The sequence below is a fragment of the Mycobacterium sp. ITM-2016-00317 genome (assembly GCF_002968295.1).
GTDB lineage: Bacteria > Actinomycetota > Actinomycetes > Mycobacteriales > Mycobacteriaceae > Mycobacterium.
Map to the genome: position 1 here is coordinate 1,591,631 of NZ_CP134399.1, position 57,671 is coordinate 1,649,301.

Genomic DNA, 57,671 nt, shown 5'->3' on the forward strand with positions numbered 1-57,671 from the left:
GCGGCCGCGGGCGGCGGCGGCGCGGCCTGCGGTGCGGGCAGCACCGGAGCGGGCACGGTCGGGGCCGGTGTGGGGATCTCGGCGGTCGGGGTCACGGTGGTGACGGTCTCGGCCGGCAGCGAAGGCGCCGCCGCGGCGGGCGCGCGGGGCACCGGTGCGGCGGACGGTTCCGGGGCCGAACTCGACGGCACCGGGGCGGCCACGGTCGCCGACACCGATCCGCTGTCGCCGCCGCCCAGGATCATGCTCACGCCGATCACCGCGACGAACAGAACGGCGCCGGCCACGCCCGCGATCCACATCCAGCGGCGGTCCAGCTTCTCCTCGTCGAGGTAGTCGTCGTAGTCCTCGACGCCGTCGTCGGCGCCGCGGTAGTCCCCGGGGAACGGGGGTAGCGCGTCGGTGTCCAGATCGCCGTAGTGATCCGGGTCGTCATCTCGGTAGCTCCCGTAGGAGCCGTATCCACGGTCGCCCCGAGGGCTTCGGATCCGCTCGGTCGGCGTCAGGGAATACGGTGAATTCGCGGTGTATGGCCTGTTCATGCAGCTGTCCCAGTCGTCTTTTCCGATTTCCCGGCCGATGCTACTGAGGCAGAAGTGACGGATGGGACGGACGCGCCTGCCCCGCGGTCACGGTCGGGACTCGGTTCGGTCGCTGCGGCGTTATTGCCCCCGCGCGGCCTGCGCGCGATTTCGCCCATCGCGTACGCGGGTCCCGACACCGCCTCAGCGGGCCGACGTCCACTAGCCTCCTTGGAGTACGAGCACACGAACAGAAGGGTTCCCACCGTGGAGGTCAAGATCGGTGTCACCGACAGCCCGCGCGAGTTGATTCTGGCCAGCGCGCAGACGCCGGCCGAGGTGGAGAAGTTGGTCACCGACGCGCTGAGCGGAGATCCCAGCGTGCTGGCTCTCACCGACGAGAAGGGTCGCCGGTTCCTGGTGCAGTCCACCCGGATCGCTTACGTCGAGATCGGCGCCGCCGACTCGCGTCGGGTCGGATTCGGCGTCGTCGGCGCAGAGGTCGCCAAGGGCTAGCTGGGCGTCACAGACGACGTGGCGCCGAAACTGCATTCCAGTAGCGAACGTTCGCGAGAACGCCTACGCAGGTGCAGTTTCGGCGCGCGCTCGGTTCAGGACCGCGTCAGCGGAACATGCGAGAGGCCGCCCCAGATGAACTGGACGGTGCCCTCGACGGCGTCGTCCTTGTCGATGGGGCGCTCGTTGTTGAGCCAGTAGCGCGCCGAGTCCACGCTGATGCTGACCAGGCCGACCGCGATCATCCGCGCACGGTGCGGCTCCAGCCCGGAGTCATGGCTGATCAGATCGAACACCGCATCGGTGCACGACTCGGTGGCGACCTTGACCTGCGCGGCGACCTGAGGCTCGGTCACGTAGTCGTTCTCGAAGATCAGGCGGTAGCCCTGACCGTCGTGCTCGATGAAGTCGAAGAACGCCTGCACGGCCGCGCGGACCCGCTGCCGGTTGTCGGTGGTGGTGCGTAACGCCTGGCGCACGCCCGAGACCAGGTTGTCCACGTGACGCTGCAGCACCGCCAGGTAGAGCTCCACCTTCGACGCGAAGTGTTGATAGAGCACAGGTTTGCTGACGCCGGCGCGGTCGGCGATCTCGTCCATGCCGGCGGCGTGATAGCCGCGGTCGACGAACACCTCGCTGGCTGCGATCAAGAGCTGGCCGCGCCGCTCGTCGCGAGGCAGCCGGTTGCCCCGCCGGGCTGCGCCGGAGGGGGCTGCGCCGTTCGCCGGCTTACCCCCTCGTCGCTGCGCCGTCCTGGCCAGTTCGCTCATCAGAACCTCGAGATCTACGGCCGGCCCGACCGGCGTCTGGAATTCGCTCGCACTGACATTACTACCGTTGGCCGACCCTACGCGTACGGACAGGTGTCACATCGCTGCACACGCGGGACCCCGGTGTTTGCGGACCTCAGGTGGCGCGCCAGAGCGGCTTGTCCTTCGCGCTGTGACATCCTGTTCCGGTGGCCTACGACTCCCGCACGCGAGGAGGACCAATGGGTCCTGAGCGGCGCGGAGACGGCCGCGTCCCGGTGCTACGCGACGATCGGCGCGAGCCGCTGCGCGCCCAGCGGGACCCGCTGGCCGAGCAGCCGGGCCGGATCCGGTCGAACCGCGACGAGCACAAGCGCTGGCGCAAGCAGACCTGGATCGGCCGGTTCGTCTCGACATACGGGTGGCGGGCCTACGCCCTACCGCTGCTCGTCGTGCTGACCGGCGTCGTCCTCTACCAGACGATCGCCGGCACGAGCGCCCCCCAGGCGGTCGAGGACGAGGGGCCCGTGCAGGGACCCCCGACGATCGGCGTCCCGAGCACATCCATCGTCGGCGCCCCGCCCAAGGGTCTGACCCAGTTCGACGCCAACCTGCCGACCGGGATCCTGCCCGACGGCGGTCCGTTCACCGAGGCCGGCGCGCGCACCTGGCACGTCGTGCCCGGTGCCACCCCGCAGGTCGGGCAGGGCACCACCAAGGTGTTCACCTACACCGTCGAGGTCGAGGACGGCCTCGACACCACCACGTTCGGCGGCGACGACGGGTTCGCCCGGATGGTCAGCGAGACCCTGGCCAACCCGAAGAGTTGGACCCACAACCCTCAGTTCGCGTTCACCCGGGTCGACGCGGCCTCCGGCATCGTCCCCGACTTCCGGGTGTCGCTGACCTCCCCGATGACGATCCGTGACGGCTGCGGCTACGACATCCAGCTCGAGGCCTCCTGCTACAACCCGGCGTTCGACGGCCAGCCGCGGGTGTTCATCAACGAGGCCAGGTGGGTGCGCGGCGCGGTGCCGTTCCAGGGCGACATCGGTTCCTACCGGCAGTACGTGATCAACCACGAGGTCGGCCACGCCATCGGCTACCAGCGTCACGAGCAGTGCCCCGCCAACGGCGAGCTGGCGCCGATCATGATGCAGCAGACGTTCTCGACCAACAACACCGACGCAGCCAAGTTCGACCCCGGGACCGTCACCCCGGACGGGCACACGTGCCGCTTCAACCCGTGGCCGTACCCGATCGCCTAGCAGCCCCACGACCGGCCGGGAAGCGACGGGCCCTCGTTGCTGTTGGAAGCCGTACCTGCTGAGATGGTCTGACAGCCAAACCAAGGAGAATTTCGGTGTCGACACCGTTGCCGCCGCTGGTCGAGCCAGCGGCTGAACTCACCCGCGAAGAGGTGGCGCGCTACAGCCGCCACCTGATCATTCCCGACCTCGGCCTGGACGGGCAGAAGCGGCTGAAGAACGCCCGCGTGCTGGTCATCGGCGCCGGCGGGCTGGGTTCACCCACCCTGCTCTACCTGGCCGCGGCCGGTGTCGGCACCATCGGCATCGTCGAGTTCGACGTCGTCGACGAGTCCAACCTGCAGCGTCAGATCATCCACGGCGTGTCCGACATCGGCCGGTCCAAGGCGCAGAGCGCCAAGGACTCGATCGCCGAGATCAACCCGCTCGTCGACGTGGTGCTGCACGAGTTCCGGCTGGAACCCGACAACGCGGTGCAGCTGTTCGAGCAGTACGACCTGATCCTGGACGGCACCGACAACTTCGCCACCCGGTACCTGGTCAACGACGCCGCCGTGCTGGCAGGCAAGCCCTACGTATGGGGGTCGATCTACCGGTTCGAGGGCCAGGTGTCGATCTTCTGGGAGGACGCCCCGGACGGTCTGGGCCTGAACTACCGCGACCTGTACCCCGAGCCGCCGCCGCCGGGGATGGTGCCGTCGTGCGCCGAGGGTGGCGTGCTGGGCATCCTGTGCTCGTCGATCGCGTCGGTGATGGGCACCGAGGCGATCAAGCTGATCACCGGTATCGGCGAGCCGCTGCTGGGCCGGCTGATGGTCTACGACGCGCTGGACATGACCTATCGCACGATCAAGATCCGCAAGGATCCGTCGACGCCCAAGATCACCGAGCTCATCGACTACGAGGCGTTCTGCGGGGTGGTCTCCGACGAGGCCGCCGAGGCCGCCGCCGAGTCGACGATCACCCCGCGCGAGCTTCGGGAGCTGCTGGACTCGGGCAAGCCGCTGTCGCTGATCGACGTCCGGGAACCCGTCGAATGGGATATCAATCACATCGAGGGCGCGGAGCTGATTCCCAAGGGCGCGTTCGAATCCGGTGAAGCGCTGGCCAAGCTGAAGGTCGACCGGACGCCGGTGTTCTACTGCAAGACCGGGATCCGCTCGGCCGAGGTGCTCGCCATCGTCAAGAAGGCCGGGTTCTCCGACGCGCTGCACGTGCAGGGCGGGATCGTGGCCTGGGGCAAGCAACTCGAACCCGACATGGTGATGTACTAACGCCGGGTTTGCCGTCGCGGCAATTAGGCTGTGCCGGTGACCGCCGAGCGACCGCCAGAGCACGTCCTCACAGCCTTCGGGCTGTCCGGAGTGCAGCCTGCGCCGCTGGGATCCAGCTGGGAAGGCGGATGGCGCTGCGGCGAAGTGGTGCTGTCGATGGTCGCCGACCACGCGCGCGCCGCGTGGTCGGCAAAGGTGCGCGAGACGCTGTTCGTCGACGGGGTGCGGCTGGCCCGGCCGGTGCGCTCGACCGACGGCCGGTACGTGGTCGCGGGCTGGCGCGCCGACACCTATGTGGCGGGGACGCCTGAACCGCGCCACGACGAGGTCGTCTCCGCCGCGGTGCGGCTGCACGAGGCCACCGCGAAACTGGAACGGCCCCGGTTCCTGACCCAGCCGCCGGTCGCTCCGTGGGGCGACGTCGACGTGTTCATCGCCGCCGACCGGGCGGCGTGGGAGGAACGGCCGCTGCACTCGCTGCCACCGGGAGCGCGGGTGGGGCCGGGCACGTCCGACGGGCAGAAGTCCATCGAGCTGATCAACCAGCTCGCGACGCTGCGCCGCCCGACCAAGAGCGCCAGTCAGCTCGTGCACGGCGACCTCTACGGCACAGTCCTTTTCGCGGGCACCGCAGCTCCCGGTATCACCGACATCACGCCGTACTGGCGACCGCCGGCCTGGGCCGCCGGGGTGGTCGTGGTGGACGCCCTGGCGTGGGGCGAAGCCGACGACGCGCTGATCGAGAGGTGGTCGGCGCTGCCTGAGTGGTCGCAGATGCTGTTGCGCGCGTTGATGTTCCGGCTGGCGGTACATGCGCTGCACCCGCGGTCGACGGCCGCGGCGTTCCCCGGTCTGGCCCGCACCGCGGCACTGGTGCGGCTGGCGGTCTAGGCTCCGCCGCCGCGGAATAGCATTCCCGGCTGCGATCCGGCTCCGGTCACGACCCTGGTTTCACGCTCGCGACTCAGAACGCGTGCCGGTACTCCCGCAACGGCACCCGGCCGTCGACGGCCAGCACACCTTCGGCGCGCAGCCGCTCCAGCTGGCGGGTGGCCAGGTGCGCGGCCGGTCGGCCCGACGCCGAGATCACCCGGTGCCACGGCAGATCCGAGGAATCGGTACGCATGATCCACCCGACGATGCGCGCGCTGGAAAGACCCGCGGCCTCGGCGATGTCACCGTAGGTCGCCACCGAGCCCGACGGAATGCCCGCGACGAGCCCGCGCACCGCCTCGACCTGTTCGTCGGTGATCGCGGCCATGCTCAGCTCAGGTGGTCGCGAATCACCGCAGCGGTCTCGGCCGGCATTGCCAGCGGCACCATGTGGTCGCAGTCCCATTTCAGCAGAGTGAAATTCGGTCCGAGCCCGGCGTCGAGCGCGGCGATCAGCCCGTCGCCGGCGTACGGCGGGTCGGTGCGCTGTGCGCGCACCAGCGTCGTCGGGGTGCCGTCGCGCGGCACCGGGGCCGCGCGCGTCAGCTCGCTCCAATAGCACAGCATCGCCGGGATGCTGATGCGCCAGCCGACCCGGCCGTCGGCCTGATCGACGAGGTGCTCGTCGAGTTCCCGGTCCAGCTCGTCCTCGGCGACCTCGCCCCAGGAGCCGCCGACCTTCTCCGCACGCGCCTCGGCCCGGTCGGTGTAGTCGGGGGAGCGGTACATGTCCTCGGCGACCTCCCGCATCCACCGGCCGTCCAGGCCCACCGCGGGATCCAACAGCACGAGGCCGGTGATCAGGTCGGGCCGCAGCGCGGCGAGATTCAGCGCGATCGCGCCGCCGAAGGAGTGGCCGACCACCACCACCGGGTCCCCGCCCTCGGCGTCCAGCAGGGCGGCCAGCGCCGCCACATTGGCGTCGATCGTCCACGGCGCGTCCCACGACGAGCGGCCGTGCCCCAGCAGATCCGGGGCGATCGCCGGCACGTCGGCCAGGTGCCGGGTGAACAGGCTCTCCCAGCGCTTGCCGTGTCCGGTCAACCCGTGGATGGCCAGCACCCGGGCAGGTCCGGGCGGTCCGAAACGGTAGGTGCACAACACATCGGTCACAGGTGCAGATGCTGCCAGGTGGACGGGGCCGGGGTCCATCGAAGCGGGGTTGTCGGACCCCCGTGATCTGATTCGTGCATGTCCGCGCCGCACACCGAACTGACGCCCGAGGCCCTGACCCGACGCGACGTGCGGGGCACGGTCCGGGTGCTGGGCGGGCCGGGCACCGGCAAGAGTGCGCTGCTGGTGGGCACCGCCGCGGCCCATATCGAAGCCGGCCGCGACCCGGAATCGGTTCTGCTGCTCACGGGTTCGGCGCGGTTGAGCGCCAGGGCCCGGGCCGCGGTCACCACGGCGCTGCTGGGCGCCGGAGGTCGCAGTGCCGTGCGCGAGCCGCTGGTGCGCACCATCCACTCCTATGCGTTCGCGGTGTTGCGGCTGGCCGCGCAGCGCAACGGCAGCCCGCCGCCGCGGCTGATCACCAGCGCCGAGCAGGACGGCATCATCCGCGAGCTGCTGGCCGGAGACCTCGAGGACGGCGACGCGTCACCGGTGCGCTGGCCGGTCCGTCTGCGGCCCTCGGCACCGTCGGGTTCGCCACCGAACTGCGCGACCTGATGGCCCGCTGCAGCGAGCGCGGCGTCGATCCGCTTGCGCTGCAACGCCTCGGCCGCGCCGCAGGCCGGAATGGCAGGCCGCGGGCCGGTTCGCCCAGGCCTACGAGCAGGTCATGCTGCTGCGCGCGGCGGTCGGCATGGCCGCCCCGCAGGCCACGGTGCCCGCGTTGGGGGCCGCCGAACTCGTCGGCGCGGCGTTGGAGGCCTTCGCCACCGACGCCGACCTGCTGGCCGCCGAACGCGCGCGGGTGCAACTGCTGCTCGTCGACGACGCCCAGCACCTCGACCCGCAGGCCGCACGCCTGGTCCAGGTGCTGGCCGCCGGCGCCGAGACGACGGTGATCGCCGGTGATCCCCATCAGACCGTGTTCGGCTACCGCGGCGCCGACCCCGCACTGCTGCGCGGCGACGGGCCGGCGCTGACGTTGACGGCGTCGCGCCGGTGCGCGGCCCCGATCGCGGACGTGATCGAGGCGGTGGCGCGGCGGCTGCCCGGCGCGGGAACCGGGCGGGAGTTCGTCGGCACCGATTCGCCGGGCTCGGTCGCGGTCCGCATCGCGGCCTCGCAGCACGCCGAGTCCGCGTTGATCGCCGATGCGCTGCGGCGGGCGCACCTGGTCGACGGCGTGCCGTGGTCACAGATGGCGGTGATCGTGCGCTCGGTGCCGAGGACCGGCGCCGCGCTGGGCCGCGCGCTGACGGCGGCCGGCGTGCCGGTGGACCTGCCGCACAACGATTCCGCGCTGGCCGACCAGCCGGCGGTGCGGGCGCTGCTGACGGTGCTGGAGGCGACGGCCGACGGGCTCGACGGTGACCGCGCGCTGGCACTGGTCACCGGACCGATCGGACGCGTCGACCCGGTGTCGCTGCGCCAGCTGCGGCGGGCGCTGCGGCGCGCGGCACCGGAGAACGCCGGCGGTTTCGGCGAGCTGCTGGTCGACGCGCTGCGGCGCGACCGCCACACTCTCGCCGACGAGCAGGCCCGTGCGCTGCGCCGGGTGTCCGCTGTGCTGACCGCTGCCCGGCGCAGCGCCGAACAGGGCAGCGACCCGCGGCACACGCTCTGGCAGGCCTGGCACCGGTCCGGTCTGCAGAAGCGCTGGCTGGCCGCGGTCGAGCGCGGCGGACCCGCAGGCGCGCAGGCCGACCGCGACCTCGACGCCGTCACCGCGATGTTCGACGTCGCCGAGCAATACGTGACCCGCACCGCCGGGGCGTCGCTGCGTGGCCTGATCGACCACATCGGCGCGTTGTCGCTGCCGCCGGCCCGCTCCGCCGAGCATGCGCCGGAGGCGGTCGCGCTGCTCAGCGCGCACTCCGCGCTGGACCGGGAGTGGGAGTTCGTGGTGCTGGCCGGGCTGCAGGAAGGGTTGTGGCCCAACGTCGCCCCGCGCGGCGGGGTGCTGGGCACTCAGCAACTGGTGGATGTGCTCGACGGGGTCGTCGACATCGGCCAACGCGCGCTGTCGAGCAGGGCGCCGCTGCTGGCCGAGGAGCGCAGGCTGCTCATCGCCGCCATCGGCCGGGCCCGCAGCAGGCTGCTGGTGACGGCGGTCGACAGCGATTGCGGCGACGACGCGATGCTGCCGTCGTCGTTCTGCCAGGAGATCGCCGCGCTGGCCACCGAGTCGGATCCGCCGCCCGCGGCGCCGATCCGCGCTCCGCGGGTGCTGGCGCCGTCGGCTGTCGTCGGGCGGCTGCGCGCGGTCGTGTGTGCGCCGCCGGACACCGCCGATGACACCGAACGGGCCTGCGCGGCAGCGCAGTTGGCGCGGATGGCCGAGGCCGGAGTGCACGGCGCGGACCCGGCGTCCTGGTACGGCGCGCGGGGACTGTCCAGCGACGAACCGCTGTGGCAGGACGGCGACCACGTGGTGACGCTGTCGCCGTCGACGCTGCAGATGCTCTCGGACTGCCCGCTGCGCTGGCTGCTGGAGCGCCACGGAGGGTCCCGCGGCCGTGATGTGCGTTCCAGCCTGGGCTCGCTGGTGCACGCGCTGATCTCCGAGTCCGGGCGCACCGAGTCACAGTTGCTCACCGGGCTGGAGAAGGTCTGGGAGGAACTGCCTTTCGACGCGCAGTGGCACGCCGACAACGAACGGGCCCGGCACCTGGAGATGCTGAGCACCTTCCTGCGGTGGCGGGAGGACACCCGCGGCGAACTCACCGAGGTGGGCACCGAGGTGGAGGTCGACGGTGAGGTCGGTGCCGCCGATGGTGAGCTGCCGGCCGTGCGGGTTCGCGGGCGGTTGGACCGGCTCGAACGCGACAGCGAGGGCCGACTGGTCGTGATCGACGTCAAGACCGGAAAGAGCCCGGTGAGCAAGGACGACGCCCAGAGCCACGCACAGTTGGCGCTCTACCAGCTGGCGGTCGCGGCGGGCCTGCTCACCGAAGGTGACCAGCCCGGGGGCGGGCGGCTGGTCTACCTCGGCAAGACCACCGGTGGGGGCGCCACCGAACGGCATCAGGATCCGATGACCCCCGACGGTCGCGCCGAGTGGGAACAGCAGGTCCACCGCGCCGCCGCGGCGACGCAGGGTCCGCAGTTCGTGGCCAGGGTCAACGACGGCTGCGCGCACTGCCCGGTCCGTACCATGTGCCCGACCCAGAACACCAGGAGCGACGCATGACCGGTCCCCGCTACAGCCCTGCCGAACTCTCCAGGGCCTTGGGTCTTTTCGAGCCCACCGACGAGCAGGCGGCGGTGATCTCGGCCGAACCGGGGCCGCTGGTGGTGATCGCTGGTGCCGGCGCGGGCAAGACCGAGACGATGGCGGCGCGGGTGGTGTGGCTGGTCGCGAACGGCTACGCACGTCCGGGCGAGGTGCTCGGGCTGACGTTCACCCGAAAGGCGGCGGGACAGCTGCTGCGCCGGGTGCGCGCCCGGCTCGCGCGGCTGGCCGGGGCGGGGCTGATGCTTCCCCCGGGCAGCGGCGACCTCGCCGACGATCCCGTCACCATCAGCACCTACCACGCGTTCGCGGGAAACCTGTTGCGCGAGTTCGGGCTGCTGCTGCCGGTGGAGCCCGACACCAGGCTGCTCGGGGCAACCGAGTTGTGGCAGTTGGCTTTCCGCGTGGTGTGCGAGCATCCCACGGCGCTGGACACCGAGAAGTCGCCGGCCTCGATCACCGACATGGTGCTGCGGCTGGCCGGGCAGCTCTCCGAGCATCTGGTCGACACGGCGCAGCTGCGCGACACCCACCTCGAACTGGAGCGGCTGGTGCTCACGCTGCCTGCCGGCCGGTATCAGCGCGACCGCGGCCCCAGCCAGTGGCTGCTGCGGATGCTGGCGACCCAGACCGAGCGCACCATGCTGGTTCCGCTGATCGACGCGCTGCACCACCGGATGCGTGACGAGCGGGTGATGGATTTCGGCATGCAGATGGCCTCGGCGGCGCGACTGGCCGAGCAGTGCCCGCAGGTCGGTCAACAGCTGCGGCAGCGGTACCGGGTGGTGCTGCTCGACGAGTACCAGGACACCGGGCATGCGCAGCGGGTCGCGTTGTCCTCGTTGTTCGGCGGCGGCGCCGACGACGGGCTGGCGTTGACCGCCGTCGGGGATCCGATCCAGTCGATCTACGGCTGGCGCGGAGCCTCGGCGACCAACCTGCCGCGCTTCACCACCGATTTCCCGTTCTCCGACGGCACCCCGGCGCCGACCCTGGAACTGCGCACCAGCTGGCGCAACCCGCCGGAGGTGCTGCACCTGGCCAACGAGGTGTCGGGCGAGGCCAGGCACCGCTCGGTGGCGGTGCGCGCACTGCAGCCACGTCCCGGCGCCGAACCCGGCAGTGTGCGGTGTGCGCTGCTGGGTGACGTCGAGACCGAACGGGAATGGGTCGCCGACCAGATCGCGTCCCGTTGGCACGGCGGGATCGAGGCCGACGGGGCCGCGCCGACAGCCGCGGTTCTGGTGCGCCGCAACGCCGATGCCGGACCGATGGCCGAGGCGCTGGGCCGGCGCGGGGTCCCGGTCGAGGTGGTGGGCCTGGCCGGGCTGTTGGCCGTGCCGGAGGTCGCCGACGTGGTCGCGATGCTGCGGCTGGCCGCCGATCCGACCGCGGGCGCGGCAGCGGTGCGGGTGCTGACCGGGCCGCGGTGGCGGCTGGGTGCGCGCGACGTGGCGGCGCTGTGGCGGCGTGCGGTCAGCCTGGTCGACGGCGGAGGCTCCGCACCGGATACGGACGCGGCGACCGCGCAGATCATCGCCGCGCTCGGGCCCGACGCGGACGCGGCCTGCCTGGCCGACGCCATCTGCGATCCCGGCCCGGCCACGGCCTACTCGGAGGCGGGGCACGCCAGGATCGTCGCGCTGGGCCGTGAGTTGACCGCGCTGCGGGCGCACCTGGACAGCCCGCTGCCGGAGCTGCTGGCGGAGGTGCGGCGGCTGCTGGGCATCGACGCCGAAGTGCGGGCCGCCCAGCCCGTCTCGGCGGGATGGTCGGGCACCGAACACCTCGACGCCTTCGCCGACGTCGTGGCCGACTTCGCGTCGCGGGGCGCGACCACGGTGTCGGCACTGCTGGCCTACCTCGACATCGCCGAGCAGGTGGAGAACGGGCTGGCGCCGGCCGAGGTCACCGTGTCCGCCGAGCGCGTGCAGATCCTGACGGTGCACGCGGCCAAGGGGCTGGAATGGCAGATCGTGGCCGTACCGCACCTGTCCGGGCGGATCTTCCCGTCCACCGCGTCGCCGCGCACCTGGCTCACCGATGCCGCCGATCTGCCGCCGCTGCTGCGCGGTGACTGCGCGGCGGTGTCCGAGCACGGCGTGCCGGTGCTCGACACCTCCGATGTCAGCGATCGGAAAGGGTTGTCGGACAAGATCTACGACCACAAGCGCAGCCTGGATCAGCGGCGCACCGACGAGGAACGCCGCCTACTGTACGTGGCGATCACCCGCGCCGAGGACACGCTGCTGGTGTCCGGCCACCACTGGGGCGCCACCGAGTCCAAGCCGCGCGGCCCGTCGCAGTTCCTGGTCGAACTCAAGGACGTCATCGACACGTCCGACGCGGCGGGCACGCCGTGCGGCATCGTCGACGTGTGGGCCGAGGCCCCCGCCGAAGGGGAGTCCAACCCGATCCGGGACCGGGTCGTGGAGGCCGTGTGGCCGGCCGATCCGCTGGCCGGCGCCCGCACACCGACCGTGGGGCCGAGCTGGTCGCCACGGCCATGGCCGCAGCGCCGCAACCCGACCAGATTCCCGACGTCCACGGCTGGGCCGCCGACGTCGACGCGCTGCTGGCGGAGCGGGAGCTGGCCGCCCGCCGGCCGCTGCCGCGTCTACCGCAGCAGCTGTCGGTCAGCGCGATGGTCGAACTCGGGCGTGACCCCGAAGCGGTCGCCGCGCGGTTGCAGCGTCGGCTGCCTCGCCGGCCCGATTCGCAGGCGTTGCTGGGCACCGCGTTCCACGAATGGGTGCAACGCTACTTCCAGGCCGAGAAGCTGTTCGACCTCGACGACCTGCCCGGGGCGGCGGACGCCGACCGGGACGACCGCGGCGAGCTCGAGGAGCTACAGAACGCGTTCGCGGTGTCGCCGTGGGCGGCCCGCACGCCGGTCGACGTCGAGGTGCCCTTCGACATGATGCTTGCCGGGCGGGTGGTGCGGGGCCGCATCGACGCGGTCTTCGCCGACGACGACGGCGGGGTCACGGTGCTGGACTGGAAGACCGGCGAGCCGCCGGCGACCGACGAAGAACTGCGGCACAACGCCATTCAGCTCGCCGTGTACCGGCTCGCATGGGCCCGACTGCACGGGTGCCCGGTGGGTTCGGTGCGCGCGGCGTTCCACTACGTGCGGTCCGGGCGCACGGTCATGCCGGCCGACCTGCCCGACGAGGACGCGCTGACCGCGCTGCTGACCGAGGCGGCCGACGAGCAGGAGGTCGCTCAGCTGTCGCGGTAGACCTTCCACGCCTGCCTGATCATCGGGACCTGCAGCGGCAGGCGGGCAATCGCACCGACCCGCATCGGGAGCGTCTTGGCCGGGTCGTTGAACCAGAGCCGGACCATGTTCACGTTGCCGGGGAACACCCCGACGAACAGCGCGATCGCCGACAGCGCGCCGGCCCTGCGGGTCTTGGGGGCCAGCAGCAGAGCGCCGACACCGATCTCGGCGACGCCGGAGGCGTAGGTGTAGAAGCGCTGGGTGCCCGGAAGTTCCTCGGGCACGATCGAGTCGAACGGTTTCGGAGCGGCGAAGTGCAGGATGCCCATACCTATCAGCCAGGCACCCATCCGGGCGCCGCGTGATGACTTGGTGATCTGCTGCAGTGCCGTGGAGGGCGTGGCCATGATTACATTGTGCTGGTGCGGCTGCCTCACCCCCTGACCGGCCCTCGTGGCTGAAGGACGTTTGCGCCGGCGGGTGCGCCGGTTTGATCAGTCGCTGGCCGACATGCCGGTCCATGCGCTCACCGATCGCGTCCAGATCCCGACCGAGACGGTCAGCCCGGCGCGCCGGATCACCGTCCGCGTCATCTACGCGACGGCGGCGTTGTTCGCCGCGGTGTTGATCGTCTACATCGACCGCGACGGATACCGCGACGTCCAGGACGACCAGCTGTCGTTCCTGGACTGCTTCTATTACGCGACGGTGTCACTGTCGACGACGGGCTACGGCGACATCACGCCGGTCACCCCGGGGGCGCGCCTGGTCAACGTCTTGATCATCACGCCGCTTCGGGTGGCGTTCCTGATCGTGCTGATCGGCACCACCGTCGAGACCCTCACCACGCAATCGCGTCAGGTCTACCAAATCCAGCGTTGGAGGAGCAGATTGCGTAACCACATCATCATCGTCGGCTACGGCACCAAGGGCCGCACCGCTGCCGCGGCGATGGTCGGCGACGAGATCGCTCCCGGCGACATCGTGGTCGTCGACGAGGACGCCGCGGCACTGGAGCGCGCCAAGAGTGCGGGGCTGGTCACGATCCGCGGCAGCGCGACCGACTCCGAGGTGCTGCGCCTGGCCGGCGCCCAGCACGCCAAGACCATCATCGTCGCCGCCAATCGCGACGACACCGCGGTGCTGGTCACGCTCACCGCCCGCGAGCTCGCCCCGAAGGCCAAGATCATCGCTGCGGTCCGCGAGACCGACAACGAACATCTGCTCAAGCAGTCCGGCGCGGACTCGACCGTGGTGACCTCGGAGACCGCGGGCCGTCTGCTCGGCATCGCCGTGCAGACCCCCAGCGTGGTCGAGATGATGGAGGACCTGCTGACCCCGGACCGTGGGTTCGCCATCGCCGAACGCGAGGTGAGCCCGAAGGAGGCCGGCGGCTCACCGCGCCACGGCACGGACATCGTGCTCGGCGTGGTCCGCGGCAACAAGCTGATCCGCGTCGACGATCCGAAGGTCGACGCACTGGAGTTGGGGGACCGGTTGTTGTATATCCGCCCAGCAGACGAGGACCGATGAGCGCTTGCGCGAAGAGCAGAAGGAACCGATGAGCGCTTGCGCCGCGACGAGCCCTTGGGCGAGGAGCCGTGGATGAAGAGCAGAAGGAACCGATGAGTCCCGGCTTCCGGCTGCGTCAGGTGCCGCTGCTGTCCAGGGTGGGCGCCGACCGTGCCGACACGTTGCGCACCGACATCGACGCCGCGGTCGCCGGCTGGGCCGATGCGCTACTGCTGCGCGTCGACCGCCGCAACCAGGTGCTGATCTCCGGCGGCCGGGCGGTGCTGAACCCGGCCGTGTCCGCCGGTGCCCACCCGCCCGAGAACGCCGTGTTCCTCGGCAAGCTCGCCGACGGCAGGCACGTGTGGGCGTTGCGCTCCGAGCTTGAGCCGCCGGAGGACTCCGACGCGCCGCTGGAGGTGCTCGACCTGCGCCGGACCGGCGACGTGTTCGACGACGTCAGCGCCCAGCTGGTGGCCACCGCGACCGCGCTGCTGAACTGGCACGACAACGCCGGCTTCAGCCCGGTCGACGGCGCACCGACCACGCCGATCAAGAGCGGCTGGGCGCGCGTCAACCCGGTGACCGGGCACGAGGAGTTCCCGCGCATCGACCCGGCGGTGATCTGCCTGGTGCACGACGGTCACGACCGTGCGGTGCTGGCACGCCAGGCGGTGTGGCCGCCGCGGCTGTTCTCGATCCTGGCCGGGTTCGTCGAGGCGGGGGAGTCCTTCGAATCGTGTGTCGTCCGCGAGATCGCCGAGGAGATCGGGCTGGCCGTCACCGACGTCGAATACCTCGGCTCTCAGCCGTGGCCGTTCCCGCGGTCACTGATGGTCGGTTTCCACGCGGTCGGCGACCCCGAGCAACCGTTCTCGTTCAACGACGGTGAGATCGCCGAGGCCGGATGGTTCACCCGCGCCGAGATCCGCGAAGCGCTGGCACAGGGCGACTGGGGTTCCGGCGGTGCGTCACGGCTGCTGCTGCCCGGGTCGATCTCGATCGCCAGGGAGATCATCGAGTCCTGGGCAGCGCTGGATTGACCTAACCGGCCAGCTTGGCCTTAACCTGCTTGATGCTCGGATTGGTCAGCGTGGAGCCGTCGGGGAACTTCACGGTGGGCACGACGTGGTTGCCACCGTTGACCGACCCGACGAACTCTGCGGCGGCCGGATCCGTCTCGATGTCGACCTCGGTCCACCGGATGCCTTCGGACTTCAGCGCGGTCTTCAGGCGCGAGCAGTAGCCGCACCACGTGGTCGTGTACATGGTCAAAGTGGCATCGTCGGAGCTCATAAGCCATTCAACGTAGCCGACGCGCCAGACATGCCCGTCCCGAGGTCCGCGGTTGTCGGGGCACGCTGACATGATGGTCGCCATGTCCCTGACGGCCTCCCGCGACCGGCTGCTGGGCGACCTCGACGAGGAACAGCGCGAAGCGGTCCTCGCGCCCCGAGGTCCGGTCTGCGTACTCGCAGGCGCCGGCACCGGCAAGACCCGCACCATCACCAGGCGCATCGCCCATCTGGTGACCGCCGGACATGTGGCGCCCGGCCAGGTTCTGGCGGTCACGTTCACCCAGCGCGCGGCGGGGGAGATGCGGGGACGGCTGCGCGCGCTCGCCAGCGACGAAGGGGGCCCCTCCACCGAGTCGGTGCAGGCGCAGACCTTCCACGCCGCCGCGCGGCGCCAGCTGGCCTACTTCTGGCCGCGCGTGGTCGGCAGCACCGACTGGCAACTGATGGACAGCAAGTTTGCTGTCGTCGCGCAGGCCGCCAACCGCGCCGGTCTGCCGACCGGGACCGACAACGTGCGCGACCTCGCCGGTGAGATCGAGTGGGCCAAGGCGTCGCTGATCACGCCGGAGGTCTACCCGCAGACCGTCGCCGAGGTCAGCCGCGACATCCCGTTCGACGCCGAGAAGATCGCCGCGGTCTACGCCCACTACGAGAGCCTCAAGGCCCGCCGCGACGATCTGGTGCTGCTCGACTTCGACGACCTGCTGCTGCACACCGCGGCCGCCATCGAGAACGACGTCGCGGTGGCCCAGGAGTTCCGCGACCGGTACCGCTGCTTCGTCGTCGACGAGTACCAGGACGTCACCCCGCTGCAGCAGCGCGTCCTCGACGCCTGGCTGGGCGGTCGCGACGACCTGACCGTGGTGGGTGACGCCAACCAAACCATCTACTCGTTCACCGGCGCGTCGCCGCGCTACCTGCTCGACTTCTCGCGGCGGTTCCCCGACGCCGCGGTGGTGCGGCTGGAACGCGACTATCGATCCACCCCGCAGGTGGTGTCGCTGGCCAACCGCGTCATCTCCGCGGCGCGCGGCCGGATGGCGGGCAGCAGGCTGCACCTGATCGGGCAGCGTCCCCCCGGACCGGAACCGATGTTCCAGGAGTATCCCGACGAGGTCGCCGAGGCCACCGCCGTCGCGCGCAGTATCGGCAAGCTCATCGAATCCGGCACTCCCGCAGCCGAGATCGCGGTGCTCTACCGCATCAACGCGCAATCGGAGGTCTACGAGGAGGCGCTGACGGAGGCCGGCATCGCCTTTCAGGTGCGTGGCGGTGAAGGTTTCTTCAGCCGCCAGGAGATCCGGCAGGCACTGCTGGCGCTGCAGCGCGTCGCCGAGCGCGGCCAGGGCGAGGCCGCGCTGCCCGAGCTGGTGCGGGCCGCGCTGGAGCCGCTCGGCCTGACGGCGGAGCCCCCGGCCGGCGTCAAGGCCCGGGACCGTTGGGACGCGCTGACGGCGCTGGCCGAACTCGTCGACGACGAGGTCGCCCAGCGTCCGCACCTGGACCTGCGGGGGCTGTTGGCCGAGCTGCGGCAGCGCGCCGACTCCCGCCACCCACCCGTCGTGCAGGGTGTCACGCTGGCCTCGCTGCACGCCGCGAAGGGCCTGGAGTGGGACGCGGTGTTCCTGGTCGGGCTGGCCGACGGCACCCTGCCGATCAGCCATGCGCTCTCGCACGGTCCCGACAGCGAGCCCGTCGAAGAGGAGCGACGGCTGCTCTACGTCGGAATCACCAGGGCGCGAGCGCATCTGACGCTGAGCTGGGCGCTGGCCCGCAACCCCGGCGGCAGGCAGGGGCGCCGCCCGTCACGGTTCCTCAACGGCATCGCGCCGCAGTCCCAGCGCGACGACGGTCCGAGCAAGCCGCGCAGGCAGCGCGGGCCCGCTCCGCGGTGCCGGGTCTGCAACGCGGCGCTGTCCTCGCCGCCGGCGATCATGTTGCGCCGCTGCGAGACCTGCCCGTCCGACATCGACGAGGAACTGCTCTCCGCGCTCAAGGACTGGCGGCTGCGGATCTCCAAGGAGATGAGCGTGCCCGCCTATGTGGTGTTCACCGACAACACGCTGATCGCGATCGCCGAGACCCTGCCCACCGACGACGCCGCGCTGGTCGCCATCCCGGGGATCGGCGCACGCAAGCTGGAGCAGTTCGGCCCCGACGTCCTGAGTCTGGTCAAAGGCCGCCAAAAATCGTAAAGATCGCGCCAAAAGCGCTGGTCAAAATTCCGTTGCACGATTTGGCTGCTAGCCTTTAGCCTCAGAACACGCAGACCACGGCTTGTGCGAGAGGGGGGTGTCCAACATGATCAGCAACGGTTTCTCTGTCTCCGACGTAGTTGCAGCCGGCATGTCGCGGACCCTTCCCGCCCAGTTCTGGGCTCGTCCCGCTCATCCCATTGCCGCCAAGGCCGTCGCCGCGCCGCGTAAGCGCCGCGCCGCCGCCCACGCGGTTGCGTCCGTGAGGGGCCACCTCTAGGTAGAGCCCCGAATCGCCCTCCAGGCCACGGACCCGCAACACGGATCCGTGGCCTTTGTCATTCCTGGTCACCGATCCCGCAACAACTCCACATTCGAGCATCAACGACCAGGAAGCAGAGGACCGACATGTCTTCGCCGACATGTGAGAAGACGACGACCGCGGTGCCGTGTCACGTCGAGGACCCGGATCTGTGGTTCGCCGAGGATCCGCGGGATCTGGAGCGCGCCAAGGCATTGTGCGCCGATTGCCCGCTCCGGCGGGAATGCCTCAACGCCGCGCTGCAGCGTCAGGAGCCGTGGGGCGTCTGGGGCGGCGAGATCCTCGACCGGGGTACGGTCGTGGCCCGTAAACGCCCCAGGGGCAGGCCCCGTAAGGACACGAAAGAGACTGTGGCCGCGTGAGATTCAGCCGGCCTCGACGCTCACACAGCGTCGGGGTCGGCGAATCCGGGCACCTTCTCCATCGCGATGCGCCGCGTGTCGACGTGCGCGTCGAGCTGGCAGGAGATCGCCACGATCGATGCGATCACCCGCATCGGGATCGCCAGCTTCGGCGGGATGTCCATCTGGCGGGCCGTCTTGATCTGCCCGGCGGCCTTGTCCAGTTCCACCGTGGTCATCCGCTGCAGCCACCGACGGGAGTAGTGGAACATCGGCACTTCCAGCGGTTCGACGTACTGCTTGAGCATGTCGTCGATCTCGCGGGTGGAGACCTGCCGGCCTTTCTGGATGAAGCCGACCTTCTCCATGGTGGGCAGCAGCTTCTCGTAGTTCTTGTCCACCGCGTAGCGCAGGATCTGGCCGAGCTCGATGGGCCAGCCGCCCGGCATCGGGGCGACGGCGCCGAAGTCGATGACGCCCATCTTGTCTCCGGGCATCAGCATGAAGTTGCCGGGGTGGGCGTCGCCGTGCACCATTTCCAGCCGGGTCGGCGCGTCGTCACAGAACTCGAACAGCCGGGTGGCCATCAGGTCGCGCTGTTCCTGGGTGCCCTCGCGGATGATCTGCGACAGCGGGATGCCCTCGATCCATTCCTGGATGACGACCTTCGGTGCGCTGGCCACCACGCGCGGCACCACGAAGTGGGGATCGCCGTCGTAGGCCTTGGCGAACGCGCGCTGGTTGTCGGCCTCCAGGCGGTAGTCCAGTTCCATCTCGGTGCGCTGGATCAACTCGTCGACCACGCCCTGCACATCGGCGCCGGGGGAGAGCTGCTTGAGCACGCCGACCATGCGCTGCATGGTTTTCAGATCGGCGCGCAGCGCCTCGTCGGCGCCGGGGTACTGGATCTTGACCGCGACCTCGCGGCCGTCGGACCAGACCGCCTTGTGCACCTGGCCGATGCTGGCCGAGGCCACCGACTTGTCGTCGAAGGACTGGAACCGGTCCCGCCATTTGGTGCCCAGCTGCTGGTCCAGTACGCGGTGCACCTTGGCGGCGGGCAACGGCGGGGCTTCGCGCTGCAGCTTGGTCAGCGCCTCGCGGTAGGGCTTGCCGTACTGCTCGGGAATGGCGGCTTCCATCACCGACAGGGCCTGGCCGACCTTCATCGCCCCGCCCTTGAGCTCGCCGAGCACGGTGAACAGCTGCTGGGCAGCCTTGTCCATCAGCTCCGCGTTGACCTCGTCTTTCGACCTGCCGGTCAGCCGCTTTCCGAAGCCCAGCGCCGCGCGTCCCGCCATCCCCACGGGCAACGACGCGAGCTTGGCATTGCGCGAGACGCTTCCCCGCTTGATCTCACTCACCAGTCCATCATCCACGAACCGGCGAGACTTCGACCAACTAGTTGGCAACGTCTCGTGTCAGCAACGGCACTCCGGGTGCCTGGACCACCGGCGTGCGGTGACCTCACCCCGGGTAACCTCGAATTCCAGTGTGGTGTCCAGCGTCGCGGGGCTGTCGCTGCGGTCGCCGCGAACTGCGCGCACCACGTGGTCGATCTCGTGCAAGGCCAGCGCGGCGGTGGCGAGCAGCGTGGCCCGGTCCGCGCTGCCCACGGTGCGGCACAGCTGCGCGGCGACGGCCGGCCAGGCGGCGTCGCGGTCGCTGCGGTGCAGGTCGGCGCAACGCAGGCAGCTCGTCGCGCCCGGGATCACCAGCGGGCCGATCAGTCCGGTGCCGTCGCGCACGCGCACGGGTAGGTGCGCGACGTCGGCCTCGTGCAGCAAACGCACTACTCGCGGGTCGGCGACCAGGTAGTCGGCCAGCACGACGAGGTCGACGCGTCCGGTCGACGCGTGGGTTCGGCTGCTCTGGCTGACCCGCACGTTCGAGCACCGCAGCGATGCGGTGAGAAGATCGGTCAGCGGTCCGTCCCCGTGCACCCGCACCGACACCGCACGGGCGCCGGACGGGGTGCTGGTGACGACGCCTGCGTCGACGAGGTGAGCGAGCAGACCTGCGACGACGGGCTCGGGGACGCCCTTGCCGGCGGCGAGCCGCTGCAGTTGGCGGGCGGTCACCGCGCCCTGCAGTGCACGCAGCAGGTCAGCCAGGACCGCGGCGGACAAGCCGGCGGGCGGGTGCACGACGACTGCGCGGCGCGGATCCCACCCGACCTGCACGGTGCCGTCGGGCCGGGACAGTACCGGGGTGGCGGTGCTCAGCGCGTAGCGCGTCATGGATCGACGGTGCCATGCCGCGGCGGCGCCGAGCCGAGTTATCCACAGGCATGGGCCGACGGCCTGTCACGCCTGCCTCACGTGCCTCAGGTATCCGCGGTTTGCAGCGGTTTACTCGCACGTTGTCTGCAGAACGCCGATCACTGTGACCCCCGTGGCCCCTGAACACGACGCCCGACCGGACGTCAGGCCTTGGGCTCGTCGCCCCCGTCGTCGGGACGATCCTCACCCTCTTGGCTGCCTTCGTGACCCAGCGCTTCACCGAACGCCCGCTCTATCGCGCTGTCGATGTCGCTGGTCTCGCCGCCGATCATCCGGTCGATGAATGCGGCGGGCTCGTCGAGGTCCGCAGCGCTGGGCAACAGGTCGGGGTGCTGCCACACGCTGTCGCGGGTGTCGGCGCCGACGGCCTGGGTGAGCTTCTGCCAGAGGTCGGCGGCCTCGCGCATCTTGCGGGGCCGCAGTTCGAGGCCCACCAGGGTCGCGAACGTCTGCTCGGCCGGGCCGCCGGTCGCCCGCCTGCGGCGCAGCATCTCCGACAGCGCGGACGTGCCGGGGATCCGGTCGCCGAGCGCGTCGGACACCACGGTCTGCACCCAGCCCTCGATCAACGCCAGCGTCGTCTCCAACCGCTCCAGCGCGGCGGTCTGCTCCGGGGTGGCCTTCGGCTCGAAGATCCCCTGATTGAGCAGTTGCTCCATCTCCGCCGGGTCGGTCAGCGATGCAGGGTTGAAGCCGCGGGCGAACTCCTCGATGCCGGTCATGTCGATCTTGGTGCCCCGCGCGAACGCCTCGACCGCGTTGAGCAACTGGCCCGACAGCCACGGCACGTGGCTGAACAGCCGGTGGTGGGCGGCCTCGCGGGCGGCCAGGAACGTGACGATCTCGCTGCGCGGCTGCTCCAGCCCCTCGGCCAGCGCCTCCACCGCCTCGGGCATCAGCGCGGCGACTCCCTTGGGGCCCAACGGGAGTCCGATGTCGGTGGAGGTCAGCACCTCTTTGGACAGGGTGCCCAGGGCCTGGCCCAGCTGCGACCCGAACGCCATCCCGCCCATCTGCGACATCATCGCCAGCAGCGGCCCGGCCATCGCCTTGGCCTCCTCGGGCAGCGCCTGCGCCCACACGGTCGAGATCTGCTCGGCCACCGGATCGCACAGCCGCTTCCAGGTGTCCATGGTGTTGTCGAGCCAGTCCGTCGGCGTCCACGCCGCGGACCTGGTGGTGCCCGCGGGCAGCGGGGTGACACCGTCGAGCCAGGTCTCGGCCAGCCGCACCGCGTCGGCGATCGCGGTAGCCGTCTGTTCGGGCACCGGAGCGACGAAACCGATCGAGCTGGACGCAAGTTGACGCGCCAGGTCGTAGTTCACCGGACCGGCGGACTTCCCGCCGGCCATCGACGTGCCTGCGCCGCTGAACATCTCGCCGAGCTTGGAGAAGATCTGGCCAAGCTGCGACATGTCGAACTCACCGCCGGGAAGCGCGCCCCCGAACGGGTCGTCGGGGTTGTTCTTACGTTTGTCGCGGTCGGGGTCGTCTCCGCCGGAGAAGCCGAAAGGCAGGTCAGCCATGCCCCCAACGGTACTCACCCCTGCCGCAGCGTGCGGGTGCCCGGGTCACGCTGAGAGTGAACCGCGGGTGGTCATCGCGGCTCGCCCCCCCCGTGGTCTTCGCGGCTCGCCCCCGGTGGTCTTCGCGGCTCGCCCCCGGTGGTCTTCGCGGCTCGCCGCGGTAGCCGACCTCTACTGTGGGCGGCGTGAACAGGCGGATTTCCACACTCGTCGTCGCGCTGGCCCCCATCCTGATCTTCGGGATGCTGCTGACCGTGGTGACGGTGCCCTACGTCGCGCTCGGTCCGGGACCGACCTTCGACACCCTGGGCGAGGTCGACGGCAAGGACGTCGTGGCCATCGAGGGCGCCGACGTTCACAAGACCTCGGGGCACCTCAACATGACAACGGTGTCCCAGCGCGACGGCCTGACGCTGGGGCAGGCACTGATCTTCTGGGCGTCGGGCCGCGACCAGCTCGTCCCGCGTGAGCTGGTCTATCCGCCGGACAAGACCAGGGAAGAGATCAACGAGGCCAACACCAAGGACTTCCGCCAGTCCGAGGACAGCGCCGAGTACGCCGCGCTGCAGTACCTGAAGTACCCGATGGCCGTCACGGTGGAAAGCGTGGACGACAAGGGCCCGTCGAAGGACAAACTGCAGGCCGGCGATGCGATCGACGCGGTCAACAACACGCCTGTCGCGTCGCTGGAGCAGTTCCAGGAGTTCCTCAAGGGCACGAAGCCGGGGGAGGTGATCACGGTCGACTACCGCCGCAAGAACGCGCCGATGGGCACCGCCGAGATCACGCTGGCCTCGCACCCGGACCGGGAGCAGGGCCTGCTCGGGGTGAACGTGCTCGACGCGCCGTGGGCGCCGTTCATCATCGACTTCAACCTGGCCAACATCGGCGGGCCGTCGGCCGGGTTGATGTTCAGCCTGGCGGTGGTGGACAAGCTGACCACCGGTGACATCAACGGCGGGAAGTTTGTCGCGGGCACCGGCACGATCAGCGGGGACGGCAAGGTCGGTTCGATCGGCGGCATCACGCACAAGATCGTGGCCGCCGAGGATGCGGGGGCCACGGTGTTCCTGGTGCCCGCCGACAACTGTGCGGAGGCCACCACCGTCGACCGCGACGGCATCGAGCTGCTCAAAGTGGACACGCTGGAGACCGCGATCGACGGGTTGCGCACGCTTTCCGCTGGTGGCGAACCTCCACGCTGCTGAAACCGCAGCCTGCGGCCGGTGCGTACAGTAATGGCTGAGTCATCACACCTGACGATCTGCTGAGAATTGCCGAGAGTGGAGTAACGAGTGGGTATGCGGCCGACGGCGAGAATGCCGAAGCTGACGAGACGAAGCAGAGGTCTGATCGCCCTCGCCATTGTGGCCGTGGTGTTGTTGCTGTTGGGCCCCCGGCTCATCGACACCTATGTCGACTGGCTGTGGTTCGGCGAACTCGGCTACCGGTCGGTGTTCACCACCCAGATCGTCACCCGGTTGGTCATCTTCCTCGCGGTGGCGTTGCTCATCGGCGGCGTCGTGTTCGCCGCGATGGCCCTGGCCTACCGCACCCGCCCGGTGTTCGTGCCGACGGCGGGCCCGAACGATCCGATCGCGCGCTACCGCACCGCGGTGATGGCGCGGCTGCGTCTGGTCGGCGTCGGGGTCCCGGTCGCGATCGGTCTGCTGGCCGGCCTGATCGCCCAGAACTACTGGCAGCAGGTGCAGCTGTTCCTGCACGGCGGCAGCTTCGGCGTCGCCGACCCGCAGTTCGGCATCGACCTCGGCTTCTACGCGTTCGACCTGCCGTTCTACCGGCTGGTGCTGACCTACCTGTTCGCCGCGACGTTCCTGGCGTTCCTGGCCAACCTCCTGGGCCATTACCTGTTCGGCGGCATCCGGCTGGCCAGCCGCAACGGCGCGCTGAGCCGGGCCGCCCGCATCCAGCTGATCACGCTGGTCGGCGTCCTGATGCTGCTCAAGGCGGTCGCGTACTGGTTCGACCGCTATGAACTGCTCAGCCACACCCGCGGCGGCAAGCCGTTCACCGGCGCCGGGTACACCGACATCAACGCGGTGCTGCCGGCCAAGCTGATCCTGCTGGCGATCGCCGTCATCTGCGCCGCGGCGGTGTTCTCCGCGATCGTGCTGCGCGACCTGCGGATCCCGGCGATCGGCGTGGTGCTGCTGCTGCTGTCGTCGCTGATCGTCGGTGCGGGCTGGCCGCTGGTGGTCGAACAGATCAGCGTGCGCCCGAACGCCGCCCAGAAGGAGAGCGAGTACATCAGCCGCAGTATCGCCGCCACCCGGCAGGCGTACGGCCTGACCGACGAAGCGGTGGAGTACCGCGACTATCCAGGCAACACCGCCGCGACGGCCCAGCAGGTGGCCGCCGACCGCGCGACCACGTCCAACATCCGGGTGCTGGACCCGAACATCGTCAGCCCGGCGTTCACCCAGTTCCAGCAGGGCAAGAACTTCTACTTCTTCCAAGACCAGCTGAACATGGACCGCTACCGCGACGACGACGGCAACCTGCGTGACTACGTGGTGGCCGCCCGGGAGCTCAATCCGGACCGGCTGATCGACAACCAGCGCGACTGGATCAACCGGCACACGGTCTACACCCACGGCAACGGCTTCATCGCCTCGCCGGCCAACACCGTGCGCGGAATCGCCAACGACCCCAACCAGAACGGCGGCTACCCCGAGTTCCTGGCCAGCGTGGTGGGGCCCAACGGCGAGGTGGTCTCACCCGGCCCGGCGCCGCTGGCCCAGCCGCGCATCTACTTCGGCCCGGTGATCGCCAACACCGCCGCCGACTACGCGATCGTCGGCGAGAACGGCGCGCCGCGCGAGTACGACTACGAGACCAACACCGCCACGCGGAACTACACCTACACCGGAAGCGGTGGCGTGCCGATCGGCAACTGGCTCACCCGCAGCGTGTTCGCCGCGAAGTACGCCGAGCGCAACTTCCTGTTCTCCAACGTGATCGGCGAGGACAGCAAGATCCTGTTCAACCGTGATCCGGCCGACCGCGTGGAGGCCGTCGCGCCGTGGCTGACCACCGACACCGCGGTGTACCCAGCGATCGTCAACGAGCGCATCGTGTGGATCGTCGACGGCTACACCACGCTGGACAACTATCCGTACTCGGAGCTGATGTCGCTGTCGTCGGCCACCACCGACTCGAACGAGGTGGCGCTGAACCGGCTGCAGCCCGACAAGCAGGTGTCCTACATCCGCAACTCGGTCAAGGCCACCGTCGACGCCTACGACGGCACGGTGACCCTGTACGCCCAGGACGAGCAGGACCCGGTGTTGCAGGCGTGGATGAAGGTGTTCCCGGAGACGGTGAAACCCAAGGCGGACATCACCCCCGAGTTGCAGGAGCACCTGCGCTACCCGGAGGACCTGTTCAAGGTGCAGCGCGCGCTGTTGGCCAAGTACCACGTCGACGACCCGGTGACGTTCTTCTCCACCTCGGACTTCTGGGACGTCCCGCTGGATCCGAACCCGACAGCCAGCAGCTACCAGCCGCCGTATTACATCGTCGCCAAAGACCTTGCCGAGAACAACAATTCGGCATCGTTCCAGCTGACCAGCGCGATGAACCGGTTCCGTCGCGACTTCCTGGCGGCCTACATCAGTGCCAGCTCGGATCCCGAGACGTACGGCAAGCTCACGGTGCTGACCATTCCGGGTCAGGTCAACGGTCCCAAGCTGGCGTTCAACGCGATCAGCACCGATACCGCGGTCAGCCAGGACCTCGGTGTGATCGGCCGCGACAACCAGAACCGCATCCGCTGGGGCAACCTGTTGACCCTTCCGATCGGTCAGGGCGGATTGCTCTACGTCGCACCGGTTTACGCTTCACCGGGCGCCAGTGACGCCGCGTCCTCGTACCCGCGTCTGATCCGCGTCGCGATGATGTACAACGACCAGATCGGCTACGGCCCGACGGTGCGTGACGCGTTGACCGACCTGTTCGGCCCCGGCGCGGACGCCACTGCGACAGGGCCTGCGGGGACCGAACCCCCGGCCTCCGGCCAGGCCGCGCAGCAGCGTCCGGATGGCAACAACCCGCCGCCTGCGGCCGCGCCGAACCGGCCCGGTCAGGCACCGGCTCAGCAACAACCGGAGGTGCCGGCCGCGGTGCCGCCGACCGGACCGACGCAACTGTCCGCGGCGAAATCCGCTGCGCTGCAGAATGTGAACTCGGCGCTGGACGCGCTGAGGCAGGCCCAGCAGAGTGGTGACTTCGCCGAGTTCGGCGAGGCGCTGCAACGCCTGGACACCGCGGTGAGCGAATACCAGTCGGCGAACTAGCCGCTCACACCGGTGCGCTATCGGTTGCTCGGGCCACTTCAGGTGGTCCACGGGGGGAGCTCGATCGATGTCGGACCGCGTAAGCAGCGGTCGGTGCTGGCCGCGCTGCTGCTGGCCCAGGGGCGGGTGGTGTCGACCGATCGACTGGCGGCCGCGGCGTGGGGCGACGACGTCCCCGCCAGCGGCATAGCCAGCCTGCAGGTCTACATCTCCAACCTGCGTCGCGCGTTGCGCGGCGGCGGGGACACGCAGATGGCCTCACCGATCGTGCGCCGGCCGCCGGGCTACTACCTCGACGTCGGGCCCGACGACGTGGACCTCGCGGTGTTCACCGCGGGCTACGCGCGAGCCGGCGCGGCGATCGAGGGCGAGCGCTGGGATGAGGCGCTCGCCGAGGCCGACGCCGCGCTGAGCCTGGTCCGCGGCGAGCTGCTCGAAGACCTCGGCGATGCGGACTGGCTGCGCGAGGATTCGGCGCGGGTGGCCGAGATGGCCACGGAATGCCTGTCGAACAAGGTGATCGCGCTGTTGGCGCTCGGTAAGGTGGCGGCCGCGCTGATCGAGGTGGTGCGGCTGCGTGAGCGGGAACCGTTCGCCGACCGCGGCTGCCGACTGCACATGCTGGCCCTCTACCGGGCCGGGCGGACCCCCGAGGCGCTGGAGGTCTACGGCAGGCACGCGCGGATGCTCGACGAGGAGCTGGGCCTGGACCCGGGTCCCGAGCTGCGCGACCTGCACACCGCCGTGCTGCGGCAGGCTCCCGAGCTTGCCGGATGGCCGCGCTCGCCGGAGTGGACCGGCGCGACGGCACTTGCGCAACCGGAGGTGGCGACGGCCGCGCCGGTCTCGATGGAGGTCGGTCCGGACCGCGCGCCGCTGGTCGGCCGGGAGCGCGAGATCGCAAGGGCGGCTGAGGTGTTGAAGCGGGTCGCGGCCGGCGCGACGCGGTGGCTGGTGTTGTCGGGTCCGCCGGGGATCGGCAAGACCAGGCTGGCCGAGGAGATCGCGGGCCTGGTGCACGCCCGGGCCGGCGACACCGCCTGGGTCAGCTGTCCCGACGAACGTGCGACACCGCCGTGGTGGCCGATGCGCCAACTGGTCCGCGCACTGGGCGCCGACGCCGACGAGGTGCTCGAGGTCCGGCGCACACCGATCCCGATACCGCGAGATTCTTTGTCTACGAGCGTGTTCAGTCTCTGCTGGAGTCTGCTCCCCGCCTGCTTGCGGTGGTCGTCGACGACGTCCAGTGGGCCGACACCGCCTCGGCCGCCTGCCTGGCCTACCTTGCCGGCGCGCTGCGGGATCGGCCGATACTGGTCATCGTCACCGTGCGCGACGGCGAGCACACCCCTGAGGTGGCGCGGCTGCTCAGCACCGTGGCCCGCGGCGAGGACAACCGGCACATCGAGGTACCCGCGCTGTCGTCGGCCGATGTCGCGGTGCTCGCCAACGAGGTCGCCGAGGAGACGGTCACCGACGCCGAGGCCGCCGAGCTCGCCGACCGCACCGGCGGAAACCCGTTTTTCGTCTCGGAGTACGCGCGGCTGCCCCGAGCGGAGCGGGCAGGCAACGAGATTCCGCGTGCGGTGCGCTCGGTGCTGGACCGGCGGCTGGCCGCGCTGGATCCGGCGGTGGTGCAGATGCTGCGGGCTGCAGCGGTGATCGGTGACGTGATCGACGCGTCCGCGGTGCCGGTGCTGGCGCAGGCCACCGGTCTGGACCTCGACACCCTGGCCGACCATCTCGACGAGGCCGCCGACGAGCGGATCGTGGTCACCGCTCACGACGGTGCCGGATACGCGTTCGCGCACGGGCTGCTGCGCGACCAACTGCTCGCCGGTATGCCCGCGCTGCGACGACAACGCATGCACGCCAAGGTCGCCGAGGTGCTCGTCGACAGCACCGCGCCGGATGCGCCGACGCGCCGGGCGCAGCACCTCATCGCCGCACAACCGCTCGTCGAGCCGGCCGCCGTCGTTCAGGCATGCCGGCTGGCGGCCGAACAGGCCACCGCGCAATGGAGTTCGGACATCGCAGCGGGGTGGTGGCAGGCCGCGCTGGACGCCTACGACCGGCTGCCTGCGGCCGAACGCAACGACGCCGAGCGGGACGCGCTGACCGTGGAACTGCTGGAGGCGCACTCGCGGGCCGGCCGCGGGCAGTTGGTGCTCGACAGCGTGCAGCGTTATCTCGGTGAGGCGTTACGCACCGGGCGGGCCGCCAGCGCGGGCCGGGTGGCGAGCGCACTGTTGCGCGCCAGCGGCGGATGGCCTTGGCTCGCACCGGGAAACGACGCAAGCGAGCTGCTGGCCCTACTGGGGCGCGCGGCGGCACTGTCGGAGATCGAACCGGCCTCGGCGGCCAGGGTGCTGCCCGCACTGGCGGTCGGGCACTGCTACCACCCGGAGAGCGCGGTCGCCGGGGAGTTGCTGGACCGGGCCGAACGGGTCGCCGAGGAGACCGGGGACATCGACGTGCTGGCCGACGTTCTGGTGGGGCGACTGATCACGTTCTCCGGGGTCGCCACGCTCAGCCATCAGACGCTGCAATGGGTGGAGCGGTTGAACAGCCTGGGCCACAGCAGGTCTCGGGAGGATGCCGTGATCGCCCATTCTGTGGCGTCGATGGCGGCGATGAACCTCGGCGACGTGGCCGGTGCCCGCAACCATGTGGGGGCCGGGATCGCGGGCAGCGAGGAGTTGCAGCTGCCGGTGATGCGCGCCCAGTTGCGGTGGATGGAGGCGGTGCTGGCGATGTGGGTGGGTGACTTCGCCGAGGCGCAGCGCCACCACGCCGTGGCCACCCAGGTGCACGAGCGGACCGAGCTCTACGAGGCCGGCAGCGGGCTGCTGGCCACCGCATCGCTGCTGCGGGACCGGGGCGGACCGGTGGGGGAGGACTGGGCCGGGGTGCACGCTCAGAAGGACTCCGGCGGGCAGGGCATGGTCGGCCTGGTGCGCACCGCGCTGCTGACACTGGAGTCCGGGCCGGAGGCACGGGCCGAGGCGGTCAGGACGCTGCAGAGATCGGCAGGCGGCGAGGGCCGCGCCCACATCTGGACGACCCTGGGCCACCAGGCGCTGCTGGCCCACTTGGCCGCCGACCACGGTCTGCCGGAGTTCACCGAACCGCTGCTGGGGGCTCTGGACCCGTTCCGTGACCGCATCGCGGTGATCGGGCAGGTCGGCATGGCGGGACCGGTGGCGCTGGCCACCGCGCGGCTGCACGCGCTGCGTGGTGATTCTGTGCGGGCACTTGCCGACGTGGCGCTCGCCCGCGACATCGCCGAGCGCACCGGCGGGGTGCCCGCCCTGCTGCGATGTCGCCTGCTGACATGTGAACTCGCCGAACCGTCCCCGGAGCGGGCCGGCGCCGCAGCCGCACTGGCCACCGAGGCGGAGCGGATAGGCATGGCCACGGTGGTGGCCGCAGCACGGCGGCTCGCGAGCGAAGCAGCGCGGTAGCGGCACTGCGCTGCCGTCGCGGGTAGTACTTTCGGGGCCTGTCTCACCTCTGGGCCCTGCACTTGGATCTTTCTTAAATCGCCGGGCAAGCCGTCGCCAAGCCGCCGCGGTGATGCTTGCCGCAGAGTTTCCGAGAAAGGACCCGATGATGCTTCCCGTCGATCTGACGCGCGCCGAGACGCTGCGCGCGCTGGGTGACCAGATCAGCAGCCCGGTGGCACTGCCCGGCGAACCCGGATACGACCGCTGCAGGCCGTGGAACGGGGCGCCGGTGACTCCGGCCGCGGTGGTGCTGGCGAGGTCCGCACACGACGTGGCACGCACCGTAAAGTTCGCTGCGGCGCACGGGATCACGGTCGCGGTGCAGGCCACGGGTCACGGCGCGATCGGGGTGGGTGCGGACACGCTGCTGGTGCTCACCGCCGAATTGGACAGTCTCAGCATCGACACCGCCAACCGCATCGCGCGCCTCGGGGCGGGACTGCGCTGGCAACAGGTGCTCGACGCGGTCACGCCCTTCGGTCTGGCTCCGCCGTGCGGTTCGGCGCCGGGGGTCGGTGTGGTCGGACTGCTCACCGGTGGGGGCGTCGGGCCGCTGGTCCGCAGCATCGGGCTGTGCTCCGACCACGTCCGCAGCTTCGAACTGGTTACTGGAACCGGTGAAATCCTGCACGTGACACCGGAGAAGCACGCCGATCTGTTCTGGGGTCTGCGCGGTGGCAAGTCCACCCTCGGCATCGTCACGGCCGTGGAGATCGACCTGTTGCCGATCACCGAGTTCTACGGCGGCGCAATCTATTTCGATGGCGCCGACGCGGCGGCGGTGTTGCACGCCTGGCGCATCTGGTGCGCCGACCTACCGGAGAGCGTGACGACCTCGGTTGCGTTGCAGCAACTTCCGCCGTTACCGGAGGTGCCGGAACCGCTGGCCGGCCGGTTCAGCGTGTCCGTGCGCTATGCCGCCCTCGGTGACCACGCCGAGGCCGAGCGGCTGCTGGCGCCGATGCGTCAAGTCGCCGACCCGGTCATCGATGCGGTGTCGGTACTGCCGTACGCCGCGATCGGGGCGGTGCACGCCGATCCGGTCGACGCGATGCCCGTGCACGAGGACCACGCGGTGCTGCGCGAGGTGACCGCCGAGACCATTGATGCGCTACTGGAGGTCGCGGGCCCGGACTCCGGCTCGCTGCAGGCCATCGTGGAGTTGCGCCAGCTGGGTGGGGCCATGGCGCGCCCGGCCGCGCACCGCAGCGCGTTCTGCCACCGCGACGCACCGTTCACCCTCGTCACCGTCGGCGTGCTGGCCCCTGAGATCGCTGCTGCGGTGCCCGGGAACGCCGCACAGGTGGTGGCCGCGCTGGAGCCGTGGTCGAGCAGTACGGCGTTCCCCAACTTCGCGCCTGCAGCCGATCAGGCGCGGCTGGCGCGCTGCTACGACGAGGACACCCTGTTCTGGTTGGCCGCGATCGCCGATCGCTACGACCCCGCCGGGGTGTTGATCGCGGGCCAGGTCGCGCGCATCCCCGCCTAGCCCTGCCGCCACCCCTGCCCAACCTCTGTCGCGAGCGTGCGGGTCTGCGGGCGACACGCCGCTGCGGCTCCCGCGAAGGCGCACGCTCGTGGGGCGGGTGCGGGGCCTGAGCAGGCGATTTGGAGCATGTGCAGCCTCCCGGTAACCTTTGTTTTACCCGTCGCGGGGTGGAGCAGCTCGGTAGCTCGCTGGGCTCATAACCCAGAGGTCGCAGGTTCGAATCCTGTCCCCGCTACTAGTTGGAAAGGCCCTCGGAGGTAACTCCGGGGGCCTTTCTCATGGGTTTGTGAACGACCGTGTTCGTGACCGAAACCCTGCCTGATAGGCCACGGCAGCCACGGTCATTTCCACCTGCACAACGGCCTCTCGGTCGCCGTTCTTTGGGGCGTGGGCGGGGATCTGTGCAAGAAGCACGATTGATACCTCTGAGTGCGCCTCAGCGCCGTGCACGCAAGGTGGACGGGTGACACGTCCCAGGGGCGACGTGGGTCCCCGTGTCCGAAGCGCTGCTCGGCGCGAGGGGGTTACCCAGGTTTCAAGGACGGTGCTTTGCAACGGGTGAGCTGCGATGGCGATCGTGTTCAGCGCTGCCAAGAGTTCGTTTCAAGGTTGAGTGCAATAGTTGCGTATTTCGCCGGTCCCGGCAACGATCTCGGCATGACCGACAACACCCCGCCGCGCACTGATACCACTCCGGGACTGGCCGGCCTGTCCGCCGATCTTGACGCCATGGTCGAGAAGCTGGGGGTCAAGTCCGTCCTGGTGATGCGCTCCGAGCCGGACTCGATGGTGGTGGCGGCGACCGCGGGTGAGGCCTCGAAGAGTTACACGGTCGGCGCGGCCGGTAAGAAGGCCGGCGACGACGACAACCGGGTTCCGCTGTACTGCGAGCGGGTGGTCGATACCGACGCCACGCTCTTCGTGCGGGATTCCCGCCAGGATGCGACCTTCGCCGGCAATGAGGATGAGGTCGAGTTCGGGTTGCACAACTACCTCGGACTGGCCGTGCACGGGCCTGACGGCGCGGTGGTGGGAACCGTGTGTGTGCTCGACGACCGAGCCCGCGATTACGCCGACGAGGACCTGGAGGCTCTGCAGGCGTTGCGCGACAACGTCGAACGTGCCGTACGGGAGGATGACTCGGCGTTGGGCGGATAAACGCCCGCCATCTCTACCGGCCGCTCGAGCCTCCTCAGAATCGCGTGCGGTAGCGCAGGCGCGGGAGCTTGTCGACGGTGACGATGCCCGGCGGTGCCGCGATCACATCGGGAATCCGGTTCACGAGCTGGGTGCACGTGGTCGTCTGTGTGGGCACGGTTCCGTTGGACAGGAACAGGTTCGGCTCACCTTCGATGGTCCACTCGTTGATGTCACCTTCGCCGGTCCCGTATACCCGGCCCGACATCTCGAAGACGAAGGCGGGCCCCTCCGCGGTCTCGATCCGGTCGATATCGGTGAATCCAACGACGTCCCCAGGTGCGAGGTCGATGCCGAGCGCATCTGAACGCATTGGCGCGAAGGCGATGTCGGGTCGAGTGGTGGTGCTGATCGAGCTGACGGTCAGGCCGGTGTCGGAGACCAGCGCGTCGAGCACGTTCCGACCGAAGGTCGGAGGGCGCTGCGCACCCCGGACCCACTCCTCGAATTCTGCAACCGTGCGCCCCACCTGCTGAGCCGTCGCCAGCTCGGGACCGAAGTCGTCGACGTTCCAACTCGCCTTGCCGCAGACGGTGTCGATCCGGTGTGCGGTACCCATCAGCAGTGCGACCATGTTCACCCAGAACGTGTCCTGAAATCCCGTTCCGGTCAGCGTCGCCCCCGTGGACTTGGCCAGCGCGTCCAACTCGGCGGCCAGTTCGGGCGAGGTGTCCCACGGGTAGAGCATCTCTTCGGACAAAGTGACGGCGTTGACTCCGTGCTCGGCGCAGATGCGCAGCTGCTCAACGGCATCGGTGAGGTAGCTGTTCACCGCGATCACTGCCACATCCGGTCGGGTCTGCGCGAAAACTGCAGCGGCGTCGCCGCTGACCGTGACGCCGAGCGGACGGCCGAGTCCGATCACGTCGCCGAGGTCCTGTCCGACCTTCTGCGGGCTGCGGGCGATCGCACCGACGATCTCCACCCCCTTGTCGATCAGCATGCCTGCGACGATCGAATTCATCGCGCCGACTCCATACACCACAGCCCGGACACCGGACATCTGCATCGGCCTCGCTCTCGTCAGGAGTTCGGTCGCCGTCGATTCGACCTTGCGGAGATGGTATCGGCGGATGTGCGATGGTGTGCGGTGAAACCGAATGTCCGTGCTGCGAGCGATATTCACGTTCGCTCGGATGACCACAGGCGTTGGTGAGTCTTACCCGCCGGCGACGGCACCGCCCCGGCGCGCACATACGCGGAGAAGAGAAACGCGACAGTAATCTCCTCGAAACCCGCTCATGGTTTCCTCTCATCAGACTCGGTTTCATCCAAAGAGATCAGCTTGGAGGCTCCATGACGAGCATTTCTGCCCCGCCGTTTCTGGTGACATCCGGCTTCTGGGAGAAGCTTCCGCGGATGCCCCTCGAGCAGTATCCGGGCACCGAGGGGTTCATCGACGACGTCTACGCCAACCCCAACGGCGTGCCGATGTCCTCGGGCTACTTCGAACTGCGCAACACCGATGCACCGCTGGACTATTACTACGACTACGACGAGATGAAGGTCGTCCTCGAAGGCGAGTTCCGGCTGGAGAACGTCGACACCGGTCAGGTCGAGATCGCCAGGGCAAAGGACGCGATCTTCTTCCCGAAGGGGTCGCGCATCCTGTTCTCCACGCCGACTCGCGCGCTCGCGTTCTACGTCGGCTACCGGTCGTTCGCGCCCTGAAGCCGCCTGTGCTGGAACGCTTCCGTGTGGCGCCCGGCTCGGTCACCGCGGTCAGGGTGTTCGGCGGCGACCGCCTCGACATCGTCGACCAGTACGGTCGCCAGCCTGCCGAGTTGACGGTGCTCGCCGCCGACCCCGCAGCGATCGCCGATGCCGTGCCCGACACGGCGGCGACCGTGCTGCGCCGTCTCACCCCGGGACCCGACGAGAACGGTTATGCCGCAGCGCGGATCCTGTCGCTGCTCAGCCGGCATCACATCGACCAGCACGCGTCGGTGGCGACCGGATTGTTCGGCGAGCACTCCCGCGCCGGCTCGCGCGCCGGCTTCACCGTCGACGCCGACGCCGTGGTCCTCGTCGCGGCTCCGGCCTCTCCGATGAGCCTCGCCGGTGACGATCCGAACCCGCCGTCGGAGGTGCGCGTCGAGGTGCATCGGGCGGATCCGCACCGGCCCGAACTCCGTGAGCTGCCCGCACCGCTGGCCGAGCCGCTGTTCGACATGCGCATCGACGCCGCGACCGCGTCGTCCTACGAAGTCCAGGCCGGGCAGTTCATCCAGGTCATCGACGTCGCCGGACGCCAGTGCTCGGACTTCCTCGCCTTCGATGCCCGCGAACTCGCCGACGGGAGAGAATTCGGGCTCGACGCCACCACCACCCGCACGATCGGCGGCGGCGCCTACCCGCAGCCCGGGCTGCACGGGAAATTCTTCGACGGCCGCGCCCGGCCCCTCGTCGAGGTGGTCCGCGACACCGTCGGCCGCCACGACACGTTCGCGCTGGCATGCACCGCGAAGTACTACGCCGATCTCGGATACCCGGGCCACGTCAACTGCACCGACAACTTCAATGCCACGCTGTCCCGGTTCGGCGTCACGGCGCGGCAGGGCTGGTCGGCGTTGAACCTGTTCTACAACACCGCATTCGATGCCGACCACCAGCTCATCTCCGACGAGCCGTGGTCGCGCGCGGGTGATTATGTGCTGTTCCGCGCCTGCGCCGACCTGGTGTGCGCGTCGTCGGCCTGCCCCGACGACATCGACGCCGCCAACGGCTGGGAGCCCACCGACATCCACATCCGGGTCTACGACTCCACCAGGAGGTTCTCTGTGGCGGTGGGACACCGGCTGACGCCGGACTCCGAACCCGTGCTGACCAAGGTCACCGCATTCGGTGGGCGCACCTCGGCGTTGACGTCCAATGTCACCGAGTACAAGGGCTATTGGCTGCCCAACAGCTTCGACAACCACGGTCCACACCAGGAGTACTGGGCGTGCCGGGAGCGGGTCGCGGTGATGGACCTGTCCGCACTGCGCAAGTTCGAGGTGCTCGGCCCCGACGCCGAGGCGCTGCTACAAGCCACTCTGACCCGAGATATCCGCAGGCTGGCCCGCGGCCAGGTCGTCTACTCGGCCATGTGCACCGAAGCCGGCGGGGTGGTCGACGACTGCACGGTGCTGCGGCTGGGCGACAACAACTTCCGGTTCATCGGCGGCGATCCGTACGACGGGATCTGGCTGCGCACCCAGGCCGAACGCCTCGGGCTGGACCAGGTGTGGATCAAGGAGTCCACCGACCACATGCACAACATCGCGGTGCAGGGGCCGTCCAGCCGGGATCTGCTGGGCGGGCTCATCTGGACGCCACCTGGGCAGCCGGCGCTGCGCGACCTCGGCTGGTTCCGCTTCCTGATCGGACGTCTCGACGGACCCGATGGTGCGGCCCTTCTGGTGTCCAGGACGGGCTACACCGGAGAACTGGGTTATGAACTGTGGGTGCATCCCGGCGACGCCGAGTCGGTGTGGGACCGGGTCTGGGACGCGGGACTGCCCTACGGGCTCGCCCCGCTGGGTCTGGAAGCCCTGGAGATGCTGCGTATCGAGTCGGGGCTGGTGGCCGCCGACCACGAATTCGACGACCAAATCGACCCGTTCGAGGCCGGCATCGGATTCACCGTGCCGCTGAAGAGTAAGACCGACGACTTCGTCGGCCGCGCCGCCCTGATCGAACGCAAGGCACACCCGCAGCGGATGCTCGTCGGGCTGCGGTTGGACGGCAACGACACCGCCGCACACGGGGACTGCGTACACCTCGGCCGCACCCAGGTCGGGGTGGTCACCAGCGCCACCCGCTCTCCGCTACTGGGTGCCAGCATCGCGTTGTGCCGTCTCGCGGTTCAGCACAGCTCACCCGGCACCCGGGTGGAGATCGGCAAGCTCGACGGCCACCGCAAGCGCATCCCCGCCACGGTCACCACGATCCCGTTCTACGACCCCGACAAGACCCGCCCGCGCTCATGACGTCACCCCGGTCTTGTTCACAGCAAAGGAGAAAACCATGTCCCGAACCGCAGTGATCGGCGCGGGGCCGTGCGGCCTGGCTGCGCTGCACGCCTTCGAGCAGGCCCGCCTCGACGGCGTCGACGTCGGCGAGGTGGTGTGTTTCGAGAAGCAGAGCGACTGGGGCGGTCTGTGGAACTACACCTGGCGCACCGGCCTGGACAGCCACGGAGATCCGGTGCACGGCAGCATGTACCGCTACCTGTGGTCCAACGGACCCAAAGAGTGCCTGGAGTTCTCCGACTACACATTCGACGAACACTTCGGGGGCCCGATCCCGTCGTTCCCGCCGCGCGAGGTGCTCTACGACTACATCACCGGGCGGGCCAAGAAGAGCAATGTCCGCCAGTACATCGCGTTCGACACCGCCGTGCGGCAGGTGAGCTTCGACGACGAGGACCAGACGTTCACCCTCGGACTGGAGTCCTGGGAAACCGGGGAAAGCAGCATGCGCACCGAGACCTTCGACTACGTCATCATCGCCACCGGGCACTTCTCCACCCCGAACGTGCCGGAGTACCCCGGCTTCATGTCATTCCCGGGCCGCATCCTGCACTCCCACGACTTCCGCGACGCCGTCGAGTTCGCCGGAAAAGACCTGCTCATCCTCGGCAGCAGCTATTCGGCCGAAGACATCGCGCTGCAGTCACGCAAATACGGCGCGACGTCGGTCACCATTTCCTACCGCAATTCCCCGATGGGGTTCGGCTGGCCGGACGGCATCGCCGAAGTGCCCGCGCTGCAGCACGTGGACGGTCGCACCGCCCATTTCGTCGACGGCACCACCCGCGACGTCGACGCGATCATCTTGTGCACGGGCTACCAGCATCACTTCCCGTTCCTCGACGCCGAGCTGCGGCTGACCACCACCAACAACCTCTACCCGGGCGGGCTGTACAAGGGCGTGGTGTGGACGGCGAACCCGAAGCTCATCTACCTCGGCATGCAGGACCAGTACTACACCTTCAACATGTTCGACGCGCAGGCGTTCGTCGCGCGCGACGTGGTGCTCGGCCGGCTGCCGTTGCCCGACCCCGACGCGATGGCCGCGGACATCGACGCGTGGCTGGCCAAGTATGCGGAGGTGTCGGGAGTCATGGAGCACATCGACTTTCAGACCGACTACGTGCGGGACCTGATGTCGCTGACCGACTACTCGGCGTTCGACCTGGACCTTGTGCGGGAGCACTTCGTGACCTGGGAACACGACAAGGACGCCAGCATCACCGGCTACCGCGACAAGTCGTTCGCTTCGCCGTGTACCGGGACCGTCGGCCCCCGGCCCCACACCACGTGGTGGGACGAGCTCGACGACAGCCTGGCCCGCTTCCTCAAGCGCTGACATCGCGCAGGTGCGTGGAGATCAGTGGCCTGCGACCACATCGGCTTCGTCGACCTCCACCGGGTCCTTGGCCCCAGGCAGGAACGAGAAAGCGACGCAGACGATTCCGAAGAACAGGTATCCGAGTGCGACTTGCGGGTTCGCCGCCCAGGCGACTTCGGGTGCGTGGATCAGTCCGATGAAGGACAGCACCGCGCCCACCGCGGAGGCCAGCGCGGCGTAGAGGAACTTCTTCTCCAGGATGAAGGTCACCATCGTGCCCAGGATCAGGCCGACGAGAACCGCGCCTTCACCGAGCGTCTTCAGGCCTTCGTACACGACGCCTGCACCGTTGAGCGCTTCCATCGTGACTTCGGACGCTGAGGTCCCTGCCGCGTTGAGTGCGTTGTCGACCAGACCGTGGGCCCATTGGGCCAGGTTGGGCAGGATGGCCGCGACCACGGCGACCGCATGCAGCCGCGGAACCGCCTGGAACGCCTGCGCACCGATCAGCAGGCCGATGTAAAGCAGGATCGGCACGATCGCCGGGACGGGCAACAGCGCGGCCAGTACGCCGAAAAGTCCGACGAAGCAGAAGATCCCGATCACCACGCCGCTGGCCAACGAGTAACCGGCACGGCCGCCCGCGTCCTTCCAGCCGGGGTGCCCGATGTAGACCGCGGGCGGGAAAGGCGATCCGAACGCCGAACCGATCACCGCGCCCGCGCCGTCGGCGAGCAGCACGCTGCGCAGGTTGTAGTTGTCGCCGGCGGCCGCGGCACTCTCGACGTTGCTCATCGCCTCGGTGAAGTTGTACACACCGAGCGGGATGGCGGTCCCGAGCAGCGGCGCGAGATCGGAGAGGCCGCGCAACAGCATGTCGAGACGCAGATCCGGGATACCGATGGCGATGTCGCTGACGGCCTGGCCGACGTCGGGTGCGGACATGTAGCCGCCCGCCCAGCCGATCGCGGTGCCGACCAGCAGCGCCACCAGGCCGATCGGAATGCCGCCGGGGAGCCTGACATTGGTGAAGAACCCGATCAGGATGATGGCCAGCACCGGGAGGCCGATCCAGGCGACCTCCCACATCTGGGCGGCCGGCCGCATGGAGATGAAGGTGATCGATATTCCGGCCAACGTGCCCAGCATCGCAGCACGGGGGGTGAGCTTGCGGATGTAGGGACCGACGAACGCCCCGATCATCACGATGATGCCGATCAGGAACGCCCATGCCAGCCCCGCTTGCCACGCCTGCAGCGGATCGTCGGTGGCGAGGTACACGGGCAGCATGACAACGAACACCACGATGAACATGTGCGGCACGCTGGGGCCGTAGGGCAGCGCGGTGACGTCGGACCTGTTCTCCCGTCGGGCGAGTCGTCGGGCCAGGAACGTGTAGTACAGGTTGCCGGCGACCAGTGCGACCCCGAGTGCCGGCAGGACGGTGCCGAGAACGTCGTCGGCAGGTACGGCGATCACGCCGATCATCAACCCTGTCAGCGTGAGGACGTTGACCAGGATGTTGAATCCGAGGCCGAAGAACGCGTTGGTGTCGCCGCGGGTCCACCACGGTAGGCCCGGTCCCGTGGCGGTCCGTGGTTCGACCGGATCCGCGGTCGGGTTCGTCACATCAGTGCTCATGGTGCCCCTTCAGGCTGCTGTGGTGGTGAGTTCGGTCATCGCCGGGATCACCGCGGCGCTGTCGGCCACCCATCCGAAGATGCCGCCCTGCGCCTTGATCATCTCCAGGCCGACACGTTGGAATTCGGGGAAATAGGATCCGACACAGTCGGATACGACGAGGCACTCGTAGCCGCGGTCGTTGGCCTCGCGAGTCGTCGTGTGAACGCACACCTCGGTGGTGACGCCGGTGATCAGCAACTGGGTGATGCCGGCCTCGGTGAGCACGTCCGACAGCGGGGTGGCGTAGAACGCGCCCTTGCCGGGCTTGTCGATGACGACCTCACCGTCGACCGGGGCGAGTTCGTCGACGATGTCGTGGCCGTACTCCCCGCGGATCAGGATGCGCCCGTACTTACCCGCATCGCCGATCCGCTTCGACGGCGCACCGCGAGTGAGTTTGGCAGGCGGGCAGTCGGACAGATCCGGTTGGTGTCCTTCCCTGGTGTGGATGACCGCGATACCCGCCGCCCTGGCCGCCGCGATCAAAGCCGCGAGGGGCGGAACGACTTTGAGTAGTTGGTGCACGTCGTTGCCCAGGCTCTCGCCGAACCCGCCGGGGAGGAGGAAGTCGCGTTGCATGTCGATGACGATCAACGCCGTCTTGCCCGCGACGAGCGCAAAGGGCGACGGTTCGGCCGGACCTCGACGGTGGTGTTCACAGGCGCTCCTCGGCGGTGATCGAGTGGACGGTTGAGGTCGGGCCCGGGTGCGGGGAACGGGGCTCGTCCATGATCTGCGCGGCGAGCTGCAGCACGAGGTCGTCGCTGAGGGAGCTGCCGAGCAGCATTGCGCTGCAGGGCTTTCCGCCTGCGGTGACGCCGACGGGGATGGCGGCCCCCAGCAGGTCGAGCAGGTTGCCGAAGTGCGTGTAGTGACCGAGCATGGTGTTGCAGTCGATGGGCGCGGCCAGGACCTCGTCGACGGTGAACGTGGTGCCGATGGTGGGCACCACGAGGACGTCCATGTGCTTCCACAGCCTGCCGACGACGGCCTTGAGCTCTTGAAGCCTCTGCAACGCGGCGAAAGCATCGACGGCGCTGTACCGGTGGCCGCCCTCGAAGATCTCGCGCACCACGGGGTGGATCGAATCCGGTTGGGCCGCCAGGAAATCACCGAACTCGACCAGCCGCTCGGCGACCCAGGGGCCCTGGTACAGCAGCGATCCGGCAGCCAGGAACGGCTCGAGCGAGACATCGACGATGGTGTGGGTTCTGCCGAGTTGCTCGCGGAACGCCAGATGTGCCGACCGCATGTCCTCGTCGCCGAAGAACTCCAGCTCCGATTCGGGTGGCAGGCCGACGCGGATCGGTCCGCCGGAGAAGCGGGGTCCACGGTCGCGGGACCACGGATCGGCGTCGTCCCGACCCACCATGACGTCGAGCACGCGGGCGACGTCGTCGATGGATCCTGCCATCACGCTGAGGCAGTCCAGTGACTTGCACGCGGGTACCAGGCCGACGGTGCTGATCAAACCGCGAGATGGCTTGAATCCCACGACCCCGTTGAGCGCGGCCGGACCCGGCCCGATCCGGCGGTGTCGGTGGCGACGGCGAAGGGCACTTGGCCGAGCGCGACGGCGAGTGCCGAGCCGGAGCTGGAACCACCGGAGATCGTGTCGCCGCCGTACACGCTGCGCGGGATGGTGTGCGGTGTGCGGGTGCCGTTCAGGCCGGTGGCGAACTGGTCGAGGTTCGTTTTGCCGACGTACAGCGCCCCGGCGTCCAGTAACCGCTGCACGGCGGGGGCGGTCGCGGAGGCGAGGTACGCGTAGTCGGGGCAGCTCAGCGTCGTCTGGTGGCCTGCGACGTCGATGCTGTCCTTGACGCCGAACGGCACACCGTACAACGGCAGCGTGCGGGCGCCGGGCCGCCGTTCGATCGCCTCGGCGGCGGCGATCAGCTCAGCGCGGGGGACCGTCGACAGCCAGGTGCCGTCATCACCCCGGGCCGTGATCGCGTCGGCGACGCGGGCCGCGGTCTTGGCCGGTGAACCCGTGCCCGCGGCATGCGACGCGAGGATCTCGGCCACGGAGGGCCCGAGGGAGGGTCCGTGGAGTTGGTCACCCATATCTGTCGAGTGTCGGCAGATTAGTGGCGGATGCGGGTCATTCGTGTGTCGATCGTGTTATTGCTCGCTGTGGGGCCTGATCAGGACTCAGGCAGTTCTGGTGACCGTCGTTGCGAATGAACACGACGACCGTCACCAGCGGCATAGAGGACGGTGCAGTCCGCGGCCGGAATCACGAGATGCCGAAGTCCTTGATCTTTCGATAGATCGTGGCACGGGACATCCCCAACGCCTCAGCGGCCATGGCCTTGTCGCCGTCGTTCTCCGAGAGGCTGCGGACGATGGCGTCGCGTTCCATCGCCTCGAGGCGGCTGAGTTTGCGGCGGGTTATCGATCGGCACTCGTCGGGCAGTTTGTCGATGCCGATCACGCCCGATCGTTGGCGGGTAATGGTTTCGGCCAGCACGCTACGCAACTGTGCGACGTTGCCGGGCCAGGGCAGCTTGCTCAGCTGGCGCATGGCTTCGCCGCTCATCCGAGCCCCACCGCGGGTCAACTCCTGCAGCAACATCGGCACGAGTTCCTCCAAGTCGTCGATCCTGTGGCGCAGGGCCGGAACCGTGACGGTGTGGGTGAAGAAGGGGAGGATGAGCGTGTCGACGAGCGGTGAGTTTCGTTCGGTACTGGTCGTAGCGGCAACCCAGCCCCGCCCTGCGCAGCTCTGCATTGCGGCGGCGAGCGGCTCGAGAGCGGCTTCGTCGATCTCATCGACGTTGGCGACGACGACCGCGAAGTCTGCCACGTCAGTCTCCGCCTCGAAGGCGGATACGAACGCGTCTGCAGTGTCGAAGGACTCGGCACGCAGGACGGTCGCGCGCCGCCCGGGGGTGACGAATCGTACGACGGCTTGACCGATGCGCGTGCGACCCGAGCCGCGTTCGCCTTCGATGACCACCCATTCCCGGTCGCAGTAGCAGCGTTCCACCTGCTGGCAACTGCGCCGGAACGAACTACTGCGCCCGGCCACGCCGGGTATCGCGCGGACTCCGCGGGCCGGGACGCTCTCGGCGACGTGCAGTGACACGTGAAATACCACGCCGCCGCAGTGGACGCCGACCGAGACTCGTTCTGCTACCGATACTTTGATTGATGTCCCACTGGGCAAGGTGGTCACCGCGGTCGACGTGATCGATGTCTGTGTCAGCTCGGCGGCATGGTCGAGTAGTACCGTCTGGTCGGCGGCGTCCAGTGCCTGCCGCAGGTACGGGTTCATCAGAACGACTTCGCCGCCGATCGCCAGCACCCCGGCAGGGTAGCGGCGACTCTGCTTGAGGTAGGCGTCGAGGATCGCCGTTTCGGTCTCGTTGGTCATCGCGCGAATTCGGTCCTCGATCTGACTGCCTGCGCTCTTCGCGAGGACGAACAGCAGCGGATCGGCTTGCTGAACCCAGCACGTCAGATCGATGACCCCCACTACTCGTCGGGTGATCGGGTCGCGGATGGGCGACCCAGCGCAGGCGAGCTGCCCCAAGGTGCCCACGTAGTGCTCGCTGCCCCGGATGAAGGCCGGCTGCCCGGTTTCGAGAGCAGTGCCGATGCCATTGGTGCCGGCGAACTCCTCGGCGTAGCTGTACCCCCGGGCAAGGCGGACGTCGTCGAGCGTTCGTTCCATTTCGCGATTCGCGGCGATCCGATCCAGCACCAGACCGTCGGCTGACGTCAGCACGACACTCACCGCTTGTTCGGAGAGGTCGTCGGCGATCCGGCGAAGCACCGGCGCAGCCGCATGCGCCAGAGGAGTGTCGGTGTCGGGGTCTCGCAGGTAGGGGAGCTCAACACGGTCGGGATGGACGTGCAGCTCGCGGGACCGGCGCCACGAATTGAGGACGTGAGGGTTGACGGCGTCGGCACTCAACGCGCCGGCGAGGAACTGCTCCCGCGCGCGACGGGCGCCAATGGATACGTCTTCATCTTTGACCACGGCGGCTGTACCTCGGTCCGACGGTTCTCTACCGGCAGCTTAGGCACTTCTGGGCATCGGGATGTCTCAATTTGAGAATGGCGGCGTCCGCGCGCCCCACGGGTACCGAAAGACATCGCGTGCTTGTGCCCTCATCTCAAATTGAGACCCATGTGTCCTCCGTCACAGGGTTGCATCAGGGGCGCATCGTCTCCAGCTCCGGTGGCGAATGGCCCGTCTAACAGGAGGCTCGTGTTGAGCAGACAAAGCCTGACCAAGGCACACGCGAAGATCAGCGAACTTACGTGGGAACCGACGTTTGCAACTCCGGCCACGCGGTTCGGCACCGACTACACGTTCGAGAAGGCGCCCAAGAAGGACCCGCTGAAGCAGATCATGCGGTCCTACTTCTCGATGGAGGAGGAGAAGGACAACCGCGTTTACGGCGCCATGGACGGCGCGATCCGCGGCAACATGTTCCGCCAGGTGCAGCAGCGCTGGCTGGAATGGCAGAAGCTGTTCTTGTCGATCATCCCGTTCCCGGAGATCTCGGCTGCCCGGGCGATGCCGATGGCCATCGACGCAGTGCCCAACCCGGAGATTCACAACGGACTCGCGGTCCAGATGATCGACGAGGTCCGGCACTCGACGATTCAGATGAACCTCAAAAAGCTGTACATGAACAACTACATCGATCCCGCCGGTTTCGACATGACCGAGAAGGCCTTCGCGAACAACTACGCGGGAACCATCGGCAGGCAGTTCGGTGAGGGGTTCATCACCGGCGACGCCATCACCGCCGCCAACATCTACCTGACCGTGGTCGCCGAAACCGCATTCACGAACACCCTTTTCGTCGCCATGCCCGATGAGGCGGCCGCCAACGGCGACTACCTGCTGCCGACGGTGTTCCACTCGGTGCAGTCCGACGAGTCCCGGCACATCTCCAACGGCTACTCGATCCTGTTGATGGCATTGGCCGACGAGCGGAACCGCCCGCTGCTGGAACGCGATCTTCGCTACGCCTGGTGGAACAACCACTGCGTGGTCGACGCCGCGATCGGCACCTTCATCGAGTACGGCACCAAGGACCGTCGCAAGGATCGCGAGAGCTACGCCGAGATGTGGCGGCGCTGGATCTACGACGACTACTACCGCAGTTACCTGCTGCCCCTGGAGAAGTACGGCCTGACGATCCCGCACGACCTCGTCGAGGAGGCGTGGAAGCGCATCACCGAGAAGGGCTATGTGCACGAGGTGGCACGTTTCTTCGCCACCGGTTGGCCGGTGAACTACTGGCGCATCGACACCATGACCGACACGGACTTCGAGTGGTTCGAGCACAAGTACCCGGGCTGGTACTCCAAGTACGGGAAGTGGTGGGAGGCATACAACCGGCTCGCTTACCCGGGTCGCAACAAGCCGATCGCGTTCGAAGAGGTCGGGTACCAGTACCCGCACCGTTGCTGGACCTGCATGGTGCCTGCCCTCATTCGTGAGGACACGGTCGTCGAGAAGGTGGACGGGCAGTGGCGGACGTACTGCTCGGAGACCTGCTATTGGACCGACGCGGTGGCCTTCCGCAGCGAGTACGAGGGCAGGGAGACCCCGAACATGGGTCGGCTCACCGGCTTCCGTGAGTGGGAGACGCTGCACCACGGCAAGGATCTGGCTGACATCGTCACCCATCTCGGCTATGTCCGCGACGACGGCAAGACGCTGGTCGGCCAGCCGCACCTGAACCTGGATCCCTCGAAGATGTGGACGCTCGACGACGTGCGCGGCAACACGTTCAACAGCCCGAACGTGTTGCTGAATCAGATGTCCGACGCCGAGCGGGAGGCGCACGTCGCGGCGTACCGCGCCGGCGGCGTCAACGCCTGATCCACCGCTGTCGGTGGATGGCGCCTGCCTGTTGGGCGGCGTCATCCATCGACACCATCACACCTAGGAGTAATCGTGGCCGACTGCCACCGCATCAACTTCGAGCCCGTCAACCTCGAGATGGACGTCAACGAGGACGAGAGCATCCTCGATGCGGCATTCCGCCAGGGCATCCACTTGATGCACGGCTGCCGCGAGGGCCGCTGCTCGGCGTGCAAGTCCTATGTCCTCGACGGCGAGATCCAGATGGAGAACTACTCCACCTTCGCTTGCAACGACGCTGAGGTCGACGAGGGCTTTGTCCTGCTCTGCAGGGCGCATGCGTTCAGCGACTGCACCATCGAGCTGTTGAACTTCGACGAGGACGAACTGCTCGGCGGCGTCCCCATCCAGGAAGTGCAGACGAAAGTCGTTGCAGTGGAGCCGATGACGCACGACATAGTGTCGCTGCGATTGGCCCCGGTCGGCCCCGCGGGCTACGAGTTCAAGCCGGGGCAGTATGCGGACCTGCACATCCCTGGAACCGATCAGCATCGGTCCTTCTCGATGGCCAGTACCTCCACCAACACTGCCGAGGTGGAGTTCCTCATCAAGAAGTACCCGGGCGGCAAGTTCTCGGCTCTTCTCGACGGCCGGATAGCGGTCGGTGACACGCTGGCGCTCACGGGTCCGTATGGTTCGTTCACGCTGAAGGAGGGCCACGTACTGCCCGTCGTCTGCATCGGCGGCGGAGCGGGGATGGCGCCGATCCTGTCGCTGCTTCGACACATGAACGAGTCGCAAGGCACCCGGCCCGTTCGGTTCTACTACGGCGCACGCACGGCGGCTGACCTCTTCTACCTCGACGAGATCCGGCGACTCGGAGAGGGTTTGACGGACTTCCAGTTCATCGCCTGCTTGTCCGAATCGGCAGACGGACCGATGCCCTCCTCGATCATCGTCGAGGAGGGGATGGTCACCGACGTGGTGGCACGCAACGAAGCCGCCATCGGCAAGACCGAGGTCTACCTCTGCGGCCCACCGCCCATGGTCGACGCCGCGCTGAGCTTCCTGGAGGACAGCTCCGTGCCCAAGGACCAGATCTTCTACGACAGCTTCACCAGCCCGCTCTTCGACTGACCCAGCCCAACCGAGAGGAACCCATTCATGTCTGCCCCTGAACGATCGAAGGAACGTAGCTTCCCGAAGATCGAGTTCACCGACTCCGAAGCCGGCGCAAAGGTCTTCCCGGGCTCGAAGAGCCGCAGCTACTCCTACTTCAAGCCGGCCAAACTGCGCGCCACGATGTACGAGGACGTGACAGTCGACGTCCAGCCCGACCCCGATCGGCACCTCACCCAGGGCTGGATCTACGGGTTCGGCGACGGACCCGGCGGATACCCCAAGGAGTGGACCGCGGCCAAGTCCTCCAACTGGCACGCGTTCCTCGACCCGAACGAGGAGTGGAACCAAACGATCTTCCGGAACAACGCCGCCGTCGTCCGGCAGGTCGAACTGTGCCTCAAGAACGCCAAACGGGCCCGGGTCTACGACGGATGGAACTCATCCTGGTTGACGTTCATCGAGCGCCACGTCGGGGCCTGGATGCACGCCGAGAATGGTCTGGCGCTGCATGTCTTCACCTCCATCCAGCGCTCCGGCCCGACCAACATGATCAACACCGCGGTGGCCGTCAATGCCGCGCACAAGATGCGCTTCGCCCAGGATCTCGCGCTGTTCAACCTCGACCTGGCCGACGCCACCCACGGGTCGGGAACCTTCGATGGCAGCGCGCACCGCGCGGTATGGCAGGAAGCCCCAGAATGGCAGCCTGCGCGCGAAGTCGTCGAACAACTGACCGCGGTGGGGGATTGGTGTCAGCTGTTGTTCGCTACCAACATCGTCTTCGAGCAACTCGTCGGCTCGTTGTTCCGCAGCGAGTTGGTCATGCAGATCGCCGCGCGCAACGGTGACTACATCACACCGACCATCGTCGGCACGGGTGAGCACGACTACGACCGCGACCTGAACTACACGCGAAACCTGTTCCGCATTCTTGTCCGCGACCCCGAGTTCGGGGACGCGAACAAGGCGCTCTTCGCCGAGTGGCTGGACATCTGGGTGCCGCGATGCCTGGGCGCTGCTCGCGCACTGCAACCCATCTGGTCCACACCGGCCGACAAGGCCGTCACGTTCGCATCCAGCCTGGATGCCGCGAAGAACAAGTTTTCGGCCCTGCTCGAAGAAATCGAACTCGCGATCCCCGAGGAGCTCATTAAATGACCATGCAATTCGGCGCAGCGACCGAGTTCTCCAACATGTGCGGCGTCACCCTGATGAACACCCCGACCGGCCGCGTCGTCGCCGAGGTGATGGGCGCCAAGGAAGGCGTCGAGCTCACCGAGTACCCGTCGATGATCCGCGTGGACGGCGTGAAGTCGCTGAGCTTCGACTACGACGAGCTCACCGAGGCCCTCGGCCAGGATTTCGACGGCTCCATCTTCGAGGAGATCAGCTCCACGCATTACGGCCGCATGGTCCACCTGGACGACAAGACGATGCTGTTCGCCAGCCCCGAGGACGCTGCCGAGTACATCGGCTTCGACCTCACCGAGCACTAGTCGACCAATTCTCCGAACAGCGAAAACAGCGGAGAGGCAACGCATGTACCAGAAGGATGGGCAGAAGTGCTTCATCGTCGACGGCCATGTCGCTCTGTGCGGCGCCCGCCCTGAGAATCAGCGCAATGTCCACGGCAAGCAGTTCATCGACTGCCAACGCGGCGAAATGTATGAGATCGCCCTTGCCCACCGAGCTGCAGCTCGCGGATGCCGACACGCCAGCCGTCGGACCGCGCGGCGCGGAGGACCTGGTCGAAACCAAGGAGGCCGTGTCGATATGAGCGTTACCACGCGCGAGGCCGCGATCCTCGTTCGTCGAATTTCATCAATCAGCTGGCCCGAAAGGAACACACGAACATGGCCAAGGAACTGCGGTTCAACTCGGACGCCCGCACTCGACTGGAACAGGGCGTCAACGCGCTTGCGGACGCGGTCAAGGTAACCCTCGGTCCGAAGGGCCGCAACGCCATCTTGGAGAAGTTGACGGGGCCCCCGACGATCACCAACGACGGTGTGACGATTGCCAGGGAGATACAGCTTCGTGACCCCTTCGCCAACATGGGGGCCCAGTTGGTCAAGGAGGTGGCGATGAAGACCAACGGGGTCGTCGGTGACGGCACCACCACGGCGACGGTCCTGGCCCAGGCGATGGTTCGGGAGGGGCTGCGGTCCGTCGACGCCGGCGCCAATCCGATGCGGGTACGCCGAGGCATCGAACGGGCGGTACCCGTCGTTGTAGAAGCGCTGGCCGACAACAGTATTGAGGTTACCGCGAACGGTCTTCTTCGCATCGCGACCTTAGCGGCCAGTGACGACGAAGTGATCGGGGATGCCATTTCCCGCGCCGTCGAATACGTCGGCCTCAATGGTGTAGTCACGACCGACGAAAGCGACGCTCCGGGAATGGCTGTCGCCGTCGTCGACGGCATCGGATTCGACCACGGATACATTTCGGGCTACATGGTGACCGACCATGAACGCATGGAGGCTGTGCTCGACAACCCGCTTATCCTGCTGACGAACAAGAAGATCAGCCAGGTGCAGGAGATCATGCCGGCGATCGAGGTGGCCAAGCGTGCGGATCGCCCGCTGGTGGTCATCGCCGAGGACGTGGACGGGCCGGCGCTGCAGTTGCTCGTCGGTGGCAACATGCACAAGACCATGCAGTCGGTTGTCGTGCGCGCGCCCGGCTTCGGGCATCGCCGGGTCGCGGAACTCGAGGACCTTGCGGTCGCGCTCGGTGGCCATGTCATCGCCAAGGACACCGGCATCGAACTCTCCGAGATCACGCGGGAGCACCTCGGTTCGTGTGACCGGTTCACGGCCACTGAGAATGACACCACACTCGTCGGCCCGCACGGTGCGCAGAACCTCGTGAACGCTCGGGTCAGTCAGCTCGAGGCGCAGCGTGAACGGGCCAAGCTGGACGCCGACCGAGACATACTCGACACCCGCATCGCTCGTCTGACAGGCCGAGTCGCGGTCATCCGGGTTGGCGGCGCGACCAGCGTCGAGCTCAAGGAGCGGATGCTGCGGGTCGAGGACGCACTCGCTGCGACGCGTGCCGCGCTCGAAGCCGGAATCGTCGCCGGTGGCGGCAGTGCACTCGCACAAGCCCACCGCGCGCTGAGCATGCTGGAACTCATCGGCGACGAGGCGATCGGTCGCGACGTCGTGCGTCGTGCCTTGGCCGAACCGCTGCGGTGGATCGCCATCAACGCCGGATTCGAAGGCGACGATGTCGTGGACGTAGTGGTGGACCTGCCCCTCGGGCACGGCTTCAACGCCTTGACCGGACAGTACGGCGACATGTTCGACGAAGGGATCATCGATCCGTTCAAGGTCACCCGAGCTGCGTTGGAAAGCGCGGCATCTATTGCCGCCCTGCTGATCACGACGGAGACCGCCATCGTGGAAGAGATTGTCGGACAGCCTGGCGCCATCATGGCCCCAGGCTTCGGCGACCTCGCCGAGGGCATGGTCCGCCCATCCAACATCTACTGACCCATTTCAGCGGGAAGTTCAGGTCGACAACGCACGACAGAGCTGAGGCCTACGGTCAGCGTCGACCTTCTCCCCATACGGCGAGTGCGACGAGCCCGTAGGCGACCGCGGGAGACACCCCGGCCGGTCCGATGTCTCCATCAGCACCGTGTTGGCGTGGCGCTGCGGGTGGGTCGGAATCGCAGTTTGCCACGGGAGTCGGTCAGCACGCCCTAAAGTCGGAACACCGCCCGCGACCGAACGGGCGAATCGATCGACACCCGGGGGCGACCTTGAGTCAGTGGCTGGTCTCTCATGTGCCGTCGTGGCTGCTCCTGCTCTTGATCGTCACTTGCACGGCGGGCACGGCCGTCCTCATTCAGACCGTGGTGCGGCGCCGCTTCCCAAACCTCCGAGGCGATGAACACAACGACGTCACCAAGTTCGCCTTCGGCGTCGTGGGTTTCGTGTTCGCCTTCTTCATCGGCTTCGTCGTCTCCGCCATGTGGGGCCAGATAAGCCACGCAGATACCCTCGTGCGAACCGAAGGCACGGCCGGGGCGCAACTCGCCCGAGACTCCCACATCTTCGACCGGCCCGACCGAGACCGGATCCGTCAAAGCCTGCTCGAGTACGAGCAGGCGGCCATCACCGAATGGGACGACATCAACGAAGGCCGGTCGTACCCGCGGGCGGATCAGGCGTTGAACCGGCTCTACGCGGCCTACGAAGCCGTGCAGCCACGTACCGATGTGCAGAAAACCTTGCTTTCAACGTCATTCAGCAACCTCAACGACGTCAGTAAAGCGCGGGCCGAACGCGTCCTACAAGCCCGCACAGACACCGGACCACCCTGGTCGCTGTGGGCGGTCATCTTCGTCACCAGCGGATTGCTGCTCGGCTGCGCCATCATCTACGGCGTCGAAAAGCCCGCCAACCACTACGCCATGGTCGCCATCATCGGCACGCTCGTGGGGGCGCAGTTGTTCCTCGTCGTCGAACTCTCCCACCCCTACGTCGGCGCGGTATCGACTGTCTCAGAACCACTCCACCAGGTCATCCGAACGGTGCAGGACATCCCCGACAATCCCGACGATTGAGTATCGATACCTCGCTCAGAGCGTGAGCCCGGGCCTGACCGTCAGCGCGTCAACCCCAGCAGTGGGGGAACGAGGTACCGGCGCGCGAAGGACCGGGCCGCGTCATCGTCGCCGAGCGCGACGTTCTGCGCCGGCGTCAGCAAGAACGACACGATGATGCGGACGGTGACTTCGGCGACCTCGAGCAGCTCCAGCTGGGTGCGGCTGTCGTCGGGCAGGGCGACGGCCAGCTGATGGGCCAGGAACGCCGACGCCGTGCGGACCACGCTGTCGCCCTCGACGGTCAGGAACGGCAAGACCGTTTCGGGTTCGGTGGCGAGCAACCGCTGCAACAGGGCGTGGCTACGCAACGTGGTCAGCGTGAACACGAACCCCTCGGCCAGCTTGTCCTCTGCTTCGGCGTAGCCGCCTGCCTCGGCGGCGAGGTCGGACAGAAACCGCTCGAGTTCCCGTAGCAGCACCGCCTCGACGATGGCGTCCTTGTTCGCGAACGTCCGGTACAGCGTGACGCGCGCCAGCCCGGAGCGGCGGGTGATGTCCTCGACCGTCGAGCGGCGGATCCCCAGCAATTCGAACTGGCGCAACGCCGCGTCGAGGATCCGTTCGGCGTTGCCTTCTGCCGTCGGCGACCCGAACCGCTGCACCGCCTTGGCCAGCAGGCCGCTGTACTTCATGGGCCGCTGTACTTCACAGGCCGCTGTACTTCATCGGTGTCTCCTTGATCGGGCAACTCGGCACAACTCCGGGCGCGGCAGTGCTACGTCGGCAGTCTAGAGCCTGATCACAGCCTATTGATACAAACGAACGCAGAATGTATCTTCGTATTCACGACGCGCGGTGGACCGGACGCCGGTGTGCCCGACACCGAGAAGGCAGGAGGCCCTCATGGCCGGCACCATCGATCGGGCTTCGACCGGGACATCGCCCAGTCGGGACGAATTCTCCGAGCGGCTGCTGCGGGGGTCGGCCAAGAAGTCCTACGCGCCCGTCGTCGACATCGACTGGGAAACGCCGGTCGACGCCGACAAGTTCTTCCTGCCGCCGCGTGTGGTGACGCTGTACGGCACCCCGATGTGGGCGCGGCTGACCCGCGAGCAGCAGATCGAGCTGTCCCGCCAGGAATTCATCAACCTGTTGTCGGCCGGCGTGTGGTTCGAGAACATCCTCAACCAGGCGCTGCTGCGCGGCCTCATGCACGCCGACTGTACGTCTGCCTCGACCCATTACTCGCTGACCGAACTGGGTGACGAAACCCGCCACATGGTGATGTTCGGGCGCACTATCGAAGCCATCGGCGGTAAGCCGTTCCAGCCGAAGCGGTTTCAACGCATGATCATCAACACGTTGCCGTTGGGGTTTCAGAAGTCGGTGCTGTGGATCGCCGCGCTCGTCGGTGAGGAGATCTTCGACGCGCTGCAGCGCCAGATCCTCGACGACCCCGACGTGCAGCCGATCGTGCGCCGTGTCATGCGGATTCACGTCACCGAGGAGGCGCGCCACATTCAGTTCGCCCGCGACGGCGCCCGCCGCGACGTGCCCACGATGAAGCCGCTCAACCGGTATCTGCTGGCCACCATCCACGGTGCCGGCGGTCCGTTCTACCGCTACCTGTTCACCAACCCCGCCGTGTATCGACGTGCCGGACTCGACGCGCGCGAGGCCCGCCGGCAGGCGCGCAGCAACCCGCACTTCCACGAGACGATGCGCACCGGATTCGCGCCGCTGGCGGCGTTCCTCGACGAGGTCGGCCTGATGAGCCGGATCGGCAGGCGGATGTGGAAGCGAACCGGCTTCCTGTGACCGTCGACGACAACGGCGTGTTCGACGGCGATGCCGAACTCGAGGTCGCCGGGGTGCGCTGCCCGGTCCGGGTCCGCCTGGCCGGTCACCTGAACCCGATTGACGGGCGGTTCCACTGGCAGGGCCTCGCCTACGGGGTGCCCGACGAAATCCAGGCCGGCAAGTCGGCGCAGCTGTTCATCGGGAACCGCAGTGCGGCAATACGGCTCGTGGAGAAGATCCCGTCCGGCCAGCTGATGCTCAGCGGTGTGGGGGAGCCGCCGTACGAGCTGTCGGCACCCTGAAGGTCATCCGGTCACGGCCAGCGTGACCAGCCCGTACGCCACGGCGAAGCGATGGCCGAGCTGCCCGCGCACGTTGCCCCGTCCGACGGTGACCTGTCGGCCGAGTTGTTCGCTGACCGCTCGGACGAGTTCGTCGTCACCTGCTCCGCCGCCGACGAGCAGCACCTCGGTCGCGTCGGCGGCCACCTGCTCGATGCCCCTCATCACGTTGCCGCCGATGACCTGTCGCTTGGCGGCCAGTCGCCAACTGCGCCACTCCGATCCGGACAGCTGCGAGGTGAACGGCAGCAGCCCGCTGGGGGCGGAGGTCAGCAGCCACCCCGTGCAACGGCCCGGGATCGCCTTGTCGAGGAACCGCCGCCGGCCGTGTTCGTCCTCGACGAGCTGCACGGTCACGGCCGTGAGCGCTTCGGCGCGTTTCGCGTACTCGGCGGCGCTTCTGGAGATGCCCAGCGCGGCGGCGGTCGCGGTGGTGAGGAGCTGGCCTGCGCCCGGCAGGACGAGGCGCGACCCGTCGGCGACCACGTCGACGGTTCCTCCGCCGACATCGACCACCACCACGTCGGCGGTGACCCCGGGCGTGGTCAGCGCGCCGGCACGGGCAGCTGCTGCCTCTGAGTCGAGCCTCGTCACCGGAACGCCCAGCGCGCGGGACAGCACGTCGGCGTCGGCCGCGGGTTCCTCGGTTCCCCCCATCGTCGCCATCACCAGACTGTCCACCGAAACCGAGCCGCGTCTGGAATTCGCCTGCGCCGCAATGTCAGCCAGGTGTACGACACACGCCTGTCCGTCCGACAGTGCGGTGGGTGGCGATTCCGCCGGGACGTCGCGCACCGGCAGGGGACTGTCGAGGTAGATGACCGCGCATGCGCTGTCGAAGAGCTGGTCGGCGACGACGCGGGCATCGACGCGTTCGTCGGGGTCGAGACCGAACACGTCGGTGAGGAAGAAGGGGTCGGTGAGCCGTTGCAGCGGCGCCGACGCCTGGCGCACCTCGACGGCGACCAGCGGCGCCGACAGCAGCGGGGCCACGTCGATGTCGTCGACCACCGGCAGCGGAGCGGTCAACCGGTTGGACACGAGCACCGCCTCGTCGTTGGCGGTCAGCACCGCGACGACGTTGCGACCCTGCGCCAGTGCGGCATTCACCAGATGCGCGACCTCGCCGTAGCCCCACTGCCGGGTCGCGCATGCCACGACGGGGCGGTCGGCGGGAGCCGCGTCGAGACCGTCGACCGACACCGGGACGCCCACCCCGGCGCCGTCGCCCGCGGTAGTCGCCGCCGACCGGGTCGCGACGACGAGCCGCCCGGTGCGCGGGGTCTCCAGTTGGACGCGTTCGACCGCGGAGTGCACCGGCGGGGTCGGCGCGAACGCGGCCCGGTCGATCGTCAGACCGTGGCCGTCGGCCAACCGTCGTGCGAGCTGCGCGGCACCCTCGACGGCCCGCAGCGAGCCCTTGCCGCCGCGGGTCGGGGTGCGGGCGCTGGCCAGCACGTCGAGTCCGGTGTCCCCGCCGCAGAGGACGATCTCCGTGGTCGCGTTGCCGATGTCGACGCCGGCCCAGACCGTCACCTCAGCAGGCCGCGCCGCTGATAGGCCGTCGCGGCCTCCCGGACGAGTTCGGCGCAGGTGTGTGCGTCCTGGGCGGCGAGCCGCTGCGCCAGTTCCTCCAGTTCGGCGAAGGTGGAACGTCCCGGACGGAGTGCCTCGTACGCAGCCAGCATGTCGTCGGCGCTCAGGGCCGTCATTTCGGCGGCTCTGCGGAGATTCATCGCCAACTGGGCCGAGCCGGTGCGCTCGGCGGTGTCGGCCTGCGCGAGCAGGGTCTCCCGGCTGATCCGGATGTCGTCGAGCGCGAGCTCGCCGCGACGGGCGGCCTCGACGGTCACCTCGGTGAGGTTGCGGCCCGAGTGTGAAGCGACGGTCATCTCGTGAACTCCAATTCGGTGGGCGCGGCGGCCTTGCCGCGCTGTGATTCGGCACGTTCGACCGCGACCATCGACACGACCTTGGTGTGGTAACGGGCGGTGATGGCCTCGTCGCTGTAGGCGTTGCGCATCGGCGCGGGCGTCGCGCCCTTGGCGTGCCGCCCGGCGTTGATACCGATCAGCCGGTACATCTCCGGGGTGATCAGCGGTGCCACACTGAGCAGTTCGAGGTTGGCCAGCGGCGGCAGATCGCGGCGGTGGATGAGCGTGGTCCCCTTGGCCTGCAGCCCGACCCCGATCCCGGACCCCGACAGCTGGCCCGCGGACTTGCCGATGACCCCGAGGTCGATACTGTCGCCCATCCGCACCAGGCGTGCGATGCACTGTTCCTCTTCCAGCCCGGCCAGGATCTGCTCCAGCACGTCGTAGATGGTCATGCCCGACAGAGTGCGGAACAGCTTGGTGCCGAACGCCGGCGAGACACCGATGACCACCTCCCGCGGATCCTCCCCGACACTGGCCGGGCCGACGGCGGCCAGGCGCTCGGGCTGGGCGAAGGTGGCCTGCTCCTTCACCAGGTCGGTGACCGACCGCGCCTGCCGCACCGCGTCGATCTGGGCCTGGCGTTCGACCGACGGGCGGTAGCCCGTGCCGGGGCCCTGGTAGTCGTTCGGATCCTGCAGCGCCGACAGCACATTCATGTTCTCGTCGAAGATCGCGGCGGTCTGCAGGTAGTCGCCGGTCACCCGGGCTCTGGCCATGCCGAGCACCCGGTCGGCGATGTCGGTGAAGCCGGTTTCGGCGAGCGCGGCCACGACGTCGACCACGGTGAGCCCCGACTGATCGATCATCCGGGCGGCGCTGAGCACCTTGACGCCGTCGGTCTGCGGGAGATCCTTGGAACCCTCCGCCCCGACGACGGCCTCGATGTGCTCGTCGTCGAAATCGGCGAGCCCGAGGTATTCGAACACCGCGCGGGTGGCTTCGGCGGCCTGCCTGCGCATGGACTCCAGCGTGGTCGGGTCGACCGGCCGCAGGCCGCCGTCCACCCCCCAGTCGCGCTGGAGCACCAGGTAGTCGTCGAGGTCGGCGGCGTTGAAGTTGGACGGCCCGAACATGTTGTCGTAGGCCACGACCGAACCGAAACCGGAGAAGATGAAATCCGAGCCGGACAGCAACGTCGGCAGCGTTCGGCTGGTCCGCCGCATCGTGGACTCCGACATCAGCGAATCGTTGCCGCTGCAGGATTCCAGCCCGCGCAGCATCACCATGAGGTTCTCCGCGATCAGTTCCCGGACCCCGCCGGGCACCGACGCGGTGATGGCCGCACCGTCGACGCCGCCGTTCTGGACCCCCTGGGCGCCAATGCCTTTGGCCAGGGAGACACAGCGGGACTCGAGGTAGTTCATCGACTTGCGTTCGGCCTGGCCCATGAGCACCTCGGATCCGGCGCCGCTGGACAGCCGCATCTTGATGCCACGCGAGGCGTAGGCCGAGGTCAGAAACGCCTTGGACCACGGGGTGTCGTCACCGTCGGTGAAGACCTGTTCGGTGCCGTACACCGAGACCGTCTCGGCGTAGGAGACCAACCCCCGCACACCGAGCTCCAGTTCGCGGGCCTCCTCGACCGAGCACTGCGTCAGCGCGCCGGGGGCCGGCACCTGGGAACCGATCAGCAGACCGATGGCGACGGCCGGTGCGTCGTCGAGCACCGGGACGGTGGCCTCCAGTTCCCGGAAGCCGTAGGCGACCGCGGTGGCCGCGTCCGCGGCGATCAGCAGCGGGTCGTCGAGGCGGTTGGTGACGTGCGCCTGGTTGGCGGGAGTGCGGCGGGCGCGCATCTTCATCATCGCCATCTGGATCTCGACCGGCTGGAGCCCTGCGACGACCCGGGCCATCTTGGCCAGCGTCAGGCCGGCGCAGACCCGGAGCACCTCGGCGCGGGGCACCGACGGGTCGACGATCATCCGGGCCAGTTCGACCTCGTCCATCGCCATCGACCGGGGCGCCTCGGTGTGGTCGACGGCGTACCGCACGATGAACTCGTCGATCGTGTCGAAATCCCCGACGGGGGTCGAGTCCATCTCCAGGACGGTGCCGTCCTCGGCCACCACCCACGACGGCTCCGGATCGTAGGGGGAGAGGTGCGAGATCATCCCCAGCTCGGGGTCCGCCTCGGCGAACCCGTCGAGGTTGACCCGCTGCCGGTCGAGCAGACGGATTCGTCCGAGCCGGTAGTCCTGCTCGCCGTCGGTGCTGTTCAGATGCATGGCTCTCGCCGTACCTCCCTGT

At 68.5% G+C, this 57,671-nt stretch carries 40 protein-coding genes, 1 tRNA gene and 5 pseudogenes (1 of these 46 cut by a window edge); 28 read left to right on the forward strand and 18 right to left on the reverse strand.

What is annotated here, in order from left to right; translation table 11 throughout:
* Positions 1–542, reverse strand: the 5' portion of a protein-coding gene (locus C6A87_RS07635; RefSeq protein ID WP_311116688.1) for a hypothetical protein. Its footprint begins 271 nt before the window's first position; the window shows 542 of its 813 coding nt (coding positions 1–542); the start codon lies at positions 540–542; its stop codon lies off the left edge, out of view.
* A 246-nt stretch (positions 543–788) separates the two neighbouring features.
* Here C6A87_RS07635 and C6A87_RS07640 point away from each other — a divergent pair, with 246 nt between their 5' ends.
* Positions 789–1,037 (forward strand): DUF3107 domain-containing protein, encoded by a 249-nt coding sequence (locus C6A87_RS07640; protein WP_003929204.1) that lies wholly within the window; start codon positions 789–791, stop codon positions 1,035–1,037.
* A gap of 95 nt (positions 1,038–1,132) precedes the next feature.
* Here C6A87_RS07640 and C6A87_RS07645 read toward each other — a convergent pair whose 3' ends face one another.
* Positions 1,133–1,807: a TetR/AcrR family transcriptional regulator gene (locus C6A87_RS07645; RefSeq protein WP_311116689.1), complete on the reverse strand. Its 675-nt coding sequence runs from the start codon at positions 1,805–1,807 to the stop codon at positions 1,133–1,135.
* Positions 1,808–2,028: 221 nt separating this feature from the next.
* On the opposite strand from C6A87_RS07645, the gene C6A87_RS07650 reads away from it, so the two are divergent.
* From C6A87_RS07650 to C6A87_RS07660, 3 genes are all read left to right on the forward strand, one after another.
* Positions 2,029–3,054 (forward strand): DUF3152 domain-containing protein, encoded by a 1,026-nt coding sequence (locus C6A87_RS07650; protein WP_311116690.1) that lies wholly within the window; start codon positions 2,029–2,031, stop codon positions 3,052–3,054.
* 95 nt (positions 3,055–3,149) lie between these two features.
* The gene (gene moeZ / locus C6A87_RS07655; RefSeq protein WP_311116691.1) at positions 3,150–4,328 is read left to right on the forward strand and encodes an adenylyltransferase/sulfurtransferase MoeZ; all 1,179 of its coding nucleotides are present in this window, start codon (positions 3,150–3,152) and stop codon (positions 4,326–4,328) included.
* Positions 4,329–4,364: 36 nt separating this feature from the next.
* Positions 4,365–5,219 carry a TIGR02569 family protein gene (locus C6A87_RS07660; protein WP_311116692.1) on the forward strand — a complete coding sequence of 285 codons (855 nt, stop codon included), beginning with the start codon at positions 4,365–4,367 and terminating at the stop codon, positions 5,217–5,219.
* Positions 5,220–5,292: 73 nt separating this feature from the next.
* On the opposite strand, the gene C6A87_RS07665 is transcribed toward C6A87_RS07660, so the two are convergent.
* A complete protein-coding gene (locus C6A87_RS07665) occupies positions 5,293–5,589 on the reverse strand; it encodes an MGMT family protein (RefSeq protein ID WP_311116693.1) in 297 nt (98 codons plus the stop codon).
* Positions 5,590–5,591: 2 nt separating this feature from the next.
* Positions 5,592–6,374, reverse strand: coding sequence for an alpha/beta fold hydrolase (locus tag C6A87_RS07670; protein WP_311116694.1), 783 nt, complete (start codon positions 6,372–6,374; stop codon positions 5,592–5,594).
* A 78-nt stretch (positions 6,375–6,452) separates the two neighbouring features.
* On the opposite strand from C6A87_RS07670, the pseudogene C6A87_RS07675 reads away from it, so the two are divergent.
* A pseudogene (locus C6A87_RS07675) lies at positions 6,453–9,564 on the forward strand (ATP-dependent helicase).
* Positions 9,561–12,847 (forward strand): annotated as a pseudogene (locus C6A87_RS07680) (ATP-dependent helicase). The pseudogenes C6A87_RS07675 and C6A87_RS07680 overlap by 4 nt, the downstream one beginning before the upstream one ends.
* On the opposite strand, the gene C6A87_RS07685 reads toward C6A87_RS07680, so the two are convergent.
* Positions 12,832–13,236 carry a hypothetical protein gene (locus C6A87_RS07685; RefSeq protein WP_311116695.1) on the reverse strand — a complete coding sequence of 135 codons (405 nt, stop codon included), beginning with the start codon at positions 13,234–13,236 and terminating at the stop codon, positions 12,832–12,834. The pseudogene C6A87_RS07680 and the gene C6A87_RS07685 overlap by 16 nt on opposite strands.
* Before the next feature lie 46 nt (positions 13,237–13,282).
* Here C6A87_RS07685 and C6A87_RS07690 point away from each other — a divergent pair, with 46 nt between their 5' ends.
* Together C6A87_RS07690 and nudC are read left to right on the forward strand one after the other, a co-directional pair.
* Positions 13,283–14,362 carry a potassium channel family protein gene (locus C6A87_RS07690; protein WP_311116696.1) on the forward strand — a complete coding sequence of 360 codons (1,080 nt, stop codon included), beginning with the start codon at positions 13,283–13,285 and terminating at the stop codon, positions 14,360–14,362.
* 92 nt (positions 14,363–14,454) lie between these two features.
* Positions 14,455–15,384 (forward strand): NAD(+) diphosphatase, encoded by a 930-nt coding sequence (gene nudC, locus C6A87_RS07695; protein WP_311117849.1) that lies wholly within the window; start codon positions 14,455–14,457, stop codon positions 15,382–15,384.
* Between the two features lies 1 nt (position 15,385).
* On the opposite strand, the gene mrx1 is transcribed toward nudC, so the two are convergent.
* Positions 15,386–15,637, reverse strand: coding sequence for a mycoredoxin Mrx1 (gene mrx1, locus C6A87_RS07700; RefSeq protein ID WP_003929192.1), 252 nt, complete (start codon positions 15,635–15,637; stop codon positions 15,386–15,388).
* An 82-nt stretch (positions 15,638–15,719) separates the two neighbouring features.
* On the opposite strand from mrx1, the gene C6A87_RS07705 reads away from it, so the two are divergent.
* Together C6A87_RS07705 and C6A87_RS07710 are read left to right on the forward strand one after the other, a co-directional pair.
* On the forward strand, positions 15,720–17,834 hold the full coding sequence (locus C6A87_RS07705; protein ID WP_396837021.1) for an ATP-dependent DNA helicase UvrD2: 2,115 nt from the start codon (positions 15,720–15,722) through the stop codon (positions 17,832–17,834).
* A gap of 408 nt (positions 17,835–18,242) precedes the next feature.
* Positions 18,243–18,518 (forward strand): WhiB family transcriptional regulator, encoded by a 276-nt coding sequence (locus tag C6A87_RS07710; RefSeq protein ID WP_311116697.1) that lies wholly within the window; start codon positions 18,243–18,245, stop codon positions 18,516–18,518.
* A gap of 20 nt (positions 18,519–18,538) precedes the next feature.
* Here C6A87_RS07710 and C6A87_RS07715 read toward each other — a convergent pair whose 3' ends face one another.
* The 3 genes from C6A87_RS07715 to C6A87_RS07725 form a co-directional block, all read right to left on the reverse strand.
* The gene (locus C6A87_RS07715) at positions 18,539–19,876 is read right to left on the reverse strand and encodes an AarF/UbiB family protein (RefSeq protein ID WP_311116698.1); all 1,338 of its coding nucleotides are present in this window, start codon (positions 19,874–19,876) and stop codon (positions 18,539–18,541) included.
* A gap of 42 nt (positions 19,877–19,918) precedes the next feature.
* Positions 19,919–20,737, reverse strand: coding sequence for a cyclodehydratase (locus C6A87_RS07720; RefSeq protein WP_311116699.1), 819 nt, complete (start codon positions 20,735–20,737; stop codon positions 19,919–19,921).
* A gap of 185 nt (positions 20,738–20,922) precedes the next feature.
* Positions 20,923–22,305 carry a zinc-dependent metalloprotease gene (locus tag C6A87_RS07725; RefSeq protein ID WP_311116700.1) on the reverse strand — a complete coding sequence of 461 codons (1,383 nt, stop codon included), beginning with the start codon at positions 22,303–22,305 and terminating at the stop codon, positions 20,923–20,925.
* A 185-nt stretch (positions 22,306–22,490) separates the two neighbouring features.
* Here C6A87_RS07725 and C6A87_RS07730 point away from each other — a divergent pair, with 185 nt between their 5' ends.
* The 6 genes and pseudogenes from C6A87_RS07730 to C6A87_RS07755 all read left to right on the forward strand — a co-directional run bounded on the left by C6A87_RS07730 (position 22,491) and on the right by C6A87_RS07755 (position 32,774).
* The gene (locus C6A87_RS07730; protein WP_311116701.1) at positions 22,491–23,513 is read left to right on the forward strand and encodes a PDZ domain-containing protein; all 1,023 of its coding nucleotides are present in this window, start codon (positions 22,491–22,493) and stop codon (positions 23,511–23,513) included.
* A gap of 87 nt (positions 23,514–23,600) precedes the next feature.
* Positions 23,601–26,621, forward strand: a complete 3,021-nt coding sequence (locus tag C6A87_RS07735; protein ID WP_311116702.1) for a UPF0182 family protein — start codon at positions 23,601–23,603, stop codon at positions 26,619–26,621.
* A gap of 12 nt (positions 26,622–26,633) precedes the next feature.
* A pseudogene (locus C6A87_RS07740) lies at positions 26,634–30,085 on the forward strand (BTAD domain-containing putative transcriptional regulator).
* 145 nt (positions 30,086–30,230) lie between these two features.
* Entirely contained in the window at positions 30,231–31,616 is a 1,386-nt protein-coding gene (locus C6A87_RS07745) for an FAD-binding oxidoreductase (RefSeq protein WP_311116703.1), read from the forward strand.
* A gap of 161 nt (positions 31,617–31,777) precedes the next feature.
* Positions 31,778–31,851: transfer RNA gene (locus tag C6A87_RS07750), tRNA-Met, on the forward strand.
* Positions 31,852–32,273: 422 nt separating this feature from the next.
* Entirely contained in the window at positions 32,274–32,774 is a 501-nt protein-coding gene (locus C6A87_RS07755) for a GAF domain-containing protein (RefSeq protein ID WP_311116704.1), read from the forward strand.
* 34 nt (positions 32,775–32,808) lie between these two features.
* Here C6A87_RS07755 and C6A87_RS07760 read toward each other — a convergent pair whose 3' ends face one another.
* Positions 32,809–33,777 carry a dihydrodipicolinate reductase gene (locus tag C6A87_RS07760; protein ID WP_311116705.1) on the reverse strand — a complete coding sequence of 323 codons (969 nt, stop codon included), beginning with the start codon at positions 33,775–33,777 and terminating at the stop codon, positions 32,809–32,811.
* Positions 33,778–34,109: 332 nt separating this feature from the next.
* On the opposite strand from C6A87_RS07760, the gene C6A87_RS07765 reads away from it, so the two are divergent.
* The 3 genes from C6A87_RS07765 to C6A87_RS07775 are packed head-to-tail and all read left to right on the forward strand — an operon-like array spanning position 34,110 to position 38,165.
* Positions 34,110–34,484, forward strand: a complete 375-nt coding sequence (locus tag C6A87_RS07765; RefSeq protein ID WP_311116706.1) for an ethanolamine utilization protein — start codon at positions 34,110–34,112, stop codon at positions 34,482–34,484.
* Positions 34,485–34,492: 8 nt separating this feature from the next.
* Positions 34,493–36,784, forward strand: coding sequence for a DUF1989 domain-containing protein (locus C6A87_RS07770; RefSeq protein WP_311116707.1), 2,292 nt, complete (start codon positions 34,493–34,495; stop codon positions 36,782–36,784).
* 37 nt (positions 36,785–36,821) lie between these two features.
* On the forward strand, positions 36,822–38,165 hold the full coding sequence (locus C6A87_RS07775) for an NAD(P)/FAD-dependent oxidoreductase (protein WP_311116708.1): 1,344 nt from the start codon (positions 36,822–36,824) through the stop codon (positions 38,163–38,165).
* A gap of 21 nt (positions 38,166–38,186) precedes the next feature.
* On the opposite strand, the gene C6A87_RS07780 is transcribed toward C6A87_RS07775, so the two are convergent.
* The 4 genes and pseudogenes from C6A87_RS07780 to C6A87_RS07795 all read right to left on the reverse strand — a co-directional run bounded on the left by C6A87_RS07780 (position 38,187) and on the right by C6A87_RS07795 (position 43,818).
* Positions 38,187–39,788, reverse strand: coding sequence for a regulator (locus C6A87_RS07780; protein ID WP_311116709.1), 1,602 nt, complete (start codon positions 39,786–39,788; stop codon positions 38,187–38,189).
* A 9-nt stretch (positions 39,789–39,797) separates the two neighbouring features.
* Positions 39,798–40,409, reverse strand: coding sequence for a cysteine hydrolase family protein (locus C6A87_RS07785; protein ID WP_396837022.1), 612 nt, complete (start codon positions 40,407–40,409; stop codon positions 39,798–39,800).
* Positions 40,410–40,485: 76 nt separating this feature from the next.
* Positions 40,486–41,897, reverse strand: a pseudogene (locus C6A87_RS07790) (allophanate hydrolase).
* 172 nt (positions 41,898–42,069) lie between these two features.
* Positions 42,070–43,818: a helix-turn-helix domain-containing protein gene (locus tag C6A87_RS07795; RefSeq protein WP_311116710.1), complete on the reverse strand. Its 1,749-nt coding sequence runs from the start codon at positions 43,816–43,818 to the stop codon at positions 42,070–42,072.
* A 234-nt stretch (positions 43,819–44,052) separates the two neighbouring features.
* Here C6A87_RS07795 and C6A87_RS07800 point away from each other — a divergent pair, with 234 nt between their 5' ends.
* From C6A87_RS07800 to C6A87_RS07830, 7 genes and pseudogenes are all read left to right on the forward strand, one after another.
* On the forward strand, positions 44,053–45,681 hold the full coding sequence (locus C6A87_RS07800) for a methane monooxygenase (protein WP_311116711.1): 1,629 nt from the start codon (positions 44,053–44,055) through the stop codon (positions 45,679–45,681).
* Between the two features lie 75 nt (positions 45,682–45,756).
* Positions 45,757–46,800 carry an FAD-binding oxidoreductase gene (locus C6A87_RS07805; RefSeq protein ID WP_311116712.1) on the forward strand — a complete coding sequence of 348 codons (1,044 nt, stop codon included), beginning with the start codon at positions 45,757–45,759 and terminating at the stop codon, positions 46,798–46,800.
* Positions 46,801–46,827: 27 nt separating this feature from the next.
* Positions 46,828–47,943, forward strand: a complete 1,116-nt coding sequence (locus C6A87_RS07810; protein ID WP_311116713.1) for an aromatic/alkene monooxygenase hydroxylase subunit beta — start codon at positions 46,828–46,830, stop codon at positions 47,941–47,943.
* The gene (gene mimD / locus C6A87_RS07815; protein WP_311116714.1) at positions 47,940–48,281 is read left to right on the forward strand and encodes a propane 2-monooxygenase effector subunit MimD; all 342 of its coding nucleotides are present in this window, start codon (positions 47,940–47,942) and stop codon (positions 48,279–48,281) included. Before C6A87_RS07810 ends, mimD begins: the two co-directional genes overlap by 4 nt.
* Positions 48,282–48,324: 43 nt before the next feature.
* Positions 48,325–48,435: pseudogene (locus C6A87_RS07820) on the forward strand (amidohydrolase); the annotation flags it as partial.
* Between the two features lie 203 nt (positions 48,436–48,638).
* A complete protein-coding gene (gene groL / locus C6A87_RS07825) occupies positions 48,639–50,285 on the forward strand; it encodes a chaperonin GroEL (RefSeq protein WP_311116715.1) in 1,647 nt (548 codons plus the stop codon).
* Positions 50,286–50,557: 272 nt separating this feature from the next.
* Positions 50,558–51,364, forward strand: a complete 807-nt coding sequence (locus tag C6A87_RS07830; RefSeq protein ID WP_311116716.1) for a hypothetical protein — start codon at positions 50,558–50,560, stop codon at positions 51,362–51,364.
* A gap of 41 nt (positions 51,365–51,405) precedes the next feature.
* On the opposite strand, the gene C6A87_RS07835 is transcribed toward C6A87_RS07830, so the two are convergent.
* Positions 51,406–52,038 carry a TetR family transcriptional regulator gene (locus C6A87_RS07835; RefSeq protein WP_311116717.1) on the reverse strand — a complete coding sequence of 211 codons (633 nt, stop codon included), beginning with the start codon at positions 52,036–52,038 and terminating at the stop codon, positions 51,406–51,408.
* Between the two features lie 211 nt (positions 52,039–52,249).
* Here C6A87_RS07835 and C6A87_RS07840 point away from each other — a divergent pair, with 211 nt between their 5' ends.
* Together C6A87_RS07840 and C6A87_RS07845 are read left to right on the forward strand one after the other, a co-directional pair.
* Entirely contained in the window at positions 52,250–53,164 is a 915-nt protein-coding gene (locus C6A87_RS07840; RefSeq protein WP_311116718.1) for a diiron oxygenase, read from the forward strand.
* Positions 53,161–53,448, forward strand: coding sequence for a DUF4873 domain-containing protein (locus C6A87_RS07845; protein ID WP_003929164.1), 288 nt, complete (start codon positions 53,161–53,163; stop codon positions 53,446–53,448). The genes C6A87_RS07840 and C6A87_RS07845 overlap by 4 nt, the downstream gene beginning before the upstream one ends.
* 3 nt (positions 53,449–53,451) lie before the next feature.
* Here the strand turns inward: C6A87_RS07845 and C6A87_RS07850 are convergent, their stop codons facing one another.
* The 3 genes from C6A87_RS07850 to C6A87_RS07860 are packed head-to-tail and all read right to left on the reverse strand — an operon-like array spanning position 53,452 to position 57,649.
* Entirely contained in the window at positions 53,452–55,023 is a 1,572-nt protein-coding gene (locus C6A87_RS07850; RefSeq protein WP_311116719.1) for a diol dehydratase reactivase ATPase-like domain-containing protein, read from the reverse strand.
* Positions 55,020–55,379 carry a diol dehydratase small subunit gene (locus C6A87_RS07855; protein ID WP_311116720.1) on the reverse strand — a complete coding sequence of 120 codons (360 nt, stop codon included), beginning with the start codon at positions 55,377–55,379 and terminating at the stop codon, positions 55,020–55,022. Before C6A87_RS07855 ends, C6A87_RS07850 begins: the two co-directional genes overlap by 4 nt.
* A complete protein-coding gene (locus tag C6A87_RS07860; protein ID WP_311116721.1) occupies positions 55,376–57,649 on the reverse strand; it encodes a propanediol/glycerol family dehydratase large subunit in 2,274 nt (757 codons plus the stop codon). The genes C6A87_RS07855 and C6A87_RS07860 overlap by 4 nt, the downstream gene beginning before the upstream one ends.
* Positions 57,650–57,671 lie beyond the last annotated feature (22 nt).

What these genes read in the sequence shown, in the direction of transcription:
- C6A87_RS07645 (WP_311116689.1), bottom strand. Translation starts at nt 1,807, where the DNA reads ATGAGCGAACTGGCCAGGACGGCGCAGCGACGAGGGGGTAAGCCGGCG.
- C6A87_RS07650 (WP_311116690.1), top strand. Translation starts at nt 2,029, where the DNA reads ATGGGTCCTGAGCGGCGCGGAGACGGCCGCGTCCCGGTGCTACGCGAC.
- C6A87_RS07665 (WP_311116693.1), bottom strand. Translation starts at nt 5,589, where the DNA reads ATGGCCGCGATCACCGACGAACAGGTCGAGGCGGTGCGCGGGCTCGTC.
- C6A87_RS07685 (WP_311116695.1), bottom strand. Translation starts at nt 13,236, where the DNA reads ATGGCCACGCCCTCCACGGCACTGCAGCAGATCACCAAGTCATCACGC.
- nudC (WP_311117849.1), top strand. Translation starts at nt 14,455, where the DNA reads ATGAGTCCCGGCTTCCGGCTGCGTCAGGTGCCGCTGCTGTCCAGGGTG.
- mrx1 (WP_003929192.1), bottom strand. Translation starts at nt 15,637, where the DNA reads ATGAGCTCCGACGATGCCACTTTGACCATGTACACGACCACGTGGTGC.
- C6A87_RS07705 (WP_396837021.1), top strand. Translation starts at nt 15,720, where the DNA reads ATGTCCCTGACGGCCTCCCGCGACCGGCTGCTGGGCGACCTCGACGAG.
- C6A87_RS07710 (WP_311116697.1), top strand. Translation starts at nt 18,243, where the DNA reads ATGTCTTCGCCGACATGTGAGAAGACGACGACCGCGGTGCCGTGTCAC.
- C6A87_RS07720 (WP_311116699.1), bottom strand. Translation starts at nt 20,737, where the DNA reads ATGACGCGCTACGCGCTGAGCACCGCCACCCCGGTACTGTCCCGGCCC.
- C6A87_RS07725 (WP_311116700.1), bottom strand. Translation starts at nt 22,305, where the DNA reads ATGGCTGACCTGCCTTTCGGCTTCTCCGGCGGAGACGACCCCGACCGC.
- C6A87_RS07745 (WP_311116703.1), top strand. Translation starts at nt 30,231, where the DNA reads ATGATGCTTCCCGTCGATCTGACGCGCGCCGAGACGCTGCGCGCGCTG.
- C6A87_RS07755 (WP_311116704.1), top strand. Translation starts at nt 32,274, where the DNA reads ATGACCGACAACACCCCGCCGCGCACTGATACCACTCCGGGACTGGCC.
- C6A87_RS07760 (WP_311116705.1), bottom strand. Translation starts at nt 33,777, where the DNA reads ATGAATTCGATCGTCGCAGGCATGCTGATCGACAAGGGGGTGGAGATC.
- C6A87_RS07765 (WP_311116706.1), top strand. Translation starts at nt 34,110, where the DNA reads ATGACGAGCATTTCTGCCCCGCCGTTTCTGGTGACATCCGGCTTCTGG.
- C6A87_RS07775 (WP_311116708.1), top strand. Translation starts at nt 36,822, where the DNA reads ATGTCCCGAACCGCAGTGATCGGCGCGGGGCCGTGCGGCCTGGCTGCG.
- C6A87_RS07780 (WP_311116709.1), bottom strand. Translation starts at nt 39,788, where the DNA reads ATGAGCACTGATGTGACGAACCCGACCGCGGATCCGGTCGAACCACGG.
- C6A87_RS07785 (WP_396837022.1), bottom strand. Translation starts at nt 40,409, where the DNA reads ATGCAACGCGACTTCCTCCTCCCCGGCGGGTTCGGCGAGAGCCTGGGC.
- C6A87_RS07810 (WP_311116713.1), top strand. Translation starts at nt 46,828, where the DNA reads ATGTCTGCCCCTGAACGATCGAAGGAACGTAGCTTCCCGAAGATCGAG.
- mimD (WP_311116714.1), top strand. Translation starts at nt 47,940, where the DNA reads ATGACCATGCAATTCGGCGCAGCGACCGAGTTCTCCAACATGTGCGGC.
- groL (WP_311116715.1), top strand. Translation starts at nt 48,639, where the DNA reads ATGGCCAAGGAACTGCGGTTCAACTCGGACGCCCGCACTCGACTGGAA.
- C6A87_RS07835 (WP_311116717.1), bottom strand. Translation starts at nt 52,038, where the DNA reads ATGAAGTACAGCGGCCTGCTGGCCAAGGCGGTGCAGCGGTTCGGGTCG.
- C6A87_RS07840 (WP_311116718.1), top strand. Translation starts at nt 52,250, where the DNA reads ATGGCCGGCACCATCGATCGGGCTTCGACCGGGACATCGCCCAGTCGG.
- C6A87_RS07855 (WP_311116720.1), bottom strand. Translation starts at nt 55,379, where the DNA reads ATGACCGTCGCTTCACACTCGGGCCGCAACCTCACCGAGGTGACCGTC.
- C6A87_RS07860 (WP_311116721.1), bottom strand. Translation starts at nt 57,649, where the DNA reads ATGCATCTGAACAGCACCGACGGCGAGCAGGACTACCGGCTCGGACGA.